55 protein-coding genes, 1 tRNA gene and 1 other RNA gene (1 of these 57 only partly in view) are annotated in these 56,217 nt (G+C 67.7%); 24 read left to right on the top strand and 33 right to left on the bottom strand.

Translation table 11 applies throughout. The features are described 5' to 3' along the window. A protein-coding gene (locus tag E3T40_RS10040; RefSeq protein ID WP_134543327.1) for a globin domain-containing protein crosses the window boundary here: on the top strand, positions 1–894 show its 3' portion. Its footprint begins 270 nt before the window's first position; the window shows 894 of its 1,164 coding nt (coding positions 271–1,164); its start codon lies off the left edge, out of view; it ends in the stop codon at positions 892–894. Positions 895–918: 24 nt separating this feature from the next. Here the strand turns inward: E3T40_RS10040 and E3T40_RS10035 are convergent, their stop codons facing one another. The 6 genes from E3T40_RS10035 to prfB form a co-directional block, all read right to left on the bottom strand. Then, the gene (locus E3T40_RS10035) at positions 919–2,643 is read right to left on the bottom strand and encodes a SulP family inorganic anion transporter (protein ID WP_134543325.1); all 1,725 of its coding nucleotides are present in this window, start codon (positions 2,641–2,643) and stop codon (positions 919–921) included. Positions 2,644–2,746: 103 nt separating this feature from the next. Continuing rightward, positions 2,747–3,121: a transfer-messenger RNA gene (gene ssrA, locus E3T40_RS10030) on the bottom strand. A gap of 149 nt (positions 3,122–3,270) precedes the next feature. Continuing rightward, on the bottom strand, positions 3,271–3,747 hold the full coding sequence (smpB, locus tag E3T40_RS10025; protein ID WP_104171594.1) for an SsrA-binding protein SmpB: 477 nt from the start codon (positions 3,745–3,747) through the stop codon (positions 3,271–3,273). Between the two features lie 90 nt (positions 3,748–3,837). After that, positions 3,838–4,752, bottom strand: coding sequence for a permease-like cell division protein FtsX (gene ftsX / locus E3T40_RS10020; RefSeq protein WP_104171593.1), 915 nt, complete (start codon positions 4,750–4,752; stop codon positions 3,838–3,840). Beyond that, positions 4,749–5,957 carry a cell division ATP-binding protein FtsE gene (ftsE, locus tag E3T40_RS10015; RefSeq protein ID WP_134543323.1) on the bottom strand — a complete coding sequence of 403 codons (1,209 nt, stop codon included), beginning with the start codon at positions 5,955–5,957 and terminating at the stop codon, positions 4,749–4,751. The genes ftsX and ftsE overlap by 4 nt, the downstream gene beginning before the upstream one ends. Positions 5,958–6,037: 80 nt before the next feature. After that, complete coding sequence (gene prfB / locus E3T40_RS10010; protein WP_104171700.1) at positions 6,038–7,147, bottom strand: peptide chain release factor 2; 1,110 nt, start codon at positions 7,145–7,147, stop codon at positions 6,038–6,040. A 190-nt stretch (positions 7,148–7,337) separates the two neighbouring features. On the opposite strand from prfB, the gene E3T40_RS10005 reads away from it, so the two are divergent. The 3 genes from E3T40_RS10005 (at position 7,338) to E3T40_RS09995 (ending at position 9,836) form a co-directional block, all read left to right on the top strand. After that, a complete protein-coding gene (locus E3T40_RS10005; RefSeq protein WP_104171591.1) occupies positions 7,338–8,609 on the top strand; it encodes an MFS transporter in 1,272 nt (423 codons plus the stop codon). A gap of 67 nt (positions 8,610–8,676) precedes the next feature. After that, the gene (locus tag E3T40_RS10000; RefSeq protein WP_104171590.1) at positions 8,677–9,177 is read left to right on the top strand and encodes a nitroreductase family deazaflavin-dependent oxidoreductase; all 501 of its coding nucleotides are present in this window, start codon (positions 8,677–8,679) and stop codon (positions 9,175–9,177) included. 2 nt (positions 9,178–9,179) lie between these two features. Further along, entirely contained in the window at positions 9,180–9,836 is a 657-nt protein-coding gene (locus tag E3T40_RS09995) for a pentapeptide repeat-containing protein (protein WP_158251958.1), read from the top strand. A 191-nt stretch (positions 9,837–10,027) separates the two neighbouring features. Here E3T40_RS09995 and E3T40_RS09990 read toward each other — a convergent pair whose 3' ends face one another. The 8 genes from E3T40_RS09990 to E3T40_RS09955 all read right to left on the bottom strand — a co-directional run bounded on the left by E3T40_RS09990 (position 10,028) and on the right by E3T40_RS09955 (position 15,663). Continuing rightward, positions 10,028–10,912 (bottom strand): DMT family transporter, encoded by an 885-nt coding sequence (locus E3T40_RS09990; RefSeq protein ID WP_104193868.1) that lies wholly within the window; start codon positions 10,910–10,912, stop codon positions 10,028–10,030. Between the two features lie 42 nt (positions 10,913–10,954). Continuing rightward, a complete protein-coding gene (locus tag E3T40_RS09985) occupies positions 10,955–11,494 on the bottom strand; it encodes a pilus assembly protein TadG-related protein (protein ID WP_104171588.1) in 540 nt (179 codons plus the stop codon). Continuing rightward, positions 11,491–11,934, bottom strand: a complete 444-nt coding sequence (locus tag E3T40_RS09980; RefSeq protein ID WP_104171587.1) for a hypothetical protein — start codon at positions 11,932–11,934, stop codon at positions 11,491–11,493. The genes E3T40_RS09985 and E3T40_RS09980 overlap by 4 nt, the downstream gene beginning before the upstream one ends. 25 nt (positions 11,935–11,959) lie before the next feature. Further along, on the bottom strand, positions 11,960–12,370 hold the full coding sequence (locus tag E3T40_RS09975) for a TadE family protein (RefSeq protein ID WP_233193937.1): 411 nt from the start codon (positions 12,368–12,370) through the stop codon (positions 11,960–11,962). 6 nt (positions 12,371–12,376) lie between these two features. Then, positions 12,377–12,565 (bottom strand): hypothetical protein, encoded by a 189-nt coding sequence (locus tag E3T40_RS09970; protein WP_104100207.1) that lies wholly within the window; start codon positions 12,563–12,565, stop codon positions 12,377–12,379. Between the two features lie 76 nt (positions 12,566–12,641). Next, positions 12,642–13,580, bottom strand: coding sequence for a type II secretion system F family protein (locus E3T40_RS09965; protein ID WP_104171586.1), 939 nt, complete (start codon positions 13,578–13,580; stop codon positions 12,642–12,644). After that, positions 13,577–14,434, bottom strand: a complete 858-nt coding sequence (locus tag E3T40_RS09960; protein ID WP_104100209.1) for a type II secretion system F family protein — start codon at positions 14,432–14,434, stop codon at positions 13,577–13,579. The genes E3T40_RS09965 and E3T40_RS09960 overlap by 4 nt, the downstream gene beginning before the upstream one ends. Continuing rightward, positions 14,431–15,663: a CpaF family protein gene (locus E3T40_RS09955; RefSeq protein WP_104171584.1), complete on the bottom strand. Its 1,233-nt coding sequence runs from the start codon at positions 15,661–15,663 to the stop codon at positions 14,431–14,433. The genes E3T40_RS09960 and E3T40_RS09955 overlap by 4 nt, the downstream gene beginning before the upstream one ends. 186 nt (positions 15,664–15,849) lie before the next feature. On the opposite strand from E3T40_RS09955, the gene E3T40_RS09950 reads away from it, so the two are divergent. The 3 genes from E3T40_RS09950 (at position 15,850) to E3T40_RS09940 (ending at position 17,514) form a co-directional block, all read left to right on the top strand. After that, positions 15,850–15,931: transfer RNA gene (locus E3T40_RS09950), tRNA-Leu, on the top strand. A gap of 1 nt (position 15,932) precedes the next feature. Continuing rightward, positions 15,933–16,616 (top strand): DedA family protein, encoded by a 684-nt coding sequence (locus E3T40_RS09945; protein WP_104171583.1) that lies wholly within the window; start codon positions 15,933–15,935, stop codon positions 16,614–16,616. A 109-nt stretch (positions 16,617–16,725) separates the two neighbouring features. Then, complete coding sequence (locus tag E3T40_RS09940; protein WP_370287912.1) at positions 16,726–17,514, top strand: VTT domain-containing protein; 789 nt, start codon at positions 16,726–16,728, stop codon at positions 17,512–17,514. A gap of 68 nt (positions 17,515–17,582) precedes the next feature. Here E3T40_RS09940 and E3T40_RS09935 read toward each other — a convergent pair whose 3' ends face one another. The 4 genes from E3T40_RS09935 to murI all read right to left on the bottom strand — a co-directional run bounded on the left by E3T40_RS09935 (position 17,583) and on the right by murI (position 20,776). Then, positions 17,583–18,494, bottom strand: a complete 912-nt coding sequence (locus tag E3T40_RS09935) for a cation diffusion facilitator family transporter (protein WP_104193882.1) — start codon at positions 18,492–18,494, stop codon at positions 17,583–17,585. 92 nt (positions 18,495–18,586) lie between these two features. After that, entirely contained in the window at positions 18,587–19,177 is a 591-nt protein-coding gene (rdgB, locus tag E3T40_RS09930) for an RdgB/HAM1 family non-canonical purine NTP pyrophosphatase (RefSeq protein ID WP_134543321.1), read from the bottom strand. 4 nt (positions 19,178–19,181) lie between these two features. Continuing rightward, positions 19,182–19,916 (bottom strand): ribonuclease PH, encoded by a 735-nt coding sequence (gene rph / locus E3T40_RS09925; protein ID WP_104193884.1) that lies wholly within the window; start codon positions 19,914–19,916, stop codon positions 19,182–19,184. Continuing rightward, positions 19,913–20,776 carry a glutamate racemase gene (gene murI / locus E3T40_RS09920; RefSeq protein WP_104100215.1) on the bottom strand — a complete coding sequence of 288 codons (864 nt, stop codon included), beginning with the start codon at positions 20,774–20,776 and terminating at the stop codon, positions 19,913–19,915. Before murI ends, rph begins: the two co-directional genes overlap by 4 nt. 244 nt (positions 20,777–21,020) lie before the next feature. Here murI and E3T40_RS09915 point away from each other — a divergent pair, with 244 nt between their 5' ends. Together E3T40_RS09915 and E3T40_RS09910 are read left to right on the top strand one after the other, a co-directional pair. Beyond that, entirely contained in the window at positions 21,021–22,253 is a 1,233-nt protein-coding gene (locus E3T40_RS09915) for a beta-ketoacyl synthase (protein WP_198411977.1), read from the top strand. A 52-nt stretch (positions 22,254–22,305) separates the two neighbouring features. Beyond that, a complete protein-coding gene (locus E3T40_RS09910; RefSeq protein ID WP_134543319.1) occupies positions 22,306–23,628 on the top strand; it encodes a nicotinate phosphoribosyltransferase in 1,323 nt (440 codons plus the stop codon). 15 nt (positions 23,629–23,643) lie between these two features. Here the strand turns inward: E3T40_RS09910 and E3T40_RS09905 are convergent, their stop codons facing one another. The 3 genes from E3T40_RS09905 to E3T40_RS09895 form a co-directional block, all read right to left on the bottom strand. Continuing rightward, entirely contained in the window at positions 23,644–23,934 is a 291-nt protein-coding gene (locus E3T40_RS09905) for a DUF3039 domain-containing protein (protein WP_104171578.1), read from the bottom strand. A gap of 169 nt (positions 23,935–24,103) precedes the next feature. Further along, positions 24,104–25,678, bottom strand: coding sequence for a PAM68 family protein (locus E3T40_RS09900; protein WP_241981738.1), 1,575 nt, complete (start codon positions 25,676–25,678; stop codon positions 24,104–24,106). Continuing rightward, complete coding sequence (locus tag E3T40_RS09895) at positions 25,654–26,805, bottom strand: ABC transporter ATP-binding protein (RefSeq protein WP_241981737.1); 1,152 nt, start codon at positions 26,803–26,805, stop codon at positions 25,654–25,656. The genes E3T40_RS09900 and E3T40_RS09895 overlap by 25 nt, the downstream gene beginning before the upstream one ends. An 804-nt stretch (positions 26,806–27,609) precedes the next feature. Here E3T40_RS09895 and E3T40_RS09890 point away from each other — a divergent pair. The 3 genes from E3T40_RS09890 to E3T40_RS09880 are packed head-to-tail and all read left to right on the top strand — an operon-like array spanning position 27,610 to position 29,895. After that, positions 27,610–28,302, top strand: coding sequence for an NTP transferase domain-containing protein (locus tag E3T40_RS09890; RefSeq protein ID WP_134543317.1), 693 nt, complete (start codon positions 27,610–27,612; stop codon positions 28,300–28,302). Between the two features lie 46 nt (positions 28,303–28,348). Beyond that, positions 28,349–29,149: an ABC transporter permease gene (locus E3T40_RS09885; protein WP_241981736.1), complete on the top strand. Its 801-nt coding sequence runs from the start codon at positions 28,349–28,351 to the stop codon at positions 29,147–29,149. After that, positions 29,149–29,895: an ABC transporter ATP-binding protein gene (locus E3T40_RS09880; RefSeq protein ID WP_104171575.1), complete on the top strand. Its 747-nt coding sequence runs from the start codon at positions 29,149–29,151 to the stop codon at positions 29,893–29,895. Before E3T40_RS09885 ends, E3T40_RS09880 begins: the two co-directional genes overlap by 1 nt. Here E3T40_RS09880 and E3T40_RS09875 read toward each other — a convergent pair. Then, positions 29,892–30,185, bottom strand: a complete 294-nt coding sequence (locus E3T40_RS09875; protein WP_104100222.1) for a helix-turn-helix domain-containing protein — start codon at positions 30,183–30,185, stop codon at positions 29,892–29,894. The two genes, E3T40_RS09880 and E3T40_RS09875, sit on opposite strands and share 4 nt — an antisense overlap. 90 nt (positions 30,186–30,275) lie before the next feature. On the opposite strand from E3T40_RS09875, the gene E3T40_RS09870 reads away from it, so the two are divergent. Beyond that, the gene (locus E3T40_RS09870) at positions 30,276–31,163 is read left to right on the top strand and encodes a hypothetical protein (RefSeq protein WP_233193941.1); all 888 of its coding nucleotides are present in this window, start codon (positions 30,276–30,278) and stop codon (positions 31,161–31,163) included. Here the strand turns inward: E3T40_RS09870 and E3T40_RS09865 are convergent. From E3T40_RS09865 to E3T40_RS09835, 7 genes are all read right to left on the bottom strand, one after another. Then, the gene (locus tag E3T40_RS09865; RefSeq protein WP_134543315.1) at positions 31,160–32,461 is read right to left on the bottom strand and encodes a hypothetical protein; all 1,302 of its coding nucleotides are present in this window, start codon (positions 32,459–32,461) and stop codon (positions 31,160–31,162) included. The genes E3T40_RS09870 and E3T40_RS09865 overlap by 4 nt on opposite strands. A gap of 73 nt (positions 32,462–32,534) precedes the next feature. Next, on the bottom strand, positions 32,535–33,434 hold the full coding sequence (locus E3T40_RS09860; protein ID WP_134543313.1) for a glycosyltransferase family 2 protein: 900 nt from the start codon (positions 33,432–33,434) through the stop codon (positions 32,535–32,537). Further along, positions 33,421–34,233 carry a CDP-alcohol phosphatidyltransferase family protein gene (locus E3T40_RS09855; protein WP_104193890.1) on the bottom strand — a complete coding sequence of 271 codons (813 nt, stop codon included), beginning with the start codon at positions 34,231–34,233 and terminating at the stop codon, positions 33,421–33,423. The genes E3T40_RS09860 and E3T40_RS09855 overlap by 14 nt, the downstream gene beginning before the upstream one ends. Further along, a complete protein-coding gene (locus E3T40_RS09850) occupies positions 34,230–35,291 on the bottom strand; it encodes a glycosyltransferase family 2 protein (protein ID WP_233193942.1) in 1,062 nt (353 codons plus the stop codon). The genes E3T40_RS09855 and E3T40_RS09850 overlap by 4 nt, the downstream gene beginning before the upstream one ends. A gap of 134 nt (positions 35,292–35,425) precedes the next feature. Beyond that, a complete protein-coding gene (locus tag E3T40_RS09845) occupies positions 35,426–37,006 on the bottom strand; it encodes a S1C family serine protease (protein WP_134543311.1) in 1,581 nt (526 codons plus the stop codon). Positions 37,007–37,125: 119 nt separating this feature from the next. Next, positions 37,126–38,001, bottom strand: a complete 876-nt coding sequence (locus tag E3T40_RS09840) for a hypothetical protein (protein ID WP_134543309.1) — start codon at positions 37,999–38,001, stop codon at positions 37,126–37,128. Next, complete coding sequence (locus E3T40_RS09835; protein WP_134543307.1) at positions 37,977–38,558, bottom strand: hypothetical protein; 582 nt, start codon at positions 38,556–38,558, stop codon at positions 37,977–37,979. Before E3T40_RS09835 ends, E3T40_RS09840 begins: the two co-directional genes overlap by 25 nt. 78 nt (positions 38,559–38,636) lie before the next feature. On the opposite strand from E3T40_RS09835, the gene E3T40_RS09830 reads away from it, so the two are divergent. After that, positions 38,637–39,836: an aminotransferase class I/II-fold pyridoxal phosphate-dependent enzyme gene (locus E3T40_RS09830; protein WP_134543305.1), complete on the top strand. Its 1,200-nt coding sequence runs from the start codon at positions 38,637–38,639 to the stop codon at positions 39,834–39,836. A 41-nt stretch (positions 39,837–39,877) separates the two neighbouring features. On the opposite strand, the gene E3T40_RS09825 is transcribed toward E3T40_RS09830, so the two are convergent. Beyond that, positions 39,878–40,951 carry an alkene reductase gene (locus E3T40_RS09825; protein WP_134543304.1) on the bottom strand — a complete coding sequence of 358 codons (1,074 nt, stop codon included), beginning with the start codon at positions 40,949–40,951 and terminating at the stop codon, positions 39,878–39,880. A gap of 162 nt (positions 40,952–41,113) precedes the next feature. On the opposite strand from E3T40_RS09825, the gene E3T40_RS09820 reads away from it, so the two are divergent. Together E3T40_RS09820 and E3T40_RS09815 are read left to right on the top strand one after the other, a co-directional pair. Further along, positions 41,114–42,145 (top strand): alpha/beta fold hydrolase, encoded by a 1,032-nt coding sequence (locus tag E3T40_RS09820; protein ID WP_134543302.1) that lies wholly within the window; start codon positions 41,114–41,116, stop codon positions 42,143–42,145. Between the two features lie 147 nt (positions 42,146–42,292). Beyond that, positions 42,293–42,697: an ATP-dependent DNA ligase gene (locus E3T40_RS09815; protein WP_233191304.1), complete on the top strand. Its 405-nt coding sequence runs from the start codon at positions 42,293–42,295 to the stop codon at positions 42,695–42,697. Between the two features lie 13 nt (positions 42,698–42,710). Here the strand turns inward: E3T40_RS09815 and E3T40_RS09810 are convergent, their stop codons facing one another. Further along, positions 42,711–43,586: a carbon-nitrogen hydrolase family protein gene (locus tag E3T40_RS09810; protein ID WP_134543300.1), complete on the bottom strand. Its 876-nt coding sequence runs from the start codon at positions 43,584–43,586 to the stop codon at positions 42,711–42,713. A 111-nt stretch (positions 43,587–43,697) separates the two neighbouring features. Here E3T40_RS09810 and E3T40_RS09805 point away from each other — a divergent pair, with 111 nt between their 5' ends. From E3T40_RS09805 to adhE, 8 genes are all read left to right on the top strand, one after another. Next, on the top strand, positions 43,698–45,233 hold the full coding sequence (locus tag E3T40_RS09805) for a glycosyltransferase family 39 protein (protein ID WP_134543298.1): 1,536 nt from the start codon (positions 43,698–43,700) through the stop codon (positions 45,231–45,233). A gap of 4 nt (positions 45,234–45,237) precedes the next feature. Then, a complete protein-coding gene (locus tag E3T40_RS09800; RefSeq protein ID WP_104171564.1) occupies positions 45,238–45,993 on the top strand; it encodes a polyprenol monophosphomannose synthase in 756 nt (251 codons plus the stop codon). A gap of 97 nt (positions 45,994–46,090) precedes the next feature. After that, the gene (locus E3T40_RS09795; RefSeq protein ID WP_104193897.1) at positions 46,091–46,801 is read left to right on the top strand and encodes an NUDIX domain-containing protein; all 711 of its coding nucleotides are present in this window, start codon (positions 46,091–46,093) and stop codon (positions 46,799–46,801) included. An 82-nt stretch (positions 46,802–46,883) separates the two neighbouring features. Beyond that, a complete protein-coding gene (gene nadA / locus E3T40_RS09790; protein WP_134543297.1) occupies positions 46,884–48,194 on the top strand; it encodes a quinolinate synthase NadA in 1,311 nt (436 codons plus the stop codon). Positions 48,195–48,196: 2 nt separating this feature from the next. Continuing rightward, positions 48,197–49,855 carry an L-aspartate oxidase gene (gene nadB, locus E3T40_RS09785; RefSeq protein WP_104171561.1) on the top strand — a complete coding sequence of 553 codons (1,659 nt, stop codon included), beginning with the start codon at positions 48,197–48,199 and terminating at the stop codon, positions 49,853–49,855. Further along, positions 49,849–50,709: a carboxylating nicotinate-nucleotide diphosphorylase gene (nadC, locus tag E3T40_RS09780; RefSeq protein WP_104171560.1), complete on the top strand. Its 861-nt coding sequence runs from the start codon at positions 49,849–49,851 to the stop codon at positions 50,707–50,709. The genes nadB and nadC overlap by 7 nt, the downstream gene beginning before the upstream one ends. Before the next feature lie 11 nt (positions 50,710–50,720). Next, entirely contained in the window at positions 50,721–51,866 is a 1,146-nt protein-coding gene (locus E3T40_RS09775; protein ID WP_134543295.1) for a cysteine desulfurase family protein, read from the top strand. A gap of 264 nt (positions 51,867–52,130) precedes the next feature. After that, complete coding sequence (gene adhE / locus E3T40_RS09770) at positions 52,131–54,854, top strand: bifunctional acetaldehyde-CoA/alcohol dehydrogenase (protein ID WP_134543293.1); 2,724 nt, start codon at positions 52,131–52,133, stop codon at positions 54,852–54,854. 105 nt (positions 54,855–54,959) lie between these two features. Here adhE and E3T40_RS09765 read toward each other — a convergent pair whose 3' ends face one another. Next, positions 54,960–55,691 (bottom strand): maleylpyruvate isomerase family mycothiol-dependent enzyme, encoded by a 732-nt coding sequence (locus E3T40_RS09765; RefSeq protein WP_134543291.1) that lies wholly within the window; start codon positions 55,689–55,691, stop codon positions 54,960–54,962. 182 nt (positions 55,692–55,873) lie between these two features. Beyond that, positions 55,874–56,217 (bottom strand): HNH endonuclease signature motif containing protein (locus E3T40_RS09760; RefSeq protein ID WP_134543289.1); only part of this gene is annotated, 344 nt, incomplete at its 5' end.

Genomic DNA, 56,217 nt, shown 5'->3' with positions numbered 1-56,217 from the left:
CTCTCCATTGCGCCCGAGCAGTACGACATCGTCTACAAGTACCTCTTCGAGGCCATCGCCGAAGAACTCAGCGACGTCATCACGGCCGAGATCGCCGGCGCCTGGACCGAGGTCTACTGGCTGATGGCCCACGCCCTGATCAAGATGGAGAAGGGCCTTTACGCCGGTCTCGCCAGTGACAAGCCGCTCGCCCCCTGGGTCGTCGTGAAGAAGGAAGCGGCCGGCACCGACGCCGTCACATTCACCCTGGAGCCGGCCGACGACACGCCCGTGACGCCTGCCCTGCCGGGCCAGTACGTCAGCGTCACGGCCACCATGCCCGACGGCATCCGCCAGGTGCGCCAGTACTCGCTGTCGGCCGGCACGGCCACGACCCGCGTCTTCACCACCAAGCTCGACGCAGACGGCGAGGTCTCCCCCGTGCTGCACCGTGATGTGCAGGTCGGCGACACGCTCATCCTCTCCGTGCCGTGCGGCGACATCACCCTAGATCAGGGCACCGGCCCGCTGATCCTGGCCTCGGCCGGAATCGGCTGCACGCCCAGCGCATCGATCCTGCGCTCCCTGGTGGACACCGGCTCGAAGCGCGAGGTGCTCGTGCTGCATGCCGAGAGCAACCTCGAACGCTGGGCGCTGCGCGACCAGATGAGCGAAGACATCGCACTGCTGGAAGCAGCAGAGCTCGAACTCTGGCTGGAGATCCCGAGCGAGGGCCACCACGAGGGCTTCATGTCCCTTGAGAACGTGACGATCCCGACGGATGCCTCGGTGTACCTGTGCGGTCCGCTCCCGTTCATGCGCAGCCTGCGCTCACAGGCGCTGGAGTCCGGTGTGCCGGCCGACCGCATCCACTACGAGATCTTCGGCCCTGACCTCTGGCTTGCCGGCGTCTGATCCGCGCGGAATCTCAGCGCAGCCTCAGTGCTCGTCGCCCCATTCGGTGCCCTCGAGGTCGCCGCGCAATGTGCCGGTGACCTCGTCGACCGCCTCGCCCACGGTGCCCGCGAACCGCTCCGGTGGGAACCGTCGACTGAGACCGTAGTCGCGCAGGTGGTCCTTCACCGGACCCTTCATCTCGGCGAAGATCAGCGTGATCCCGCGTGAGGCGAGGAAATCGTCGAGTTCCAGAAGTTCTTCCACGGCGGTCGTGTCGATGTCTGTGATCGGCTCGGCCGCCAGGATGACCGTGTGCACGTCACTCCCTGCCTCGGTGACGACGCGACGCACGAAATCGTCGAAAATGCCGCCGTTGGCGAAGAACAGCGGCGCGTCGAAGCGCACGATGACGATGCCGGGCAACCGCTCGCCCTCCGGATGACGGGACAGGTCGTGGTACCCGCGCAGCCCACGGATGCGCCCGAGCTCAGCCCGGTAGGGTCGCCAGGCGTGGCTCACGAATGCCCCGAGCGACAGCACGATCGCCACGCCGATGCCCTCGATCACGCCCACGACCACGACACCGAGGAACGACGCGATGGACAGCGCGGCATCCACTTTGTTCATCCGCACGAGGGCGAGGAACCCCTTCACGTCGATCAGACCGGCGGCGGCGACGATCACGACAGCAGCGATGGTCGCCGAGGGCAGGTAGTCGGTGAGTCCGGGCGCCAGCAGCATGAACACCACGATGAGTGCGGCGCCGACCACGCCCGTGAGCTGGGTTCGTGCGCCCGCGCTCTCGGCAACGGGGGTGCGCGAGGACGACGCCGAAATGGGGAAGCCGCCGAGCAGACCTCCCGCGATGTTCGAGGCGCCGATCGCCGCCATCTCCTGACTCCCGTCGACACTCTCGCCGCGGCGCGCGGCGAACGTGCGCGACAGCACGGCCGTATCGGCGAAGGCGATCAGGGCGACGCCGAGGGCGGGAAGGGCGAGCGCGGCGACATCCGCCCAGACCAGACCGCCGAGCGCCGGAGCGGGCAGGCCCTGCGGCATCGCCCCGACGACGGGTATGGTGCTGTGAAGCCCGAGTACGGCAGTCAGCAGTGTCGCCAGCACGACGGCCACGAGCACGCCGGGGATCCGAGATCTGCCCCAGGACAGACCCACGATGATGAGCAGCGACCCGAGTCCGAAAAGCAACGCGGTGAGGTTGACTTCGCCCCCGGCGATACCGGCCCCGATTGCGATCACGTCGGCAATCGGCTGACCCGAGTCGATCGAGAACCCCAGCAGCGCCGGCAGTTGAGAGATGATCACCAGGAGTCCGAGGGCATTCAGGTAGCCGACCCGGATGGGCTTGGAGAGCAGGTCGGTGACGAATCCGAGGCGGAGCAGTCCGCCCAGCAGGAGGATCAGGCCGACCATGATCGCGAGTAATCCCGCCAGGGCCACCGCTCGGTCGTCGTCGCCGAGGGCAAGCGGCAGGATCACGGCCGCGATGATCGGCGCCAGGGCCGAGTCGGGGCCGAGCACCAGCACGCGAGAGGGGCCGAACAAGGCATATGCCGCCAACGGAATGATCGTGGCGTACAGGCCGGTCTCTGGCGGCAGGCCGGCCACCTCGGCGTAGCCGATGCCCACCGGGATCAGCAAGGCGGTGAGCACAAGCCCCGCCCTCAGGTCAGGGAGCAGCCAGGCGCGCCGGTAGTTGAGCGCGGTATCGATACCCGGCACCCACTTCTTCACCCACGCAGCCGCCATTGAGTTCCTCCCGGCCCATCTTCCCCCATAACCACGACGCAAAAAGGCCCGAACCCCATGAGGGGTCGGGCCTTCCGGCTCCACAACGTGTGACAGCAACCGGTGGTGGAGATGGGGGGAATTGAACCCCCGTCCACTGCTGTGGTCATATGCCTTCTACGGGTGTATCCAGTGAAATCGTTCTACTCGGCTCCGGAATTTGCCGCTGGCATCTAATCCGACGAGCCCAGCCCTCGTTTAAGTCCCCCTACACCCCGCGGCTCAGAGTAGGAGCAATCTCTCTAAATGACGTCAGGGTCCGGGTAGAGAGCATTCCCGGCCTGGCGGACTTCTTAGTGCGCTCGCTTAGGCAGCGAGGGCGAAGTCAGTGCGGTTTGATTTGGCACTTATTGTTTTGCAGAGATCGTTTACGAGATAACCCTGCATCCTCGACCCGCTTCTCATAATTGCGCAGGCAATGTCGAAACCGATCATCCCCATGTGCACTCGCTGCCACCATGGCGGCATTCAAGTGGGTCACTGTCACACGCTATTGAGTTTTCAATCTGCTGAGTGTCAATCCGCACGGCCCGGTTGGATCGCTCGGATCGTGCAGTCCTTTAGCTTACAATACGACGAGGTGGAAGGCTAGTCGCCGAGGTTCTTTCGGGCGGAGATGGCCCGGTCGGACTCGCGCTTGTCCTGGCGCTCGCGCAGCGTCTGGCGCTTGTCGTACTCTTTCTTGCCCTTGGCGACCGCGATCTCCACCTTGGCCTTGCCGTTCTTGAAGTAGAGCCGCAGCGGGACGAGCGTGTAGCCGCCCTCTTTGGTTTTGTGGCTGATCTTGATGATCTCCTGCTTGTGCATCAGGAGTTTGCGCTTGCGCCGCGGCGGGTGGTTGGTCCACGTGCCGGCGACGTACTCCTGGATGTGCACGGCGTCCAGCCAGATCTCGGCGTTCTCGATGAAGGCGTAGCCGTCGACGAGCGAAGCCCGACCGGCCCTGAGAGACTTGACCTCGGTGCCGCTGAGCACCATTCCGGCCTCGTAGGTCTCCTCAATGAGGTAATCGTGGCGTGCCTTGCGATTGGTCGAGACGACCTTCTCGCCTATTTCCCTGGGCACGGCATACTCCTCGACTCGGTGGGTGTGTTCGGACGCGATGCCGACCAGCCCACCAGTCTAGCGCTCTGGGGGCGGGCCGAGCGGACTAGGTCAGACCTTCAGATAGCGCGTGATGGCGAATTGCGCGGAGAAGGCCGCCAGCACCGCGCCGACCACCAACAGGATCGGAACCACCACGAGGGCGTCTTGCATGCCGACGAGGGAGAAGTTGGTCAGACGTGCGCCCAGATAGCCCTGCACGAACCAGTACACGAGACCGAGAACGGCACCTCCCGCCAGCAGCGATCCCAGCAGAGCCGCGAACACACCCTCCAGGATGAAGGGCGTTTGAATGAACCGGTTGGATGCCCCGACCAGCCTCATGATGCCCAGCTCGCGCCGCCTGGAGAACGCGGAGAGACGGATGGTGGTGGCGATCAGCAGGGCCGCCGCCACAAGCATCAGCGCGGCGATGCCGATCGCGGTGTAACTGGCAACGTTCAGCACGGAGAAGATCTGGTCCAGGTACTTTCGTTGGTCCGCGACGTTCTCCACCCCGGCGACGCCGGACAGAGCCTCTACGAGCACATCCGATTGCGAGGGATCGCCGAGGTTGACCCAGAAGGTTTCGTTCAGCTGGTCAGCGGTGACGTAGTCGACCACCGGGTTGTCGGCGAACTGCTTCTTGAAGTTCTCGAAGGCCTGGTCGTGAGTCTCGAAGTAGTACTTGTCGATGAACGGTAACAGGGTAGGGGACTCGAGCTGCGCCTTGACCGTGTCGATCTGTTCGGGCGTGGCCTCCCCGGCCGTGCACGTCTCACCCGACGAAATGGCGGTGCACATGTAGATGCCCACCTGGGCGCGGTCGTACCAGAAGTTCTTCATCTGGCCGATCTGCATCTGCATCAGGATCGCGGCGCCGACGAAGGTCAGCGAGATGAAGGTCACGAGCACCACGGAAACGACCATGGAGGCGTTGCGGCGCAGGCCGTTGGCTGCTTCGGAGAGCACGAGTCCGAGTCTCATCGGGTGGGCCCTACATTCTGTTCGCCGGTCTGGTCCGGTTTTTCGCCCGGCGCGCGCAGCCCGAGCTTCTCGGCCAGGGTCAACTGCTCCGGCACGTCGTGCTGGGTGATCGGAAGAACCGGCCGGGTCATGGCCCGGCTCAGGTCGGTCATCGAAGCGTCGGCGGCGGAATCCGCTTCTGCTTCTGTGTCCGTTTCTGCTTCTGCTTCTGCTTCTGCTTCCACTTCTGCGTCCTCGGACGATCCGTCGTCGAGGGGCGCCGGATCGGCCGAACCCTTCGCGGCTGAGAACGGGGCCGCGGCAGGCTCGGCGACCGGCGCCGGCACGGGAACCGGTGGAAAGGTGAGGGGAGGGTGCGACGCAGGCAGAACCTCGTCAGTGGGTACGGCGGCAGGGGCGGCGGCGGTGGCCGGCGCGAAAATGGATGACGGTGCCGCAGCCGCAGGTACCACACCCGACGAGCCACTGGGAACCTCTCGGGCGGAACGGCGCCCGGTGCCGGCGGTGGTGGTGGGGATGGCCGCGGTGGCGTAGCCACCCTGGCGCTCGTCGCGCACGATGCGTCCGCCGACAAGTTCGATCACGCGGCGCTGCATCTGGTCGACGATGCCGGCCTCGTGGGTGGCCATGATCACGGTCGTGCCGGCGGCGTTGATACGTTCGAGCAGGGCCATGATGCCGGCGCTGGTGGTGGGGTCGAGGTTTCCGGTGGGCTCGTCGGCCAGCAGGATCTGCGGCTTGTTCACGATGGCGCGGGCGATGGCAACACGCTGCTGCTCACCACCGGAGAGTTCGTGGGGCAGGCGCAGCGCCTTTTCGGCCAGTCCGACCATCTCGAGGGTGTCGGGCACGGCTTCCTGGATGAACCCGCGCGACTTGCCGATCACCTGCAGACTGAAGGCCACGTTGTCGAAAACGCTCTTATTCGGCAGCAGGCGGAAGTCCTGGAAGACGACGCCCATGTTGCGGCGGAAATAGGGCACCTTGCGGTTGGAGATCGACCGCAAGTCCTGTCCGAGCACGTGAATGCTGCCGCTGGTGGGCCGGTCTTCCTTCAGCACAAGGCGGAGGCAAGTCGATTTCCCCGAGCCGGAAGCACCGACGAGAAAGACGAACTCTCCGCGCAGCACTTCGACGCTGATGGCGTCCAGTGCCGGTCGGTTCGTTCCCGGATACTTCTTGGTGATGGTGTCAAAACGAATCATGGCCCCTTGAGCCTAAGCAGGCATCTTGATAATTCCTACTCCGACATACCTAACCGGTGACAGACCCGCAGATCGAGGCTCTAACCCTGCGGCGCCTGCTTGCGCCAACGGATGCCGGCGGCGATGAAACCGTCAAGGTCGCCGTCGAACACCTGGCTGGGATTGTTGACCTCGTAGTTGGTGCGCAGGTCCTTGACCATTTGGTACGGCGCGAGCACGTAGCTGCGCATCTGGTCGCCCCAGCTGGCCGTGATCACCCCGGCCAGCTCCTTCTTGGTGGCGGCTTCCTGCTCGCGCTGCAGCAACAGCAGCCGGGACTGCAGCACGCGCATGGCGGCGGCCCGGTTCTGGATCTGGCTCTTCTCGTTCTGGCAGCTCACCACCGTGCCCGTGGGCAGGTGGGTGATGCGCACGGCGGAGTCGGTCGTGTTCACGGACTGGCCGCCGGGGCCGCTGGAGCGGAAGACGTCGACCCGGATGTCGTTCTCGGGCACCTCGATCGACTCGGTCTGCTCGATCAGCGGAACCACCTCCACAGCGGCGAAGGAGGTCTGGCGTTTACCGGCGGAGTTGAACGGGCTCATCCGCACGAGGCGGTGCGTGCCGGCCTCGACGCTCAGCGTGCCGAAGGCGTAGGGCGCATCCACCTGGATGGTCGCGCTCTTGATGCCGGCCTCTTCGGCGTAGCCCACGTCGAGCACCTGCACGGGGTAGTTGTGCTGCTCGGCCCAGCGCAGGTACATGCGCAGCAGCATCTCGGCGAAGTCGGCCGCGTCGACGCCGCCGGCGCCGGAACGGATGGTGATGACCGCCGGACGCACGTCGAATTCGCCGTTGAGCAGCGTGTGCACCTCGAGGTCGCCGAGCACCTTCGTGATGCTCGCGAGTTCCGCGGTGGCCTCGTCAGCCGATTCCTGGTCACCCTCGGCGTTGGCGAGTTCCACCAGCACCTCAAGGTCGTCGAGGCGGGACTCGATGCTCACGATGCGGGCCAGCTCCGACTGGCGATGGCTCAGCTGGCTGGTCACCTTCTGCGCGTGGTCGGAGTCGTCCCACAGATCGGGCGCACCGGCCTGTTCATTCAGGTCGGCGATATCGGTGCGGAGTCGATCGATATCGATCACCGACCGGATGTCGTCGAACGTGGCCCGCAGTGCGGCGATCTGCTCCGAGAATTCCAGCTCAATCATGTCGGACCCCAGCCTACCGGGCCACCCGGTCACCGCATCCGCTCGTGGAGTCCGCTTTCAGCGCCGGATGCGGCTGGTCCGGACCCTGGAAATGTCCATGCTGACCATTCCGTGTGGCCGCGGTTCGTCCACGGCGGAATGCCCTGCCCGGCGTCAACCAACACCCGCCCGGGGATAACATCGATAAGCCATGAGTAACGCCGACCGCCCCTTCCAGATGCGTTCCGTCGCACTCGCCGCGTTCCTGCCGACCCTCCTGTTCTCGATCGGCGAGGGCGCGATCATCCCGCTGATCCCGATCGTGGCCAACGACCTGGGTGCCACACTCGCGATCGCAGGGTTCATCGCCGCCATGATCATGGTGGGTGAACTGGCCGGGGACATCCCCAGCGGCTGGGTGGTCTCCCTCATCGGGGAGCGCAACGCCATGATCTGGGCATCCTTGCTCACGATCATCGCCGTACTGATCTGCATCGTCGCTCCCAACCCGCTCGTGCTGGGCATCGGCATCTTCCTGATCGGCCTGGCCACCGCCGTGTTCGCCCTGGCCCGCCACGCGTTCATGACCAGCTACGTGCCTCTGGCCTACCGGGCCCGGGCGCTGTCGACCCTCGGCGGCATCTTCCGCGCCGGCTGGTTCATCGGCCCGTTCATCGCCGCCGCCCTGCTCAGCCTCACCGACAGCACCGAGTCGGTGTTCTGGGTGTTCGTGGTCTGTTGCCTCGGCGCGGCCGCGATGCTGCTCCTGCTGCCCGATCCCGAGAGCACCTTCGGTGGCCCTCAACTGGTGAAGGCGCCCGACGGATCTGTCGTGCCGGCCGGGCGGGAGCTCGCGGCCGAGGAATCCCAGGGGCTGTTCCGCACCATCTGGGGCTACCGAGCGGTGCTCCTGCGCCTTGGCACGGGCGCGGGCCTGATCGGGGCGATGCGCGCCTCCCGCACGGTGCTGCTCCCGCTCTGGGCGGTCAGCATCGGCATCAGCGTCCCCGACATCGCCCTGATCATCGGCATCGCCGGCGCGGTCGACTTCGCCCTCTTCTACGTCAGTGGCCAGATCATGGACCGTTTCGGCCGCCTGTGGACCGCCATCCCGTCGATGATCGGCCTGGGTGCCGGGCACCTCATTCTCGCGTTCACACACGACTTGCCCGGCAACGTGGAGTGGTTCGTCGCCGTGGCCATGATCCTGTCGCTCGCCAACGGCATCGGCAGTGGCCTCCTGATGACGCTCGGCGCCGACCTGGCCCCGAAGAACACCAGCCCGGCACCGTTCCTGGGCGCATGGCGCTTCACCGCCGACCTGGGCGGGGCCGTCGCCCCCCTGGCCGTGGCCGGCCTGACCGCGGTCGCCACCATCTCGATCGCCAGCGTCGTGATGGGAGTGTTCGGACTGTTCGGCGCCGTGATTCTGGGCCGCTACATCCCCCGCTACGCGCCTCGCCGGCCGCGCATGCGTCCCTGACGCTGCCTCGGCCCCACCGCGCTGAACCCGGGGAATGGGAGACCGACCGAGGGCGTTTAATGGTCGTATGCCCCTCATCGGAGAATACGAGCCCGGCACCCAGCGGTGGGTGCGCGACCAGGTCGACCTGTACGAAAGCTCCGGAGGCACGGAAGGCACCACCCTGCGCGGGATGCCCGTCATCGTGCTCACCACCCTCGGGGCCAAGTCGGGCAAGCTGCGCAAGACCCCGCTGATGCGCGTGGAGCACGAGGGTGCCTACGCCGCCATCGCCTCCCTCGGCGGCAGCCCGAAGAACCCCGTCTGGTACGGCAATGTGGTGGCCCACCCTCTCATCGAGCTGCAGGATGGCCCCAGCCGTCAGGACATGCTGGCCCGCGAGGTCACCGGCACCGAACGCGCTGCGTGGTGGGAGCGGGCCGTGGCCGCGTTCCCCGACTACGCCGACTACGAAAAAAAGACCGACCGGGTCATCCCGGTGTTCGTGCTGGAAGCGGTTCCCCCCGCCGCTCCCGCTGCCATCGCTCCCGCCACTACGACTGCCGCCGCGGCTGCTCCCGTCTCCTGACGGTGGCACGCGCGAATACCCGCGGTCCCCGAATCGACCGAATCGTGTTGGCCGGCCTGACCGACTCCGACGGCAGCGACCTCCGCGCCGGTGACAGCCGGGAGGCCGAGCGCTTCAGCGCATGCGACCTGTCCGGCCGGGACCTGACCGGTATCGGCTTCCAGGAGTGCGAGCTGCGCGGAGTCTCCCTCAGCGACACGCAGCTGCGCGGGGCATCCGTCGCCGACTGCGTGGCCGGCGAGCTGCACGCGACCGTCTTCTGCGCGCCCCGCTCGATCTGGCGGGACGTCAGGGTGGAGCACTCCCGGCTCGGGGCGCTCGAGCTCTACGAGGCCACCCTGCGCTCGGTGCACATCGACGAGTCCAAGCTCGACTTCGTGAACGTGCGCGGGGCGACGCTGACCGATGTGCTGCTCTCCAACTGCATCATCGAGGAGCTCGACCTCGGCGGCGCCACCGTACAGCGCTTCGAGATGCGCGACTGCCGCGTCGGCACCCTCGACGTGACCCGTGCCACCCTCAAGGACGCCGACCTACGCTCGAGCGACTTCAGTGCCATCCACGGGCTTGAGGGGCTGCGCGGCGCCACCATCGATGACGCCCAGCTCAGCCTGCTTGCGCCCGTTTTCGCCGCACACCTCGGCATCATCGTCACCTAGCCGAGTCAGTCCCCTAGCCGTGGGCGCTGCGCAGATAGCCCGTCCCTAACGAATTCGACGGAGATTTTGCCGAAATCAGCCCCAGACCCGCCGAAAACAGGCCTTTGAGACAATATCTCCGTCGAATTGGTTCAACGCCGGGCAGCCGGCGACGGATGCCCGCACGCGCCCGGTCGGGGAATCGCGCCCGATCAGGGAATCGCGCCCGCAATGATCTCGAGTTCGGATTTCGGCGTTTCGCGCTGGCTGGCGATGGCCGCGCCGGCCGCCACGCACACCACAAGGATGGCGATCTGCTGCTGCACCAGGAAGGTCTCCCCCAGTACCAGCGCGCCGAACAGCGCCGCGATCACGGGGCCGAAGCTGGTGATGATCGCGTAGAGGCGCGGGGTGATGCGGCGCAAGATGAAGGTGTCCAGCGTGTACGGGAACGCCGACGAGAGCACGCCGATGGCGAGCAGCAGCCCGATCACGCCCCAATTGAGGCTCGGCCAGTCGACCGTGAGCAGCGCGAACGGCACCAGCAAAGTCAGGCTGACGACGCTGGCCACGGAAATGCCCTCAAGCCCGGGGAAGGTCACGGCCACCTTGCGGGTCAGCAGAATGTAGGCCGCCCATGACGCCGCCGCGGTCAGGGCGAAGAGGATGCCGAGCAGATTGAGTGCCCCGTCAGACCAGGTGAGCAGGAACACCCCACCGGCCGCCGCCGTGGCGTAGACGAAGTCGAGCAGGCGGCGCGACGAGGCCAGCGCCAGAGCAAACGGACCGAGGAACTCGATCGTGGCCGCGATGCCGAGCCCGAGCAGGTCGACAGCCTCGTAGAAGGTGAGGTTCATCACCGCGAGCACGACACCGAGCGCCAGCGCCGGCCACAGCCGCCGCCAGCTGAGGCCGGCCAGTTTTGGCCGGTAAAAGGGCAGCACCGTGGCGGCCATCACCAGCTGTCGCACTGCGACGACGACGGGCGAGCCGACGAGCGGAATGGCCAGACCGGCGAGGGACGACCCGAAGTTGATGCTCACCTCTGTCACGACCTGGGCGCCGGCACCGGTCAGGCGGTCGCGCTCGGCCGTCACGGTTCTCCTCCCCTGCGCCGGGGCAGGCGCGTTTCGCTAACGCTAGCGGAACACCGAGCGCGCCACCGCCGTGACCTCCAGCGGCACCCCGGCCGGCAGCAGCACGGCCAGCACCGGCGGACGCCAATAGGCACTCAGTGAAACCGTGGCGCTTTGCCCGTCGACGGATGCCGCACCGCTCACCCTCAGTCCCTCCATCCGGCCATCCGGGGTGGCTGCGAGAAACTCTTCCACGGCCGTCCGCACTCCAGCAGACGACAGGGAGGGTCGCAGCTCCGCGCCCGAGCCGTCGACCGTGACGGCCATCGCGCCCAGGTCGAACGCTTCGGCCCCGGCGAGCGCAGCGCCGTCCGCGAGGGTCAGCAGGCGTTTGCGCTCCAGGTACAGAGAGGTCGCGGCCACGACGACGAGGATCAGCAGCAGGGCGAGGAAGCCGTAGAAGATCGTGAGGATGAGCGTCGATCCTTTCTCGCCTCCGGGCCGGATCGGCAGCCGGCGCCGCCACCGCGCCGCCCGCGATCCCGATGGCGTGCCCGCGAGCGCGGCCGCGCAGGCGACCGCTGAGCCTCCGCCGCCGCTCATCCGGCCCGCCAGAAGCGGGACACCGTCTGCGTGGCCTGGGCCTCCAGGGGAACACTGGCCGAGTCGCGCAGTGAGAGGAGGTCCGGCAGCAGCGGCAAGGCCACCCGGATGCGCACGGTGACCGTGACCGTGCTCTGCCGGGTCAGGCATCCGTTCACACCGGCCTCGCAGGCCACGTTTACCTCGGCACCCGCAGGGTCGATGCCGTAGTCCGTGAGCCCGAACTGCACGGCCCGCTCGGCGCGGGCGTTCGCCGCGGCCTCATCGGGCGCCTGGACGTAGACGCGTGCGGCCTGGCGGGCTGCTCCCTCCACGGCGAGGGCGCCGCCCTGCAGCGCCGCCATCGCCAGCACCAGGTAGACGAGCGGCGCCAGCAGGATCAGGCCGGCCGTGATGAACTCCAGCGAGGCCGAACCCTGCTCTCCGTTCGCCGACCACACACGCCAACGGCTGACTCGGCCCCCACTACCGCAGGGTCTCGACCGTCGCATGTCCGACCACCTCCAGCCCGCGATCGACGCCGAACAGGGCCAGCAGCGGCAGCGGCGCCACGACGCGCACCTGCACGCTCGGGAACCCGCCATAGTCCCCATAGCTGGCCTCCACATCGGTCGCATACGCGGGCCCGATCGACGTCGTGATCAGCTCGCGGGTGCGTGCCGCACCCTCACCCAGCCCGCTGTCGGCGAGCGCGGCGTACCGGGCTCCCTCGGCGGCGGCGTCAAGCACGGTGTTGCGCACGAGCAAGGTCAGCCCCAGCTGCATGACGCCGAGCGTCAGCGCGGTCAGCAGTGCGCCGACCATCACGAATTCGGCGGCCGCCGACCCCTCCTCACCACCGATCGATCGGGTTCGGTTCCCCCGCGTGCGCGTCACGGCCGGTCACATTCCGCTGACCCGGTCGATCGCCTGTTGGAACACGCCGCTCAACGCCGGACCGGCCAGACCCCAGATGATCATGACCAGCCCGGCCGTCATCAGAGTGATGAGCACCCATCCCGGAACGTCGCCTCGTTCATCGCCCCCGGCATCGCTCCACCGGTCGCGCACACGTCGCTGCAGTGTCTTCATGATTGACTCACTTTCTCTCGTGGGGACAGTGGTTCTCTCGTGCGGCAGTGGTTCAGTGGTTCAGTGGTTCAGTGGTTCAGAATCCGCTCTGCAGGATGAACAGGCCGGGGAAGATCGCGAACAGGATCGTCATGGGCAGAATCAGGAAAACGAGCGGCACGAGCATGGCCACCTCTTTCTTGCCGGCCACCTCGATCAGTTCGCGTTTGGCCTCGTCGCGGGCATCCTGCGCCTGGGCGCGCAGCACCTCCGCGAGCGGGGTTCCCCGGTCGAGCGCACCCGTGACCTGATCGACCAGCCGGGTCACCGCAGGCAGCGCGATCCGGCGTGACAACGCGTGCAGGGCGGTGGCGAGCGGCACCCCGGTGCGCACATCCGCCACCACCCCCGCCAGCTCCCGCGACAATTCGCCCGTGCTCGTGCGCGAGACCCGGGCGAGCGCATCCAGGATGCCCTCCCCCGCCGACAGAGACAGCGTCATGAACTCGAGGACGGTCGGAAACTCGCTCTGCATGCGCGCGAGGCGGGCGGTGGCGGCGCGGCCGAGCATCCAATCGCGGGTCAGCGCGCCGCCCGCCGCGGCGACCACCGGCAGAACGACCTGCACCAGCACCGGCATCGACCGAAACGCCGGCAGGGCAACCACCGCACCTGCCCCGACGAAGAGTCCAGCGAGCGCCCACACCACCTGCTCCGATCGGAACTCGTCGGTGCCGCGGACCGACCCCGACTGCCGGAGCCGTCGGGCGATCGTCTCCGTGCCACCGAGAACGGCGCCGAACGCTCGTTTGAGGGCGCCGAACACGGGCGCGAACAGGGTGCCGAGCACCGGCAACGGATGCACCGTCGTGCGCCCCACGAATAGCCGCGCCTCCGCCGACACGTCGAGGATGTACGGCGCCAGCCTCTGCGCGAGGCGCGGCCGACTCAGCCGAGGCACCAAGCTGGCGAGCGACCAGAGCCCCACGCCCAACGCGGTGCCGCAGAACAGCGCCCAGGCCTGCGCGGCGCTCATTTGAACCACCGGCGTTCCTCTGGCAGCCGTCCCAGCGCCACCATCAGGCGGTAGGCAACCACGGAGACGCCGAGGCCGCCGACGATCACGACGACACCGGCGGAGGTGTTGTAGGCAACCGCCGCCTCCGGCCGGGAGGCCAGGAGCAGCAGCACGATCCAGGGCGCGGCCACGCCCAGCCGCGCCGCGTTGACGATCCAGGACTGGCGCGCCTCGACCTCCGAGCGGATGGCGGCATCCTGCCGGAGCCAGGCCGCGAGGCTGCGCAACACGACCGTGAGGTCGCTGCCGCCTACCTCCCGGGCCATGCGCAGCGTCTCCAGGATGCGGTCGGCCACCGGGTCACCCAGGGAGACCTTGAGCCCGTCGACGGCGGAACCGAAGTTGCCGGTCGCTTGATATTCCCGGGCGAACTCGGCGAAGGCGGGCCGCGTCGACAGCGGGCCAGCCCCTGCCAGGCTGCCGACGCTGTCCGGCAGTGCCAGGCCCGACCGCACCGCTGACACCAGGTGGTCAACGACGTCGGGCCAGACGGCGCGGTTCGCCCGCCGCCGGGCGCGCACCCGCCAGACGACCATCAGCGTCGGCAGCGACAGCCCGGCGAGCGCGGTGACGATCGACAGGGCAGCGATGCCCAGGAGGGCCTGGCTCAGCGCCGACACCGCCAGCCCCAGCACCACCGAGAGGGCGACGAAGGCCGGCAGCGGCAGGCTGCCGAGTCCGGCCTGGGCGAGGTTCGCCCGCAGCCGTCCCGGCGTGCGGGACCGGGCCTTGCCCCTGGTGCGCGGCCAGAGGAACGGCGCGGCGACCAGGAGCAGCCCGGTGCCGAGCAGAGCCCCGAGTGCGAGCGTCATACGGCCCCGGCCCGCAGCACGATGGCCGGGTCGAGTCCGGCCGCGTGGAACTTGGCCAGCTTCGTCGGATACCCCCCGGTCGGCTCGAGGGTGCCCCGCTGGGCCAGGAAGATCGGGCTGGCCTCGATCATCGCCCCTGACAGTTGGCCGCTCGGCGCAAGGATCTCCGTCACCCGGCGCCGTCCGTGCCGGTCGATCTCGCAGTGCACGACGATGTCGATGCAGCCGGCCACGGTCGGCAGCACGAACGAGGAGTCGATGTTGCGGCCCGCCAGAAGCGGCAGCGTGGACAGTTTGCCGAGCGCATCCCGGGCACTGTTGGCATGGATCGAACACATGCCCGGCAGCCCGCTGTTCAGGGCGATGAGCAGGTCGAGACTCTCGGCTTCGCGCACCTCGCCGACGATCAGCCGGTCGGGGCGCATCCGCAGCGACTCCTTGATCAGGCGGCGCAGGGTGATCTCCCCGGTTCCCTCGAGGCTCGGCTGGCGGCACTGCATCGCCACGACGTCGCGCGCGGCCAGGTCGAGTTCGAAAGTCTCCTCCACCGTCACGATGCGCTCGTTCTTGCGCGTGGCCGAGAGCAGGGCGTTGAGCATGGTGGTCTTGCCGGTCTGGGTGGCACCGGAGACGAGGATGTTCTGCCCGGCCAGCACGCACATGCGCAGAAACTCGGACGATTGCTGCGTGAGCGACCCGAGCCCGACCAGCTGGTTCAGGTCGCGGATGCGCCGGGTGAACTTGCGAATATTGACCGCCCAGTGCTGGCGCGTGATATCCGGGATGACCACGTGTAACCGCGACCCGTCGGGCAGAGAGGCATCGACGAACGGGGAGGAGAGGTCGACGCGGCGGCCGGAGGCCTGCAGCATCCGCTCGACCAGGTCGCGCACCTCCCGCGCGGTGAGCACCATGGTGGTCAGCTCGGGCACCCCGTCGCGGGCCACGAACACCCGGCTGGGCGCGTTGATCCAGATTTCCTCGATGCCGGGATCGTCGAGGAACGGTTGCAGCGCCCCGAACCCGGTCAGTGAGGCCACGACCTCGCGCGCCGCCTGGCGCTCGTCGGCGATCAGCGGCAGGGAGTTGCCGAGCGCCCGCTCGGCGTAGCGCTGCACCTCGTCGCGCACGTACTGCTCGGCGAGCCCGGAGTTCGACGCCAGGTCGACGCCGTCGCGACGCACCCGAGTGCGAACCTGCTCGGTGATGATGCGCACGGCTTCGCTCATTCCTGCATGATCGCCCATCACTCGCCGACCACGCCCGACTTATCCACAGCCACGCGCCCGGAGACGTGCCGATCTGGCCGACCCGTGCGGCGATGCGGCAGTGCGGTTGCCCCGGTGCCCGGTCCACAGAGGTGGCCAACGCTCACGGGCGGGGCTCTCCCGCGAAGTACACTGGAAGCGCACTTCGCGGGAGTGGTGAAATTGGCAGACACGCAGGATTTAGGTTCCTGTGCTTTCGAGCGTGGGGGTTCAAGTCCCCTCTCCCGCACATGAGTCACATCTCGGCCCTGGACGGCCAATTGAACGAACTGCTGGAGAGTACCAGCGTCGTGCTGTTCTACCTGCTCGTTTGGGCCCTTGTCTTCGCCGGAACGGCGGTGTTCCTCGGGGTCTTCATCCCGTTCATCACCGGCGACTCCCTGCTTTTCGGCTCCGGCCTGGTGGCTGCATCCACGCCGAGCCTGAGCATCGCCGTTCTGGCCGTCGGAACCGGCATCGCCGCGTTCCTGGGTGACCAGGTCGGTTTCCTGCTCGGGCGCCACTTCGGCCGCTCCTACCTGGACCGCCACGGCGGCCGCCACACCCGCACAGCCATCGCCAAGACGGAGACCTTCTACCGCAAGTACGGCTGGTGGACGGTGGTTATCGCCCGGTTCATGCCTTTGGGCCGCGTCTTCGTGCCCGTGATCGCCGGCGTCGGCCGCATGAACTACTACACGTTCCTGACCAGCAATCTGGTCGGAGCCCTGGCCTGGGGCGTGGGTCTTACCCTGACCGGCTACTACGCGGCCGCCATCCCCGGCGTGAAGAGCACCGCCTATGTCATCGCCGGGGTCTTCATCACCGCCTCAATCGTCTTCGGCATGCGCACCCTGCTGATGGATCGCGCCCAGAACCGGCTGGATGCCCGCAGCGCGCTCCTCGACGACCCGACAGTGGTCCAGGCCCCGTGACCCACTGCGAGCCCACGGCGCACTGTCGGAAAACCGCGTTAGCCTGTATCAGAGCACACAGTGATCCCGCCGCCCGGCCGATCTGACCGACGCCCACAGGAGTTTCTTAGTGATTCATACAGCCCTGCTTCCCACGGCAGTCATCCCCTGGCTCGACCCGGAAGTCCTGATCAACGGGTTCGGGCCCTGGGCCCTCCTGGGCGTCTGCGCGATCGTCTTCGCCGAGACCGGCCTGCTGGTGGGGTTTTTGCTTCCCGGCGACACCCTGCTGGTCATCACCGGCCTGCTGACCTTTGCCGGGGTCATCCAGATCGACATCTGGTGGGTGGCCCTGGCCATCGGATTCTCGGCCTTTTTCGGCGGAGAAGTCGGCTATCTGATCGGGCACAAGTTCGGGCCCAGGGTCTTCGAGCGCAAAGAATCCGGTCTGTTCAGCATCAAGAACGTCGAGCGCACGAACGCGTTCTTCGTTCGCTTCGGCGGCGTGGCCGTCATCGTGGCCCGCTTCGTGCCGATCGTGCGCACCTTCGCCCCGGTCGCGGCCGGCGTCGGCCACATGGACTACCGCAAATACTCGCTGTACAACCTGATCGGCGCCCTCCTCTGGGGCACCGGCCTCACCTACTTCGGCTTCTTCCTGGGCTACATCCCGCCAGTCGCAGATTTCGTTCAGAACTACATCGACATCATCCTGCTGGCCGCGGTCTTCATCACGCTCATCCCCACCGTCTTCCACTACCTACAGTCCGCGTCCAGAGCCCGCCGGGACGCGCGCACCGGACGGACCATCCAAACCGGAAGCCTCGTCCTCGACGCCGACGCCTTCGAGGACATCCACAAGCACACGCACGACGAGCACAAGCACGACGAGCACAAGCACGACGAGCACGACCACTGAGCTCAACACAGTCCGGGCTCAACACAGTCCGGGCTCAACACAGTCCGGGCTGCTCCCGGCGGGTCACGCTACCGGTGCGGGTTCTCCTCGTGCGCCGCGTGCTCGGCCGGCTCGAGCTGGAACGTCGAGTGGTCCACATCGAAATGGTCGGCCAGACACGCGGAAAGCTCATCGAGAAGTGCGCCGGAGCCACCCGAGCCGAGCACCACAGGTTCGACCACGACGTGGGCGCTGAAGACGTGGGCTCCGGAGGTGATCATCCACACGTGCACATCGTGCACCGCCACTACGCCGTTCGTTTCCAGCAGGTGCCGCCGGATCTCTGCGACATCCGTTGCGGCCGGCACCGATTCGCTCAGCACCCGCACCACGTCGCGCAGCAGCACGAGGGCTCGGGGCGCGATCATGCCGGCGATGACCAGCGAGGCGATCGCATCGGCCTGTACAAAGCCCGTCACTAGGATGACCCCGGCCGCGGCGATGACCGCCACCGAGCCCAGGGTGTCCCCGAGCACCTCGAGGTAAGCGCCGCGCATATTGATCGACGACCCGGCCGCCGGGCGCAGCAGGAGCAGGGCCGCAACGTTGGCCAGGAGGCCGATCACGGCCACGACCAGCATGGGAGTCGCCCGCACCTCGCTGCCGCCGGCGTCGACCAGCCGGCCGACGGCGCCGATCACGACGGCGATGGCAACCCCCACCAGGATGAGCCCGTTCAGCAGGGCGCCGAACACCTCGGCCCGTTGGTAACCGAACGTCTGCCGGTCGGTAGCCGGCCGCGCGGCCACCACGGTGGCCGTCAGAGCGATGATCAGACCCGCGAGGTCGGAGAACATGTGGCCGGCATCCGCCAGCAGGGCCAGGGAACCGGTCAGCCAGGCGCCGACGACCTCCACCACGAGCACCGCGGCGACAATCCCGATCGCCACCGACAGACGCGCACGGTTCGTCTGCGAGGTGTGCGCGTGATCATGGCCCATGCCTCCACGCTAGGGCCGCGAGCACCCGGCCGCCAGTTCAGCCGTCAGTTGGGAATGAGTGCCGTTCTCAGCAGTCGAGACGGATGCGCCCGTCAGGCTTCCAGCAACGTCTCCAGCACCGGAATCAGCTTGCCGAAGGCCCTCGCCCGGTGGCTGTGCTCGTTCTTCACGTTCGGGGTCAGCTCGGCGGCGGAGATCGCATAGCCGTCGGGCAGGAAGATCGGGTCGTAGCCGAAGCCGCCGGCGCCGCTCGGCTCGGTCAGGATCTGCCCGAGCCATTCCCCGGTCACGTGCCACTCCGTGCCGTCGGGCATGGCCAGCGCGGCGACGCAGGTGAAGTGTCCGCCGCGGTGCTCGGCGTCCACATCGCCCAACTGCCAGAGCAGCAGCTGCAGGTTCTGGTCGGAGTCCCGGGCGGGCCCGGACCAGCGGGCCGAGAAGATGCCGGGCGAACCGCCGAGGACGTCCACGCAGATGCCGGAGTCGTCGGCGATGGCCGGCAGACCGGTGTGTGCAGCGGCGGCGCGCGCCTTGATCAGAGCGTTCTCGGCGAAGGTGACGCCGTCTTCGACCGGCTCGGGGCCGTCGTAGGCCAGCACGTCGAGGTCGGGGAGCCGGGGGGCGAGGATGCGCCGCAGCTCCTCGACCTTGTGCTGGTTGTGGGTGGCGAGAACGACCTGCATGGCCCTAGCGCCCCAGCGCCGTCGTCTGGAACTCGGTCAGGGAGATCGTCCCGGCCAGCGCCAGGTCGAGCAGAGAATTAAGTTCGGTGCGGTCGAACGGCGCGGCCTCGGCCGTGCCCTGCACCTCCACGAATAGGCCGCGGCCGGTTACGACCACGTTCATGTCGGTCTCGGCCCGGGAGTCTTCGGTGTAGGCAAGGTCGAGCATGGACTCACCGCCGACGATGCCCACGGAGATGGCCGCGACGCTGTCGATCAGAGGCTGGGCCTTCTGGCTGAGGAACTTTTTCTCCCTGCCCCACTCGAGGGCGTCGGCCAGGGCCACGTAGGCTCCCGTGATGGCCGCGGTGCGGGTGCCGCCATCGGCCTGGAGCACGTCGCAGTCCAACACGATGGTGTTCTCGCCGAGCGCTTTCATGTCGACCACGGCGCGCAGGCTGCGTCCGATCAGGCGGCTGATCTCGTGGGTGCGCCCGCCGATGCGGCCCTTGACCGATTCGCGGTCCATTCGAGAGTCGGTGGAGCGCGGCAGCATGGAGTACTCGGCCGTGACCCAGCCCTTGCCCTTGCCGGCCATCCAGCGGGGTACGCCGTTGGTGAACGAGGCCGTGCAGAGCACCTTGGTGCGCCCGAACGAGATCAGGGCCGACCCTTCGGCCTGGTCGCTCCAACCGCGCTCGATCGTGACGGGGCGCAGCTGGTCGTTCGTTCGTCCGTCTACGCGCACGGTGTCGGTCACGGGGTCTCCTTGGGGTTGGGATGCGATGCGGCGAACTCGGCAAGCTCGCTCAAACTGAAGGACCCGGTCTCGACCAGGTCGACGCGACCGATTTCCGGCCCGATCAGCCGGTGAGCCAGGTGCAGAAAATCGTCGGCGCTGTCGCCGGTGGCCTCGTACCGGTAGCTGGGCGGCGCCTGCTCGGTGCGTTCCAGGCCCTGGCTCACCAGCAACCGGTACACGTCGTTGGCCGTCTCGGTGTCGCTGGAGACGAGGGTCACGGTGTCCCCCATCACGTAGGAGATGGCACCGCGCAGGAAGGGGTAGTGCGTGCATCCGAGAACGAGCGTGTCGACTTCCGCAGCCCGCAGCGGGGCGAGATAGCCTTCGGCGACCGACAGTAGTTCGTCGCCCGTGGTGATTCCCGCCTCGACGAATTCGACGAACCGTGGGCAGGCCTGCGTCAGGAGCTGGATGTCGGTGGCCGCGGCGAACGCGTCGTCGTAGGCGCGCGATTTGACTGTGCCCAGTGTGCCGATCACGCCGACCCGGTTGTTGCGGGTGGTGCGCACGGCGCGGCGCACGGCCGGTTGGATGACCTCGACCACGGGAACGCTGTAGCGCTCACGGGCATCCCGGAGCATCGCGGCCGAAGCGGTGTTGCAGGCGATGACCAGCATTTTCACATCTTGGGCAATCAGGTCGTCGAGAACGTCAAGGGCGAAACCGCGCACATCCGCGATCCTCTTCGGGCCATACGGAGAATGCGCAGTGTCTCCGATATAGAGGATCGATTCATTGGGCAGTTGATCCTTGATTGCCCGGGCGACAGTCAGGCCGCCCACTCCGGAATCAAAGATTCCAATCGGTGCATCCGTCACGACAATTGAGCCTAGTCGGAATCCCTGACCCCCACCCGTGTACGCGCGGCACCCGGTCCGGCGCGGCCGGCGATCACCCCCTTGGACAGGGAGATTGACGGCATGTTCCCAGTCTCGTCCCGGTAGCGTCAGCACGTTCCATTCGGGGAATATGGCCGTAACTACACTCGGAATATGGCTCCCGCCAACCGACGGACGCCGCAACAGAATGACGTCACATTCGTTGTTTGAGGAGATGATCACCGTGAATGATCGAGTCGTAATCACCGGGCTGGGCGCCTTGACGCCCCTGGGCAACAATTGGCGCGACACGTGGTCGGGTCTCACCGGCGGCCGCAGCGGCGTAGCCCGGATCACCCAATTCGATCCCGCCGGTCTGCCGACGCAGATCGCCGGCGAGGTGAAGAACTTCATTCCGGCCGAGCGGATGACCGTGAAGCAGGTCAAGCGCGCATCCCGGGCCTCGCAGCTCGCGATCGCCGCAGCCCGCGAGGCGGTGGCTGACGCCGGTTTCGGCGCCTCCATGGAAGGCATCGACACGGCGGTCGTCGTCAACAGCGCCGTGAGCGGCTTCGCGGAGATCCAGGAAGCCACCGAGCTCGTCAACTCCGGCGACTCCCGGCGCATCCCGCCGCGCTTCGTGCCCTCCGCCCTGTTGAACATGGCCGCCTGCGAGATCGCGATCGACCTCGGCGTCCACGGACCGGTCAACGCGAGTGCCCTGGCCTGCGCCAGCGGGGCCTACGCACTCCTCGAGGCACGCACCATGCTCGTCATGGGTGACGCCGACGTCGTCATCGCCGGCGGGGTCGAGGCTGCGATCACGCCCGTCATGTTCGCGGGCCTGAACGCCATGCACGCGGCCTCCAAGAACAACGATTCCCCGGCCGAGGCCTCCCGGCCGTTCGACGCCGACCGCAACGGACTCGTCTTCGGTGAGGGAGCGGTCATCTTCGTGATGGAGCTGCTCTCCCACGCCCGAGCCCGCGGCGCCCAGATCTACGCGGAGGTGCTGGGCGGCGCCCTTACCAGCGACGGCCACAGCATCGTCGCGCCCGAACCCACCGGCAAGTTCGCGAGCCTGGCCATGACCCGCGCCCTCATCAAGTCGAAGTTGAACCCGAGCGACATCGACATGATCTGCGCCCACGGCACGTCCACCCAAGCCAACGACCGGGCCGAGACCTCGGCGATACGCCAGGCACTCGGGCACGCTGCCGACTCCATCGCCGTCACCGCCCCCAAGTCGATGACCGGCCACATGATCGGCGCCGCGGGTGCCCTCTCCGGCCTGCTCTGCGCCCTGTCGGTCCGAACCGGCATCATCCCGCCCACCATCAACTACACGACCCCGGACCCGGATTGCACGCTCGACTACGTGCCGCGGGTCGCCCGGGAGAAGCCGGTGAAGTTCGCCCTGGCGAATGCGTTCGGCTTCGGCGGGCAGAACTGCATCGTCGCCTTCGGGGCGCTGTAGGCCTTCTGCTCCGACAAGAACACGTACCGGGCCGGGCGGATAAGCTTTCCGGGTGACCGAAACCTCAGCATTCCGCACCGACCGGTACGAACTCACCATGGTGGACGCCGCGATCCAAAGTGGAACCGCCGCACGAGAGTGCCAGTTCGAGGCCTTCGCCCGGCGCCTCCCCTCCGGCCGCCGCTACGGCATCGTGGCCGGCACCGGGCGGCTGCTCGATCTCATCCGGGCCTTCCGGTTCACGGATGCCGAACTCACCTGGCTGAGAGACAACCGTGTGGTGCGCGAGCCCACCATCGACTGGCTCGCCGACTACGCCTTCCGCGGCACCATCTGGGGCTACCAGGAAGGCGAGGCATACTTCCCGGGCTCGCCCCTGATCACGGTGGACGGCACCTTCGCCGAATGCGTCATCCTCGAAACCCTGATTCTCAGCGTGCTCAACTACGACAGCTCCGTCGCCAGCGCGGCCGCACGGATGGTCTCGGTCAGCCTGGGCCGCCCCCTCGCCGAAATGGGTTCGCGCCGCACTGGCGAGTACTCCGGGGTCGCCGCCGCCCGGGCCGCCTACATCGCCGGTTTCGCCTCGACCAGCAACCTGGAGGCCGGCCGCAGCTGGGGCGTGCCCACCATGGGCACCGCCGCCCACTCCTTCACTCTCCTGCACGACAGCGAGGAAGACGCCTTCCGTGCCCAGGTCGCGGCCTTCGGACCGGCCACCACCCTGCTCGTGGACACCTTCGACGTCGCCGCGGGCATCGAACTGGCCGTCAGGGTGGCCGGACCGGCGCTCGGGTCGATCCGGATCGACTCCGGCGACCTGCCGACCAGGGTGGCGGAGGCCCGCAGCCAACTGGACTCGCTCGGTGCCGTCAACACGCACATCACCGTCACCAGCGACCTCGACGAGTTCTCCATCGCCGCCCTGTCCGCGTCGCCCGTGGACGCCTTCGGCGTGGGCACATCGGTGGTGACCGGTTCGGGCTCCCCCGCCGCCGGGATGGTCTACAAACTCGTCGCGCACCGCGACGACGCCGGAGACTGGGTGCCCGTCGCCAAGACCTCGCCCGCGAAGAGCTCGGTCGGCGGCCGAAAGCGGGCCGTGCGCCGGCTCGACTCCGCCGGGATCGCGCGCGCCGAGGTCGTCCTGATCGGCGAGGATCCGGCCGGCTCCACTCCGCCCGCAGAGCCTTCGGGCCGGGACCGCGTGCTGCTGGTGCCTCTGATCACCGACGGCGTGATCGACGAAAGCTACCTCGGGGCGGCCGGCACGACCCGCGCCCGCGCGCACCACGCAGCCGTCATGCAGGAATTGCCGATCGAGGCCTTCCGCCTCGGGCGCGGCGACCCCGTCATCCCGACCCTGTACCGGTAGCGCTCAACCGGCAAATCAGGCCTTCATCTTCTCGTAGATGGCCTTGCAGGCCGGGCAGACCGGGAACTTCTCCGGGTCGCGTCCGGGCAGCCACTTCTTGCCGCAGAGGGCGCGCACCGGCTTGCCGGAAATGGCCGATTCGAGAATCTTGTCTTTGGGCACGTAATGCGAGAAACGCTCGTGGTCGCCCGGCTCGATGTGCTCCTGGTTGAGGAGTTGCTCGAGCTCACGGTCGAGCGTCGAGGTGCCGCCGCCGGTGCCGGGGTTTCCGGGTTCTGCGATGCTCGCGCGAAAGTGATCAGTCATGCACTCAGTCTAAACAACCCGCGGGCGCACCGGCAGGCCTGCTGATCCTGCCCGCGAGCCGGAGCCCGGAGGATACCGCGAGCGAGTCGCGCGGGAGCTGCGCCCCTCCGCGCGTGGCGTGCCACCGGCGCAGCGGCGCAGCACGCGCGCCACGCGAACGTCAGGACGCCTAGGCCCGCACGGCGGAGGCGATCATCTCCGGCCCGCGCCGTTCGAACGCGAGCGAACCCAGAAAGACCCCGCCCACGAGCGTGATCAGCCCGCTGGCGACGCCCAGCACGAGCGCCGGGATGTTCCAGACCGGGTCGACGAAGACGCCGAGCAGCGCGCAGGCGAGAGCCGGGATCGAAAGCAGGATCGACCCCGCAAAGGTGAACGACTGGATCAGCGCGGCCGCCGTGTCCGACGCCTGAGGCTGAGCGAAAGGGCTGTCTCCCGGCTTGGTCGCCGGATAGGGGAAGCGCGCCGATGAATAACTCGAGAGCCCGAGCCCGGTCAGCAGGATGCTGGTGCTCACCCCCAGGATGGACGGCATCACCGCCCAGTCGCCGTAGACCGACACGCTGATCGCCGACCCAGCCGCGATCATCGGGATCCCCACGAAGAGTGCGGGAACCAACCGGCCCATCCGGTCCTCGAATCCGCGGGTGCCGGAGGCCACGTGCAGCCAGACCGCGGTGTGGTCCAGGGCGACGTCGTTGTGCAGGGTCCAGCCCAGGAACACACTCATCAACGGCACCGCCAGAAGAGCGAGGTAGGAGATCGGCAACCCCGCGAACGACAGCGGCAAGATGACGATCAGAGGAATGACCGGGATGACGATCACCGACATCCAGTACCGGGAGTCGCGGCGCCAGTAGGTGAGGCTACGGGCCGCAATCGCACCCATCGGAGTGTGCGGCATGCTGTCGAACCACCCGAGCCCGCCGTACTGGCGAGCCTGAGCCTCGCGGCCGGGCGTGACGAGCATCCGTGCCACCAGTCCCTGCCAGGCCAGCCACAGCAGGTACGTCGTTGCCGCGGACATCGAGAGCTTGAGCACGGCCGCACCCCAGAGCCCGGTGGAGGCGTCCCCGGGAACGGCCCAGGCCGCACCGAGGGGCGTCCAGCCGAGGATGCCCGCCAGCCCGCCGATCAGGTCGAGGCCGTAGCGACCCCAATCGAAGTTGAGCGCCAGAAGCACGACGGGGGCGATCATCACCAGAAGAAGCACCCCGATGATTCCGGTAAATTCCCGGGATCGACGCGTTGCCAGCAGGAACGCCCCCAGCGACGTGCTCACCCGGGACACGAGCATGCAGGTGGCCAGCAGCAGGGTGGCGGAGGCGAGGGCGAGCACCGTCACTAAGAGGCCGCGGGACCAGGTCACGACCGTGCCGAGCAGCACGACCGAGAGCACGAACGCGGGCACCCCGACCAGAGAGGACAGCGCCAGACCGAGCGAAAGCCTCCGGCTAGGGATGCCCATGGTCGCGAATTTGCGCGGGTCCATGGTGTCGTCGATCCCGAAGACCAGCGGGAACAGCAGGAAGCCGAGCACGACGAGTGATCCAGCGACGACCAGGCCGTCGCGAATGGCGACGGGATCTCCCGTGAAGCGCAGCCCGACGAGCACTACGAAGAGGCCGACGGCCAGGGCGAGGCCGTAGAGCAGGCCGATCACGATGCCGACGACCTGCCAGGGGCTGCGCCGGAACAGATTGGCGAGCAGGCGGACTTTCAGTCCGAGAAACTGTGCAACCACTCCATGCCCTCCGCCACCTTGCGTCCACCGGCCAGCTCGATGAACCGCTCCTCGAGCGTTTTCTCGCCGCGAACCTCGTCGATTGTGCCGGAGGCCAGCACCGCGCCATCCACGATGATGGCGACACGATCGCAGACGCGCTGGATCAGATCCATTCCGTGGCTCGACAGCACGACCGTTCCACCGCTGGCGACGTATTTCTGCAGGATCTCCGTGACGTTGACGGCGGAGACCGGGTCGACGGACTCGAACGGCTCATCGAGCACGAGCAGTCGCGGCGAATGGATCATCGCGCAGGCGAGTGCGATCTTTTTCGTCATGCCGGCCGAGTAGTCGGCGACGAGGCGATTAAGCGCGTCTTCGAGGCCGAAGGCGGTTGCCAGGTCGGCCGCGCGCTGCCGCACGGTGACGTCGTCGAGACCCCGGAGCACCCCGGAGTAATAGAGCAGCTGGGCTCCGGTCAGGCGGTCGAACAGGCGCAGTCGATCAGGCAGAACGCCGATGATGCGCTTGGCGGCCATCGGGCTCCCCCAGACGTCGATGCCGTTCACCGTGACGGTGCCCGCATCCGGCCGGAGCAGCCCGGTGACCATGGAGAGCGTCGTGGTCTTGCCGGCGCCGTTGGGTCCGACGATCCCGAAGAACGACCCCGCGCGAACCTCGAGGTCGATGCCCGATACCGCCACGGTCCGGCCGAAGCTCTTGTGCAGACCGCTGACCGCGAGCACAACCGGCGGGGCGAGATCGAGCGCAGTCGGCGCAATCACCAGGGCGCGCTGGCGGGAGGCCCGTTTCACGACGGGCGGTTCCGTGGCGGCGGGGGCGGCGGCAGGCAGCAGCTCCGTTTCGGCGGACCCAGGCAGCTGCACCGGTACGGGCACCAGTTCGATGCCTGCCGACACGGATGCGTCGGCAGCGAATGTCTGGGGCACGGACAGCGCGGCGACCAGGACCGGCTCGGCCTCCTCGCCCGGCGACGGGATGAACTCCGGCAGAACCTGCGTGGCAGGCTCCGCGTCAGGTTCGACACTCTCAGAGTCAGTGGCGAGAGGCTCAGAGACAGGTTCGACTGACTTCGCGTCAGGTTCGGCGACGGCGGCCGCGGCCGCAGCCGCAGCCGCAGCCAAGGTCGCCGCCCGGATGGCCGCAGCCCGCGCTGCGCTGGCCTTGGCCGCACTGGACCGGGCCGCGCCGGTTTTCGCGACGGACTCAGATTTCGCCGCTGCCGTGCGCGCGGCCGTAGCCCGTACTGACGTCGTGCGAGCCGACGTCGTGCGAGCCGCGGTGATGGGAGGAGAGGCGAGTGTCGGGGCGTCGGCCGTCGGCGACGTGCCTTCAGAGTCAGACTCCGGCGCTGCGACGGGCCTTTTCGGGGCCGGTCTCGGTGCGGGCTTTGGGCTGGTCCTGGCCGCGGGTTTCTTCGGAAGGGGCGCCCCGGGGGTGCCCTCCCTCGCCTCTGCAGCCGCTTTTGCGCGGGCCGTACTCGGTCGCCCGGCGGCCACACGGGGGGTAGCCTTCGTGCGCGGCGGCGCCTTGGGAACAGGGGCCTTGCGCACCGGGACGGTGCGCACAACAGCCGGCGTCGTGGCCTGTGTTTCAGCAGAATCTAGCGCAGAAGAGGGCACCTTCTGCTCGTCGGGCTCGGATGTCGGGGGCGCTGGAGTCACCTCGCTAACCTACCAAGGACCGTCTGACATCGCAGGCTTCGGGGGTCACCCGGAAACACAGTCAGGCGCTGCCCAGTCACGGGCGCCCGGGTCACGAAAGCAACACGGAAAGGAGTCCGCTCTTCCCCCCAACCGAGGGCGTAGGGTACTCTCGAGTTGGCATGACGGTGTGTCTATACGTGAACTTACAAGTGAACCCTAGACAAACTCGATCTGAATCTGAGGGAGTCTCGGTCACTCGAATTCTTTTTTGAGGAGACAATCGTGACCACCCAGGTAGTCATTTTGGCAGCAGGTATGGGAAGCAGACTCGGTCGTTCGCTTCCGAAGCCGCTCACCGAGCTCAACGACGGTCGAACAATCATGCAGCAGCAGTTCGACAACATCGCGCACGCCTTCGGCAAGAGGGCGAAAGTTACCATCGTGGTCGGTTACAAGCTCGAGCACATCATCGAGGCCTTCCCTCAGGCATCCTTCGTTTACAACGAAGAGTATGACCAGACCAACACCTCGAAGAGCCTTATGCGCGCTCTCCAGGCGTCCACCACCGGCGGTGTGCTCTGGATGAACGGCGACGTCGTCTTCGACCCGGCCATTCTCGACCGCGCTGCCGCGATGGTCGCTCGCGACCAGTCCTTCGTCACCGTCAACACCTCCAAGGTGTCCGACGAGGAGGTCAAGTACACGACCAGCGCCGAGGGCTACATCAAGGAACTCTCCAAGACTGTCAAGGGCGGGTTGGGCGAGGCAGTGGGCATCAACTATATTTCCAGCGCGTACAAGGCTGTACTGGTCCACCACCTGACGAAGGTCGCCGACCAGGACTACTTCGAGCGCGGCATCGAACTCGCGATCGAGAAGAACAACCTGTTGGTCGAGCCTCTCGACATCTCCGATTTCTACGCGGTCGAGGTCGACTTCGCCGAGGATCTCGAACGGGCGAACCTCTTCGTCTAGCAGCGCCTTTCGCAGGGGCGCGCGCCGCGCCCCTACGATAGAGCGCGTGAGTAGATATGCGGAAGTGAGCCCTGAGCAGCGCACGTCTTTCGCCAGGTACCGTCATTCCCTCTGGTTGCTCACACAGCGGGATCTGCGGGTGCGCTACTCGACGTCGCTGCTCGGTTACTTCTGGTCGATTCTCGACCCTCTGGTCATGGCCGGTATCTACTGGTTCGTCTTCACCCAGGTTTTCCAGCGCACGGTGGGCAACGAACCGTACATCGTCTTCCTGCTGTCGGCGCTGCTGCCGTGGATGTGGTTCAACGGCACCGTGTCCGACTGCACCCGCGCGTTCCTGCGCGAAGCGAAGCTGATTCGGTCCACCCGAATACCCCGCACGATCTGGGTGAACCGGCTCGTGCTGTCCAAGGGCATCGAGTTTGTGGCGTCCATCCCGGTGCTTCTGCTGTTCGCACTCATCGCCGGGGCTGAACTCAGCGCGGGTGCGGCCCTCTTCCCCCTCGCGATCCTGCTTCAGACGATCCTGACCGCAGGGATCGGGCTGATCGTCGCTCCCCTCGTGGTCTTCTTCCGCGACCTTGAGCGGGCCGTGAAGCTCATCCTCCGCTTCCTGTTCTACGCATCGCCGATCATCTATGGCACCGCGGACCTGCCCACGGAACTGCAGTTCTGGGCCGGCTTCAATCCGCTCAGCGGCCTGTTCAGCCTGTACCGGGCCGCGTTCTTCCCCGAGCAGCTCGATTGGATTCTCGTGCTGATCAGCGCGCTGATGTCGGTCCTCTTTCTTTTTGCCGGCCTGGTTGTCTTCACGCGCACCGAGCGCGCCGTCCTGAAGGAGATCTAGTGTCGGCACCGGTGATCACCCTCACGGGTGTCGGCATCCGTTTCCGCCGCAATCGACGCGGTCGGCGCTCGTTCAAGGACCTGTTCGCCGCCCGGAGGCGGCGCATCCGCCCGAACGAATTCTGGGCGCTGCGGAACGTTGCGTTCACGGTGCAGCGCGGCGAGGCGATCGGCGTGGTCGGTCGCAACGGGCAGGGCAAGTCGACCCTGTTGAAGCTGGTCACCGGCGTCGTGCTGCCCGACGAGGGCTCGGTGCGTGTGACCGAGGGTGTGGCCCCGCTGATCGAGATCACGGGTGGCTTCGTGGACGACCTCACTGTGCGCGAGAACGTCTACCTGACCGCGGGCCTGCACGGGATGACGAAGAAGCAGATCGCGGTGCGCTTCGACGAGATCATCGCCTTCGCGGAGATCGCCGACTTCGTCGACACGCCCTACAAGCACCTGTCCAGTGGTATGAAGGTGCGCATCGCGTTCGCCGTGATTTCCCGGCTCGAGGAGCCCATCCTGCTCGTGGACGAGGTGCTCGCCGTCGGCGACAAGGCGTTCCGGGAGAAGTGCTACCGGCGGATCGAGGAACTGCTCGCCGGTGGGCGAACTCTGTTCTTCGTGTCCCACAACGAGCGGGACCTCAAGCGCTTCTGCACCCGAGGTCTCTACCTTGACAAGGGTGCGCTGGTTCTGGATGCCCCCATCACCGAGGTGCTGGCGCTCTACAACTCGCAATACGGGATCAAGCCGGCCTAACGGGCCGAGGCCATCACGGCATCCGGATCTTCCAGGCCGTCCCGGGAGGGCGGCAGTTGAGCGGAATTGAACCCGGTCATCAGATCGCCCGGCTCAATGCCGAGCACTGTGGCGAGCCGGATCAGGGTGTGGAAAGTGGGGTTGCCAAGTCCCCGGTCGATCCGCGCGTAGTTGGACACGTTGAGGCCGGCCAGATGGGCGACGGCCTCCTGATTGAGGGACAGCTGGCGCCGCCGACGACGCAGGCGAACACCGAGGATTCGGGATGCTTCTGACTTCGGCTCAGGCATTCTCCTTGTATAGGCGCGCACCGAGTTTTCCGCCAGTGGCACCCAGCCGGGGCACGTAAACTCATCGGGACACTGACGGAGGGCACTCTGATGGCCAGAAAAACCAAGCCGATTATTTCCGAGACGGGCGGCCTGCCGAAAGGCGGCCAGCTCCCCACCGGGATCGTCACGGGCTTCGACCGCGTGATGGCGATCCACCGTCCTGCCGTGCTCGCGCACATCCGTTCCGTGCGCCGCCGTTCCCCACAGGCGTCGCCCGTGGAGATCATCCGGATCCTGGAGCGACGCTACCTCGCCGCCGTCACCACCGGGGGTGCCGCGGTCGGCGCGACGGCGGTCATCCCGGGGGTCGGCACCGCCGTCACCCTGGCCATCTCCGGCGTGGAGACGGCCGGGTTCCTCGAGGCCACCGCCCTGTTCACCCAGTCGGTGAGCGAGGTGCACGGCATCACGGTCGAGGACCCCGAGCGGGCACGCGCTCTGGTGATGACGATGATGCTCGGCCGCGAAGGCTCAGACCTCGTGCGCCAGCTGGCCGGCCAGGTCTCCGGCTCCGGCGTCCCGCGCGCCGCTTACTGGGGCGAACTCATCACGACCAGCATTCCCCGGGCCATCATGGGACCGCTGACCGATCGGCTGAAGAGCAGCTTCATCCGGCAGTTCGCCGCCAGGGGCGGCGCCAGCTTCATCGGCAAGGCCCTGCCGTTCGGTGTGGGCGCCATCATCGGGGGTGCGGGCAACCACATCCTGGGCTCGCGGGTCGTTCACGCGTCGCGGCTCGCGTTCGGCCAGCCGCCGGTCGGTTTCCGCGAGGAACTGGACCCCCGGGTGCGGATCGTCGTTCGGGAATCGCCGGCCCTCCGCATCCCCGGGATCACCCGGCTGTCCCTGACCGGCCTGTCCGGCCGGCTTTCCCCCCGGCGACGGATGCCCGGCGCACCGGACCCGACAACGCCGACACCGCCCCGTGCAGACTAGAGCTTCTCGACGTCGCTGACCTCGTCCGTCGGAGCGTCGATGGCTGGTTCGACCACTTCCAGGCTCACGGCCTGCGGGTGGGATGCGTCGAAGCGCTCCCACTCGTCCATCAGGTGCGCCACAGCGGCGTGGAAACGCTCCGTGGCGACTCCGGGACCGGTGTCGCCGAAGTAACGCTCGACCCAGATCTTGAGCCGGTCATGGGCCTCGCTGTCATGGGTGAGATCGTCGAGCACGCCGAGGATACTTCCCGCATCGTCGACGTTCAGCCACTCGCAGTCGGAGAGATAGCCGCCTGAGTCGATCTGGGCGGCCGGGTCGACCGGGCGGGTCACCATCAGAGCCTTGCCCGAGGCCAGACGGTCGTAGACCATCGCGGAGATGTCGACGATGGCGACATCCGCTGCCGACAACTGCCAGCCCAGGTCGGGGCTCGCGTCGTAGATGTGCCGGGCCGAGGCATCCCGCGCATTCGCCGTCGCGATGGCCGCGATGATGGTCTTGTTCGCCGCGCCGTACTCGCTGCTCACCACGCCGCTGCGGGGGTGCGGGCGGTAGATCACGCGGTGCCGGCCCGAGGCCAGCAGTGACGTCACCAGGGCAACGCCGTGGGACGCGATCGAGCCGTAGGCGGCGGCTGGCCGGTCGCCTTCCCAGGTCGGAGCGTAGAGGATGACCTGGCGCTCGTCCGGGGCGAACGGCGTCGCGCCGGAGTAGAAGTCGGCCTGGGGGCGGCCGATCTTCAGGGCGCGCTTGTCGAAGTCGTAGTCCCAAAGCACCTTGTCGAGACGGGCGATCGCGGCGTCGCCGGCGACGAAGGCGTAGTCGTAGGCCTTGATCTGGTTCGTGACCATGTACATTTTGTCGCTCTCACCGTGGTTGATGAAAACGTGCCAGCGGCCCCCGTAGCGCATCATTTGGAAGTTGCGGGTGTTCTGGTTCACGTAGAACACGATCCGGATGTCCTGCTGGGCCAGCACCTGCTCGAGGTCGACGACCCGGCGAACGTAGGCAACCGGGAGCGGGGACTCATCGATCAGCGGCAGGGCACCTGCCCCGCTGCGGCTCAGCACCAGCACGGGCCAGGTCTCGGCGAGCTTCGCGAGCGGCTTGTACCACTGCCGCATCTGGTACAGATTGACGTCGCCGTCGGCGAAGTAGACCGCGATCTTGAAGTGATTCCGGGGCAGCGGCTCACGCGTGGACAGCCGCCCGTTCAGCAGCCGCTGTGCCTTGCGGGACGCCGTGACGTCCCTGACCAGCTTGAGCCCAAGCCTGACGTCTCGTTGAATACCCACCCGTCAAGAGTACCGACGATGCCACTCGACCGAGCGCCTCTGGCCCCCCGAAGGGGACGTGACGACGGAATCGTTAGACGATGGGCGGCCGTCCGGCCAGCGTCATCCGCCACACCGTGCGCGCCCTGAGGGGACGCCGCTCCCCCGGGTCGGTGGTCCACCCCTCGCGGAAACCGGTGAGCCAGGCGCGCAGCGCGCCCGGATTTCGAGCCCAGCGCAGTACCTGGATCAGAAGCCAGGACCCGGCGTAGACGGGCACGAGCAGGACCGGAAGGTTGCGGCGGGCCAGCCAGACCCGGTTGCGGGCGTTCAATCGGTAGTAGTCGGCGTGCCGGGTGGGCGCGATCACGGGATGATTCGCTTCCAGCTCGCCGGCGTACCAGGCGCGCAGGCCCAGGTCCCAGACACGCCAGGCCAGCTCGATGCCCTCATGGGCGTAGAAGAACGGCTCGGCCCAGCCCCCGGTGGCGTCGAAGGCGGCCCGGGGTAGCAGCACGGCACCCTCCCAGACCGAGAAGACGTTGCTGGAATGGGTGGCTTCGCCCTTGCGGATGCGCGGAATCCAGCGTCTCGGCGACACGATCCCGGCCGGATCGACCACTCGGGGCTGCAGGAGTCCGATGGTCGAATCCGCCCGCAGCACGCCGATGGCGTCTCGCAGAAAGTGCCGGTCCGGGATGCTGGCGTCGTCGTCGAGGAAGAAGAGAAACTCGCCCGCGACGCGGGAGACCCCGCGGTTGCGGCCGGCCGGAATGCCCAGGTTCTCGGGCAGGCCGAGCGTCTTCACCTGGTCCGGCAGCCCGGTCGGCTGCCAGCCATTGCCCACGCACACGATGTCCAGGAGAACGTCCTGCTGGGCCAGCAGACTGCGGATGCCGCGGGCAAGGTCGTCGGGACGGGTGCCCTGGGTGAGCAGCACAACCCCCACTGTCGGCAGGGCGGGCCCGACCGGTGAAGCGTTAGGACCGGACACGCTTGGACGCCATGATGGCCACGAAGTGGCCCACCAGTGAGAGGAAGGCCAGCGGGACGAGCACGACCAGCACGAACCGGTCGACCGCCGGCTCGCCGAGGAAGCTGCCGACGACCGCGGCGACGAAGATCAGCATGGTCAGTTCGACCGAGTGGTACAGCCGGTGGAACGGGAGGAACCGGGCCAGGCGGCGGGCGCGGGCGATGAGGCTCGACGTCGGGGCCTGCTCGTGCTTGCGATCGGCGAGTTTGGTCAGGCCGGCGTTCGCGCGGGCCACGTGCACCATGTCGTTGAGGGCCTTGTTCAGCACGATGACGAGGGCGAGCAGCAGTGCGAGCGTGGTCCACAGGAAGTCGGCGGGGGCCTCGAACGGGTAGAAGGCGCACCGGATCCCGAACGCGATCGGGATGAGGGCCTCTGTCGTGTAGTGCCCGACCTTGTCGAGAAACACGCCGGCCGGGGAGGACTGCCGGCGCCAGCGGGCGACCTCGCCGTCGGAGCAGTCGACCAACATCTGCAGCTGCCCAAGCAGGAGGGCGAGCATCGCGCCCCAGATGCCGGGAATGAGCAGCGCGGCGGCCGTGGACCAGCCGACCAGGATCATCAGGCCGGTGACGCCGTTCGCCGAGATGGAGGTCTTCAGAAGCATCCAGGTCAGATACGGGGAGATGTCGCGCAGGTAGAGCGACGCCGTCCAGTGCTCGGCGTTCGCCCGCAGCCGAACTTCCGGCGGCTGGGCCACCTGGCGCAGCTCGGCGATTGAGGAGGGTCGAGTCGCCGCGGGATTCGCTGACGTCATTGGTGCCTTCCGGTATGGGCCGTGATGTTGGTGGTGAATTTTAGAAACCCGAGCAGGAAGCCGATCCCCCAGCAGAAGTGAATGCAGGGCAAGACTACGAGAAACCACAGCCCGGCACGAAACCCGTCCGGCCGGGTCACCAGGGCCGTGGCCACGGCGACGAGCCCCAGGTAGGCGGCGGGAATCAGAAAACCGAGCAGCAACCACGGGTTCGCCCCGGTGAGGAGCTGAACCAGGCCGGCCAGCCCGGCCAGAGTGCCGACAGTGACACCCAGGACCATGACGGGCGGGGCGAAGTAACGGATGCCGTTGTCCTCGGGATATCGGCGGGCGAGTTCCCCTCGCCAGAGGCCGGTGGACACCATCTGCCGGGCCAGCCGGGCCAGACTCGGCCGGGGCCGATAGACGACCCGGAGCCGGGGTGTGAACCAGACGATGCCGCCCTGGTCGCGCAGGCGGCGGTTGAGTTCCCAGTCCTGGCCGCGCTTGATGCCCTCGTCGAAGAGGCCGACGCGCACGATGCTGTCCATCCGGAAACAGCCCAGGTAGACGGTTTCCGCGGGGCCCTCCGGGCCGCCGATGTGCAGGGGAGTGCCGCCGAGGCCGATCTTCGTGCCGTAAGCGCGCGCGACGGCTTTCTGGAACGGGCTCTCGCCCTGGGCGTCCATGACGCCGCCGACATTGTCGGCGCCGGTGCGCTCAAGGGTCTCCACGGCGATGCGGGCGTAGTCCGGCGGCAGCACCGAATGGGCGTCGACGCGAATGACGAACGCGTACTGCGAGGCACGGATAGCCGTGTTGAGGCCTGCCGGAGTGGAGCCGATCTCGTTCGCCACGATGCGGATGCGCGGATCAACCGCGGCCATCTCCTCAACCAGTTCGGTTGTGCCGTCGATGCTCGGGCCGAGGGCCAGGGTGACCTCGAAGGGCCCCGAGTAATCCTGGCGGAGCAGACTGGTCACGGCGGCGCGCACATGGGTGACGTCATTCAGCACCGGCATCACATAGGAAACCCCGAGCAGGGATGCGGCTCCGGAAGAGGGATCCTGGCTGGTCATAGTTCCATTCTTCTGGCGGGATGTAAGAGCCTACCAGCCGGGTGTTTCCTGCCAGCATCGGGGCCGAAAACGACAGCTGCGCCGCCGGTGGATCACCGGCGGCGCAGCTGTTGTTCTCTGGAAGGAGCGAGTGGTCAGCTGGAGAGTGCGCCGACCGTGACGGATACCGTGGCCGACTTTCCATCGCGCACAAAGGTGAGGTCGGCCGTCTCGCCGGCCGCGAGAGCGCGCACCTGGGCGGTGAGGTCGTTCGCGTCGGTGATGGGTAGATCGTTGAGGTTGGTGACGATGTCGCCCTTTCGCAGTCCGGCCTTCTCCGCTGCACCGCCCGCCGAGACCTCGCTGATCAGGGCGCCGACGGTGGCGCTCTCCGGGCTGCCGGCAGCGCTGGTGACACTGGCGCCGAGCAGACCGTGGCTGGCCGTGCCGGTGGCGATCAGTTCGTCGGAGATACGCTTGGCCAGGTTCGACGGGATGGAGAAGCCCACGCCGATGCTGCCGGCGGCCGCCGAGTCGCCGCCCGCGCTGGCGATGGCGACGTTGATGCCGATCAGCTCGCCCTTGGCGTTGAGCAGGGCTCCGCCGGAGTTGCCGGGGTTGATCGCGGCATCCGTCTGGATGACCGAGAGGGAGATGCTGCCGGTGGAGGGAGCCTGGGCCGGGCCGCCGTTCTGGTCGGGAAGGTCGAAAAAGAACGGGCTCTGCTCTTCGTCGGGTGCGGAGTTCTCGGGTGTCGACGGGGCAGCCGAGGAGGCGATGGAGATGCTGCGGTTCAGTGCGCTGACGATGCCGTCGGTGACGCTGCCGGAGAGGCCGAGCGGTGCGCCGATCGCGATGGCGCTGTCGCCGACGTTGAGCTTGCCGGAATCGGCCCATTTGATCGGCGCCAGGCCGCTCGCACCGTCCAGCTTGATCACGGCGAGGTCGGAAACCGGGTCGGTGCCGACAATGGTGGCGGCGTAGAGCTTGCCGTCACTGGCGGTGACCTGAATGCTGGCGTCGGCGGCGGCGCCGTCGAGGGTGACGACGTGCGTGTTCGTGAGAATGTAGCCGTCTTCGGACAGGATGACGCCGGAACCGGTTCCGCCGGAGCTGCCGTCGGAGGCGGCGATGGTGACGACACTGGGCGTGGCCTTGGCGGCGACCGCCGTAATCTGGTTGACGCTGTCGGTGTTGTTGACCACGACCGTGCTGGGGCCGTCGGCCTGGCTGGTCGGGATTCCGACGGTCTGGTTAGTGACCACGAAGGCCGTGACGCCGGCGCCGGATGCCCCTCCGACGAGAGCGCCGATGGCGAGGGCCGCGATCAGGGCGATATTACCCGAGCGGCGGGGCTGCGTGCGCGGGCCGCCGGGCTGGTCGGCGGCGTACCCGTTCTGATGGGCGTAGGACTGCGGCTGGGTATTCGGCGCGTAGGGATTCGAGGTGGTGCTTCCCGCGACCGGGCGACCGAAGGAATCCGTGGCATGCGCGCGCGCGGGCTGGGCCGAGGTGGAGGTGGGCTGGGCCGCGGTGGGCTGGGCCGGCGACTGCTCAGAGGCGGAAACCGTGTCGGGGATGACCTCGGTCGGCTTCTCGTCGCCGGGGGTGCCGCCGGAGGAGTGATCCGCAGAGGGCTGGGCCGTGGCGGAAGCCTCGCCGGCCGCATTGACTTCGAATGGGACTGCGTCGTCGGGATCGGGAGTGGTGCCGGGTGCCTGCGGATTGTCGGTCATGGTGTGCTCCTTCCAAGCGTTTCCACCTTGACTCCTGAACCTGAACGAATGATCTGTGCAGCCTGGGAGCATTCAATGACGACGCCGTGACTTGAGCGGTGCCGGGTCGATCGACACAGTTAGCAACCCGGACCAGCCGGGTTTGTCGTGCACTCGCGGTTGACGAGCACCGTCTGGGCATCCCCCACGATCACGCCGAGCGGGCTGGCCGAAGTCGACATCGTACCCTGCACCGGCCGCCAGGCAAGGCCCGCGAAGCGATACTCGGCCGAGTACACCACCGCGACGACCACGGCATAGCTTCCCGGACTGGCGAACGCGTGGCTGGTGGCGGTGTCGGAGAATTCCGGGAGGCCCAGTGCCGCCCAGGTCGCGCCGCCCGAGTTCGTGCTTGCCTGGGCACCGTCGCCGTAGGACCAGCGGTAGCCGACCGGGGTAAAACGAACCTCCGCCGGATATCCCAGCAAGGCGCCGGTACGGGAGTGCTCGGATGCCGACGCGATGAAGTTCGCGGGCAGACCCGCCACGCTCCAGCCGCGCGGTTCCATCGTCTGGGACGGCGCCGCGGGCTGGAAGTTGACCAGATCGCTAACCCTCACCACGAAGTTCGGATCGCACGGCGACCCCGGAATGCAGTTGACCGTGAAGTCGTCGCGCACGAACGCCAGCGGATCGACGACGGGTGCTGCACCGACTTGGCCGCCACCGGCGTTGCCGCTGCCGCTGCCGGAACCGGACCCGCCCGCCCCGGATCCCGCTCCGCCACCGGCTTCGTTCCCGGACCCCTGTCCCCCGCCGGTCTCGTACCCCGCAGAAAGGTCCACCCCGCCGTTATTGATGTGTCCGGATACTTCTGGTGGCGAACAAAAGCCGGCCCGCAGCTCACCTTGCGTGCATTGACTAGTAGCCGCGCTGGCTAGTTCATCTTCGGAGACAAGAAACAGGGCGAGTAGGGCACTCGCCGCGACCCCTAGCAGTAGTTTTTGCCGGACCATGACTCACTCGATGTGATCGTTAGATCATTTGATGCAGCCCTCGAATTTTGAAAGGTGATCGTGAGGGGGAATCTGTCGACGCGATCATTGGGGACAACGGAGGCACCTGTACTGTCAACAACGTCCACTCGGGTGACATCAGAGCAAAGGTACGCAGTCACAGCGGTCTGACCGCGGCCATCATCTTTGATGGACTGCAGTTGAACGGAATCAAAGGATGTCGACCCGACCGATCTATAGCCATTGTCCGTATACAGGTTTGCAGAATCAGTTTCAGCCCTTAGGGCTTCTTCAGCAGTAACGTCCACCAGCCGACTGGTATCTTTTCCTCCATCCGCGAGCACCATATCGATGACAGCCAGATACGCCGCATAGGCTTCGGTGGCCGCAGCCAGAGCTTCCTCATCGGACGCGAAGACGGGGGCATCCGTCGGCGCGGTCGTCTCGGACGCCTGGGGCGCTTGGGGCACCGGTTCGGGCGTGCAACCGGTCAGCGCGAGTGTGCCGAGCAGCAGCAGCGAGCTCAGAACGAGGAGGTCGCGCTGCACGGTCCGCATGCGGCCAACCTAGGGCATCCGGCGCAGCCCCGCTCGAACTTTCCACATGTCGTAGTTTGGAGCCATGCAGGTGACATCATGACAATCTCCGGGGCCTGGCGACGTACGGCCCGTGGGGCCGGCCTGCTCGCCGCGGACGGCACCGTCGCCGCGAGCATTTTCGCGGAGATGAGTGCCCTCGCCCTGCGCACCGGCGCCATCAACCTCGGCCAGGGATTCCCCGACGAGGGCGGCCCTGCCGAGGTTCTCGAAGCCGCACGCCAGGCGATCTCCGACGGTGCGAACCAGTACCCGCCGGGGCGCGGCTTGCCCGTGCTGCGGGGCGCCATCGCTCGGCATCAGCACCGGTTCTACGGCCTGTCCGTCGATCCGGATACCGAGGTCCTGGTGACGGCGGGTGCCACCGAGGCGCTGGCGGCAACCGTTCTCGCACTGCTCGACCCCGGCGACGAGGTTGTCACGCTGGAGCCGTTCTACGACGCTTACGGCGGCCTGATCGCGCTGGGCGGGGGCATCCATCGCACGGTGCGCCTGCGGGCGCCCGATTTCCAGCCGGACCGCGACGAACTGCGCGCCGCCATCACGGACCGCACCCGACTGATTATCGTGAACAATCCGCACAACCCCACCGGGGCCGTGCTGCCGCGCGAGACCCTGGAACTCATCGTGTCCCTCGCACACCGTCACGACGCGCTCATCGTGACCGACGAGGTCTACGAGCACCTCACCTTCGGTGTCGCCCACGTGCCCGTCGCGACGATTCCGGGCGCGAGCGAGCGCACCATCACGATCTCCTCCGGTGGGAAGACGTTCAACACCACCGGCTGGAAGATCGGCTGGCTCACCGCCCCGTCCGCTCTTGTCACCGCAATCCTGGCCGTGAAGCAGTTCCTCACCTATGTGAACGGCGCGCCGTTCCAGCCGGCGATCGCGCGGGGCCTCGACCTGCCGGACACCTTCTACACCGGTGTCGCCGCCGACCTGCAGGCCAAGCGTGACGTTCTCGAGAGCGGCCTGATCGAAGCGGGGTTCACGGTCAGTCGACCTCAGGGGTCGTATTTCATCGTGGCGGATGCCGCGCCGCTCGGCTACCCTGACGGCACCGAGTTCTGCCGGGTGCTGCCCGATCTCGCCGGGGTGGTCGCGGTTCCGATCGGCGCGTTCTGCTCCGCCCGTCACCAGTCCGAGTATGCCTCGCTGGTGCGATTCGCCTACTGTAAAAAAGTGGACGTGCTCGAGCGCGCCGCCGCCCAGCTGGCCGGCATCATCGCCCGTTAGCCGCCCGGCAGCCGCCGCTTTGGAGGTGCCGACAGGGGGTTCTAGTGCGCCAGTGCCGGGTAGTCCGTGTAGCCCTCGGCTCCGGCACCGTAGAAGGTAAGCGGGTCGGGAGCGTTCAGCGGCAGGTCCTTGAGCCAGCGCGACACGAGGTCGGGGTTGGCGATCACGGCACGGCCCACGACGACCGCATCCGCCAGTTCGTCGGCGATGATGGCCATCGCCTCGTCCCGGTCGGTGACCTCGCCGAAGCCGCTGTTCACCAGGAGCGGCCCAGCGAAACGGGCACGCAGCTGCTGCACCAGTTCGCCGGCCGGCTCGCGGTGCAGGATGCTCAGGTACGCAAGGCCCAGCGGAGCGAGTGCGTCGGCGAGCGCGCCGTAGGTGGCCAGAAGGTCGGCGGCATCCGTTTCGAGGGCATCCTGAATGTTGTGCTCCGGCGAGACCCGGATGCCGACGCGGCCGGCGCCGATCGCCTCGGCCACCGCGGTGACGACGTCGACGACGAAACGGGCCCGGTTCTGCGGGGAGCCGCCGTAGATGTCGTCGCGCTGGTTGGAGGCCGGCGAGAGGAACTCGTGCAGGAGGTAACCGTTCGCGGAGTGAATCTCGACGCCGTCGAGTCCCGCGGCGATGGAGTTACGGGAGGCCTGCACGAAGTCCGCGATCACGCCGGGGAGTTCGTCGAGTGTGAGGGCGTGCGGTACCGGGTAGGCAGCCTTTCCCGCGTAGGTGTGGGTTTCGCCCTGGATGGCGATGGCGCTGGGAGCCACGACCTCGCGGCCGCCGTTGGTGCCCTCGTGGGTGACGCGGCCCGCGTGCATTACCTGGGCGACCAGGCGCCCGCCGGCGAAGTGCACGGCGTCGGCGACGTTGGTCCAGCCGGCGATCTGCTCGGGGGTGACCAGCCCCGGCTGGCCGGGGAAGCCCTGACCGGCGTGGCTGGGGTAGGTGCCCTCGGTCACGATCAAGCCGAGCGAAGCACGCTGCTTGTAGTGCTCGACGACGAGGGGGCCGGGAACGCCCTCGATTCCGGACCGAACCCGGGTCAGCGGCGCCATGACGAGCCGGTTGGGCAGTTCCAGGTCGCCGAGGGATAACGGGGAGAAAAGATTCACGAATAGCTCTTTCTGTGGGTCAGGGTGTCGCCGGACGGCGCGCGCGCCGTCTCGGACAGGGGAAGCAGCTCCCCCTGGGGCCAACGGCCCTGCTCTCCCGCGCATTCCCCTCACCCGTCACGGTCGGGCAATCCACAGGAGCCGACGCACCGAACCAGCATTATGAGCACCATCGCCGAGACCCGGCCGACGACGTCGCCACGGAGCTTCCCGGCCCCGGATGCACCGACCCGGGAGGACCCGGACCGCACCGGATACTGCCCGTTCCCTCTGTCGTCCGACGCCCGGGCCTTCGGACTGACCACGAGCTCCATGCGGCTGCGCCAGGCAACGGTTTCGGTGCGGCACGGCCGCCGTACCGGGAGCGACACCGCGACCATCCTGCTGCACGGCGCCGCGGGATCTTGGACGACCTGGACGCCGCTGCTGGCCGCGGCCGACGTCTCCGGTCTCGGCCTGACCGACCTGATCATCCCCGACCTGCCCGGCTGGGGGGACTCGCCGCTTCCGGCGGCGGGACCCTCTCGTTCCATCGAGGCAACCGCTGCGGTGGTGGCCGAGATCGCCTGTGCGCTCGGCTACCGCTCCTGGACCGTGATCGGCCACTCCCTCGGCGGCTTCGTGGCACTCGAACTTGCCGCAAGCGAGACCCAGTCGACCGCGTTCGTCGGCCTCGTCTCGGCCACGACGTTCTCGGTGATCGACACCGTGCGGCACCCGGTCGCCCGGTTCGCCGCGCTGCCGGGGTACAGCGCCCTACTGCCGGTACTGCGGGCCGTCGCCCGGGCCGGGCGCGCCGGCCATGGTCTGATCCGCCTGCTCCACCGCACCGGGCTGCTGCGCACGCTGGCGGCGCCCCTGTTCCGCCGACCGGAGCTGCTGCACGAGAGCGTCATCGGGGCCCTTGCGACCGAGCTGCGCCCGCAGGCGTTCGCCGTGGCATCCGACCTCGCCGGAACCTACGATGCCAACCGCTGGGCCCGGATCGAGTGCGCCGTGCACGCAACCCAGGGTGACGCCGACATTTTCGTGGCGGCGACGGATGCGGCCAGGCTCCGCGCGGTCATCCGCGGCTTCGATCTGGTCACGGTGCCGGGCACCGGGCACTTCGCGCACGTGGAGAAACCGTATGAGACGCTGCTTCACCTGTTGCCGAACGGATGCCTGTCCCGGTCAGGCGTGTTCCCGCAGTAGTAGTCGCTGTGTCCTGGACGATCCCGCGGCACGGCTGTTTCCCTTGTCAAGCGGGTTCATAGCGACCAAACTGAGGATCAGTCCTGAGATCTGGTCACCCTGTGTGGCCGGCCTCTGAACAGCCCCACCGATTGAAAGCGGCTCCCCATGGGTTCGTTGACGTATGACAGGGTCACGGTCGAATTCGACGACCGGATATTGGCGCATCTCCAGATCGTGATCGTACAGAAACTCCGCCGGGGCGAAAGCTTCCTGCTCTCGTGGCGAAACGCCGCCGAAGCCGGAAACGGTCGCAGTTCCGCGTGGCTGCACCCGGCCATTCCCCTGTATTTTAAGTTCTCCGGCGGTCAGCCGCCGAGCATCAACCCGCTGTGGCTCGCCCAGCTCACCCGTTCCGCTAACAGTTCCCAGGGTCTGGTGGCCACCGGCGAGGAGCGGGCGATGGGTGAACCCGAACATCCGGAGCGCACCGACCGCGGTCATCGCCCGGATCAGAAATTCACGGTGCGCGCGGCGCCCGCCTCGCAGGACACCATCGCCACCGAACTCTGAGCTGGCTGTACGCTCAGCGGGGCACGACCGCGAAGCGGCGCAGGGCCAGCGAGGGATTGCGGGCGCGCACGGCTGTGAGGCGCTCCGACAGCACCCAGGCGACGGCGACATCCGTTGTCTCGCCGATGGTGACCAGTTCCACGCCCATCGGGTCGACCACCATGCTGTTGCCGACGCCCACCGGCGGGGCGTGGTCGGCGGCCGCCACGTAGACCGTGTTCTCCAGGGCGCGCGCTGTCAGCAGCGTGCGCCAGTGCTGTTCCTTCAACGGTCCCCGCACCCACTCGGCGGGCACCAGCACCAGTTCGGCCCCCGCGTCGACCAGGCGGCGCGTCACCTCCGGGAAACGGATGTCGTAGCAGGTCTGCAGTCCCACCCGCAGTCCCACCACCTCGAACGTCTCGGGTTCCTCCACGGCGCCAGGCCGCACCCAGTCCGATTCACGGTCGCCGAAGGCGTCGTAGAGGTGCAGCTTGCGGTACTTCGCGACGAGTTCGCCGGCCGGATCCACCGCGACGAGGGTGTTGAAGAAGCGGCTCGGGTCATCCGTGGCCTCCAGCATGCCGGCCACGACATGCACGCCGAGTTCTGCCGCGAGCGCGGCGAGGGCGGCCACGAAGGGGCCGTCCACAGGTTCGGCCGCGGCGACGAAGGAGGGCCCCAGGACCGGTTCGAAGAAAGAGGAGTACTCGGGGAAGACGACCAGCCGGGCTCCGCGGCCGACGGCCGTCTCGGCGAGGGCACGCATGGCGGCGAGATTCACGGCCGGCTCGCGGCCGGGGGCGAACTGGGCCACCGCAACCCCCAGGGCAGCCACAGGGCCGGAGCCAGCGCCGGCAGCTGCATCTGCAGCGGGAGCAGGATCGCGCGTCTCGAGGGGATCGATCATGGCGTCAGCCTAGCCGCCGGCAACGCCTCGGCCGGGGTCGCGGCATCCGTTCCCCTCGGTCCGTACCGGTCCTGGGTTCCAGGGTTCAGCGGGGTGGCCTAACGTGTAGGCGTGTCTCCCCCTCCGCTGGTCTCCCGCCTGGTTCGCCCCGAGCCGCTGACCCTGCCCCTGCGCCGAACCGAAGGACTGGCAGCGATCCTCGGGCTGCTCGGCCTCCTCGTCTCGGCGGCCGGATCGTGGCGGCCCTCGTATTGGGGCGACGAGGCGGCCAGCGTGATGTCGGCGGAACGATCCCTGCCGGGGCTCTTCCGACTTCTGGACAACGTCGACGCGGTGCACGGCGCCTATTATCTGCTGCTGCACGTCTGGATCGGCCTCTTCGGCTCTTCGGAGCTGGCGACTCGCGGGCTGAGCGCCCTCTTCGTCGGCGTCGCGACGGCCGGCACCTTCGTGTTGGCACGCACCCTGATCTCCCACCGGGTCGGCGTGCTCGCGGCCATCGTCTTCGCGCTGCTCCCCCGGGTCACCTACATGGGCGCCGAAGCCCGTTCGGCCGCCGTCGCCACGGCCGTTGTGGTGTGGCTGACCGTTCTGCTGGTGCACCTGCTGCGGAGCCGCTATCAGGATCGCGCCACCCGCTTCGCGCTCTGGGCGGCTTACACCGCGCTCCTGGCCCTGGGAATCTACTTCTTCCTCTTTGTGCTGCTGCTGATCCCGGTGCTCGGCCTCGCCGTGCTGCTGATACCGCCGGAGGGCGACAGGTGGGCGGGCATTCGCGCCTGGACCCTGGCCACGGCCTCCGGGCTCGCCCTGGCTGCCCCCGTGATGGCGGCCAGCCTCCAGCAGCGCGATCAGATCGCCTTCATCGGGCGGCGCCCGCCGATCGCCGTGCTCACCGCCGCAGTGCACCAGTGGTTCGGCAACGTACCGCTGGCCGTTCTGGCGTGGGGTCTGATCCTGCTGGCGGTCGTGATGGTCTTCGCCGTGCGCGGGCGGTGGGCCGCACCAACAGCAACCAGGGCGGCCCTGGCGGTCATGCTGGCCTGGCTGATCGTGCCGAGCGCAGCGCTCCTGATCGGCACGCACCTCGTCACGCCGATGTACTCGCTGCGGTACCTGTCGGTGGGTACGCCGGCGGCGGCGATCGCCATCGCCATGGGGATCGCCTGCCTCCGGCCGCTCTGGCCGCAGGCCGCCGCGCTGGGCCTGATCACGGCTCTCATGCTGCCCACCTATCTCGACCAGCGCGGCGAGTTCGGCAAGAACTACGGCAGTGACCTGCGCCAAGCGTCCGAGGTCGTGCGGGCCGGCGCGCAGCCCGGAGACGCGATCGTTTTCGACGAGAGCGTGCGGCCCTCCCGCAAGCCCCGCCTCGCCCTGCGGCTCTACCCGGCCGCGTTCGAGGGCCTGCGGGACGTCACCCTCGCGGTGCCGTTCGACGCCACCAACGACTTGTGGGACGTGGCTGTGCCGCTGGAGCAGGTGACCGACCGACTTACCGACACGAACCGGGTCTGGGTGCTGCAGAACCAGGCCAGCGGTGAGAATAGGCGGGGGGACAACATCCGCACCCTGCAACAACTCGGGTTCACGGTCGCCGAGTCGACCATGCTGAATCGCACGCAGATCATCGAAATGACAAGGTAGCCCCATGGCTCGGACTCTGATCATCATCCCGACCTACAACGAGCAGGGCAACGTCGCGTCGATCGTGGCCCGGGTGCGCGCGAGCGTGCCGGCGGCCGACGTTCTGGTCGTCGATGATTCCTCCCCGGACGGCACGGGGCAGTTGGCTGACGCGCTGGCCGCCACCGATTCCCAGGTGCACGCCCTGCACCGCTCCCGGAAGAGCGGCCTCGGAGCCGCCTATCTCGAGGCCTTCGCCTGGGGGCTCTCCCGCGGCTACAACCGACTGGTGCAGCTCGACGCCGACGGATCGCACCTGCCAGAGCAACTGCCGACCCTGCTCGAGGCCGCGGAGACGGCGGATGTGGTGCTGGGCTCCCGCTGGGTCCCGGGCGGAATGGTGCGGAACTGGCCGTGGCACCGGCGTCTGCTGTCGCGGGGCGGATCGGTCTACTCGCGCGTGCTGCTCCGGCTGCCCCAGCGAGACGTCACCGGCGGTTACCGCGTCTTCACGGCGCATGCCCTCCGGCGAATGGACCTCTCCGGCGTCGAGAGCCTGGGCTACTGCTTCCAGATCGACATGCTGCTGCATGCGGTTCGGGCCGGGCTCAGCGTTGTCGAGAAGCCGATCACGTTCGTGGAGCGCACCGTCGGTTCCTCGAAGATGAGTGCCGCGATCGTGGCCGAGGCGATGGCCCGTGTCACGATCTGGGGTCTCACCGGCAGGAACGCTCGCCGCGTTGCCGCGTCTGCACCGACATCCCTCCCGCGTGCCCGCTGACCGGACCCGCACGCCGCCCCATGGGGCGTGACTTCTGGTCAGAGTGACTATAAGATGAATCCATTCAGTTAGAGTCACAATGACCTTTACTTGGGGAATGACAGTGGATGCGCGAATAAACACCCAGCTTGAGGCGACCCTCGCCGTGTCGACGGTCATTTTCGCCCTGCGGCCGGATCCGGAATCCGGCCACTCGACCCTGTGGCTGCCGCTTGTACGCCGCACCCGGGAACCCTACCTCGGCCAGTGGGCGTTGCCCGGCGGCGGCCTGCGGGCCGATGAGCGCCTGGCCGGCGCGGCCGCGCGCGCCCTGCGCGAGACCACGGGCCTGACCCCCAAGTACCTCGAGCAGCTCTACACCTTCGGGGATCCGGGGCGTTCCCCCGGCGGCCGGGTCGTCTCGGTCGTCTACTGGGCGCTCGTCGAGTCCGGTGAGGCGGCGCTGGCCGTCGAGGACGAGAACGTGCGGTGGTTTCCGGCCGACCACCTGTCGCCGCTCGCCTTCGACCACAACCTCATCGTGGAATACGCCCTCTGGCGCCTGCGCACCAAGGTGGAGTACTCCCGCATCGCGCACGCGTTCCTAGGCGAGACCTTCACGCTCGCGCAGCTGCGCGAGGTGCATGAGGCCGTACTGCAGAAGGCCCTTGACCCGGCCAACTTCCGCCGCACGATCGAGGGTTCAGGCACCGTGGTCGACACCGGCCAGCGCGTGGCCGGCGTACCGCATCGGCCGCCCCGCCTCTACCGCTACAACGATTCCGTTCATGCCACCGCTCCGGGTGCGCTCGAGCCGGCCATCGGCTGAGCATGACTCTTCCTCCCAGCACCCTCCTGCTGGCCACCGCTTGTCCGACTATCGCTTTGTATGATTATCGAGGAGTAACCGCATGACCATCGCATCGGTCGACCAGACCATTCGACTCATCAGCACGGGAGCTGCCGTCGGCAGCACGTGCAGCCCCGACCTGCTCACTGCCCCGTGGGAGTTTGATTCCGGCACGCCGGGCTACGGCCCGGGGTCGTCGATGGGCGATGTCATCCCCACCGGGTCACCGCGGCAGGGTGAGCTGCCCGAGGTCTACCGTCGCGCGTCGACGGAGGAACTCGGCGACCGCATCCGTACCGCCAAGGCCACGCTCGGCGACCGGGTCGTGGTCCTCGGGCACTTTTACCAGCGCGAGGAGGTGTTGGCGCACGCGGACTTCGTGGGCGACTCCTTCCAGCTGGCGCAGGCCACGAAGAGCCGTCCGGATGCCGAGGCGATCGTCTTCTGCGGAGTGCACTTCATGGCCGAAACCGCCGACTTGCTTTCCACGCCGGAGCAGGCGGTCATTCTGCCCAACCTCGCCGCCGGCTGCTCGATGGCCGATATGGCCGATATCGACTCCGTCACCGACTGCTGGGAACAGCTGGAGGACCTCTACGGCAGCGAGCAGGGCGTCGACGGCCGCGTGCCCGTGATCCCGGTCACCTACATGAATTCCTCGGCCGCGCTGAAGGCGTTCTGCGGCGAGCACGGCGGCATCGTCTGCACCTCCTCCAACGCCGAGACCGTGCTCGAGTGGGCCTTCGCCCGCGGCCGCCGCGTTCTCTTCTTCCCCGACCAGCACCTCGGCCGCAACACCGCCAAGTCGATGGGGGTGCCCCTCGAGCGGATGCCGATGTGGAACCCGCGCAAGGCCCTCGGCGGCAACACGGCCGAGGAGCTCGAGGCCGCCCAGGTCGTGCTCTGGCACGGGTTCTGCAGCGTGCATAAGCGCTTCACGGTGGACCAGATCACCGCGGCCCGCCAGTCGCACCCGGACGTGCGCGTGGTCGTGCACCCGGAGTGCCCGATGGGCGTCGTCGACGCCGCCGATTCCTACGGCTCGACCGACTTCATCAAGAAGGCCATCGAGGCAGCCCCGGCCGGGTCCACGTTCGCCATCGGCACCGAGATCAACCTGGTGCAGCGGCTCGCCGCACAGCACCCCGAGCACACCATCTTCTGCCTCGACCCGGTGGTCTGCCCCTGCTCCACCATGTACCGCATCCACTCGGGCTACCTGGCCTGGGTGCTCGAAGCGCTGGTCGGCACCGCGGACCGCGCGCCCGAGGTGCTCAATCGAATCCAGGTATCGGGCGAGGTTGCCGGCAACGCCCGCGTCGCCCTCGAACGGATGCTTTCCGCCAAGCCGCCCGTCTCCATCGAGGCCTGACCGTGACCCGCGTGCTCGTCGTCGGCAGTGGGCTGGCCGGACTCATCGCCGCGGTGCGTGCGACGGATGCCGGCCACCAGGTCACCCTCGTCACGAAAGCGGCCCTGCCCGACAGCAACACCCGCTGGGCCCAAGGCGGGATCGCCGCGGCCATGTTCCCCGATGACTCGGTCGAGTCACACGTACAGGACACCCTGCGCGCCGGGGCCGGACTCTGCGACCCGGTCGCAGTGCGCGTGCTCTGTTCCGAGGGACCGGCTCGGGTGCGGGACCTGATCCGGTTCGGTGTGGACTTCGACCGCGACGAGTCCGGGGTGACCCGCGGACTGGAGGCTGCCCACTCCCGCTCGCGGGTGCTGCACGCCGGCGGGGACGCCACGGGCGCAGCCATCGAGGCTGCCCTCGTGGCGACGGTGCGTGAACGGGCCGCCCGCTCGCTGCGGGGCGTGGGCGCCCGCCTGCGCGTGCAGGAACACACAATGCTGGTTGATCTGACCGTGCAGGACGGTCGCGTGACCGGGGCTGTCCTCCTCGGGCCCGACGAAGCACTCCGCACGATCCTGGCCGACACGGTGATCCTGGCGACCGGCGGTGCCGGCGAGGTCTTCCCGCACACCACGAACCCGGCTCTGGCGACGGGTGACGGCGTGGCCGCCGCGTGGCGCGCGGGGGCATCCGTCGCCGACCTCGAGTTCTACCAGTTCCACCCGACCGCACTCGCGGTTCCCGGTACCCCGCTGGTCTCCGAGGCGGTGCGCGGGGAAGGCGCCGTGCTGCGAAATGCGTCGGGCCACCGCTTCATGCTCGACCTGCACCCCGATGCGGAACTCGCCCCGCGCGACATCGTGGCCAGAGGCATCGCCCGGGAAATGACCAGGCAGGGCGGCGAACCGGTGCGACTGGACGCCACCGGTCTCGGCCGCGAACTTCTCGAGCGACGCTTCCCGACCATCACCGCGGCCTGCCGTGCTGCCGGCCTGGACTGGGCCGTCGAATCGATCCCGGTCGCCCCGGCGGCGCACTACTGGATGGGCGGGGTGCTCACGGATATCTGGGGCCGCACCAGCCTGCCCGGCCTGTTCGCCGTGGGTGAAGTGGCCCGCACCGGCGCCCACGGCGCCAACCGGTTGGCCTCCAACTCTCTGCTCGAGGCGGCCGTGTTCGCCGACCGGGCCGTGCGCGCGCTGCGCCTGCCGGTTCGGGTGTCGGCGGGGGTCTCGGTCGTGACCGGCTCGACCACCGGGGGATTGCCTGCCGGCGTCGACCGTGACGCGGTACAGCAGCTGATGTGGGAGTGCGCGGGAGTGCTGCGGAGTGGGGAGAAGCTCGCCGAGGCATCCGTCACCCTGGCCGACTGGGCCACCCGTCCGACGGGCCCGGACGAAACCACTGCACCTAATATGCGGGTTCGGGCATATGAAGACGCCAACCTGCTCGACCTGGCGCGGGTCACCGTGGCTTCCGCCCTGGCCCGGGAGGAATCGCGCGGCGCACATCACCGCTCCGACTACCCCGACGGCCGGCCCGAGCTCGCCCGCACCGTCGCCTGGACCCGCACCGTCGCCTGGACCCGCGGCACAGCCCCGGACACAGCCGACGGCATGCGGAGCACCCTGAATCTGGACCACCCCACTGAGGCCGAGGAGGCCATTGCATGCTGACCATGAATGCCATCGACACCGTCGTGCGCGCCGCGCTCGAGGAGGACGCCCCCTGGGGTGACCTCACCTCGCAGGTGCTGATCCCCGCCGACGCCGCCGCGACCGCGCAGCTGGTCGCCCGGGAATCCGGCGTCTTCAGCGGTGGTGCCGTGTTCGCGGCGGCCTTCCGACTGACCGACGCGCGCATCGTCGTTCGGATGCTCGTGGCCGACGGCACCGTCTTCGACGCCGGTGACACCCTGGCGGAAGTGTCGGGGTCCGCCCGCGGCATTCTGCAGGCCGAGCGCATCGGCTTGAACTTCGTGCAGCGCATGAGCGGGATCGCCACACTGACAGCGCTCTACGTGGCCGAGACGGCCGGCACCCGCGCCCGCATCGTCGACACCCGCAAGACCACCCCGGGCCTGCGTGTGCTGGAACGTGCCGCGGTGCGCGACGGCGGCGGCCACAACCACCGGTTCAGCCTCTCCGACGCGGTCATGGCCAAGGACAACCACCTGGCCGTGCTCACCGCGGGCGGCCTGAACCTCACCGAAGCGCTCCGGCAGGTGCGCGACCGCATCTCCCACACCACGCACCTCGAGGTGGAGGTGGACCGGATCGACCAAATCGAGCTTGTGCTTGCCGCCGGCGTCGACACGATCATGCTCGACAACTTCAGCCCCGACGACCTGCGCGAGGGCGTACGCCTCACGGGCGGCCGAGCACGCGTGGAGGCCAGCGGCGGCGTCTCTCTGCTGACCGTGCGCGGCATCGCCGAGACCGGCGTCGACATCATCTCGGTCGGGGCCATCACGCACAGCGTGCGCTCCCTCGACCTCGGCCTCGACGTTGTCATCCTCACCGAGGGCTGAGCGGTCCGGCCATGATCTATCTCGACAACGCCGCGACCACCCCGGTGCGACGGGAAGTTCTCGAGGTGCTCTGGCAGCAGCTCGCGGGCCGGTTCGGCAACCCATCGAGCCACCACCGAGTGGGTGAGGCCGCGGCCGCCGCGCTGGCCGAGGCGCGGGCCATGGTCGCGGGCGTGCTCGGGTGCCGGTCGGCCGACGTGGTGTTCACGACCGGCGGCACCGAGTCCGACAACCTCGCGATCAAGGGCATCGCCCTGGGCGCCCCACGCGGCCGTCACCTCATCACGACGCCGATCGAGCACGAGGCGGTACTCGAATCCTGCGACTATCTGCGCCGCCTGCACGGCTTCGAGGTGACGCTCCTGGACCCGGATGCCTCCGGCCGGGTGGATCCGGAACAGCTCCGCGCCGTGATCCGCCCGGATACCACCCTCGTCTCGGTGCAATACGCCAACAACGAGATCGGCACCGTTCAGCGGCTCGCGGAACTATCGGCCATCGCCCAGGGCGCCCGCGTGCCGCTCCACACCGACGCCGTGCAGGCGGCCGGCTGGCTTTCGGTCGACGTGGGGGCTCTCGGCGTCGATGCCCTGAGCCTGTCGGGCCACAAACTCGGCGCACCTCCCGGCATCGGGGTGCTTTTCCTGCGCGGCCGCATCGCGGTCGAACCGGTGCTGCACGGCGGCGGTCAGGAGCGCGGGCGCCGCAGCGGAACGGAGAACGTACCCGGGGCGCTGGCACTGGCGACCGCACTGCGCCTCGCCGAGGCGGAACGCGCGGAGGCAGCGCCCCGCATCACCGCGCTGCGGGATGCCTTCATCACCACGGTTCTGAGCGGCACACCGTCGGCCCGGCTCACCGGCCACTCGACGGAGCGTCTGCCGGGCACCGCCTCGTTCGTCTTCCCGGGCACGAGCGGCGAGGCGGTGTTGCTCGAACTGGAACAGCGCGGCATCGTCTGCTCGAGCGGGTCGGCCTGCGCGGCCGACAGCGACGAACCGTCCCACGTGTTGACCGCTCTGGGCATCCCGGCTGAGGTCGCCCAGACCGCCGTGCGGTTCACGCTGGCATCGACGACCACAGCAGCGGATGCGTCTGAAGCGGCCGCATCCGTTCAGGCCGCCGTGGGCACCGTCCGCAGTCTCGACCGAGGCTGACCTGCCGGGGCTTCAGGCGCGGCTTCGCGCGCGTGACGCGCGCGTGCACGCGCGCGCCAGAAACCGAACTTACTGCGAGTTGTCAGACAATTTCCGAAGGTTTCGTTTCTCGCGGCGAAGATGCCCCCGATCAGCTAATCTGCTGACGGCGACCGACCCTGGACCGCTGACTGCGCGTCCCTTGACGTGCGGCCGTCTGGCCAGCGCTCTAAGGTTATAGCTAAGAGGCGATAAGCCCAAGGTGGGCCGCCAAAAAGGGACACAATGACAATAATCGACAAACCAGTCACCGAGTCACTTGCCACTCAAATTGACTCTCTGGTTAAAGCCGCTCAGGTCGCGCTTCTGGATTACGCGAACTTCACGCAGGAACAAATCGACCACATCGTTAAGAAAGCCTCGGTGGCTGCTCTCAGCAAACACGCCGAACTTGCCGTTCACGCCGTAGCCGAAACCGGCCGTGGCGTATTCGAGGACAAGGCCGTTAAAAATCTTTTCGCATGCGAGCACGTTACGAACTCGATGCAAAACCTTAAGACCGTCGGCGTTATCAGCCGAGACGACATTACCGGCATTACTGAGATCGCCGAGCCGGTCGGCGTGATTTGCGGTGTGACCCCCGTTACGAACCCCACCTCGACCGCGATCTTCAAGTCGCTCATCGCGCTGAAGACCCGCAACCCGATCGTTTTCGGTTTCCACCCGGGCGCCCAGCAGTCTTCTGTGGCGGCAGCGCGCGTCGTGCGCGACGCCGCCATCCTCGCCGGTGCACCGGCAAACTGCATCCAGTGGGTTGAAACGCCGTCCCTCGAGGCCACCAGCCTGCTGATGAACCACCCGGGCGTCGCAACCATCCTCGCCACCGGTGGCAACGCCATGGTCCGGGCCGCGTACTCCTGCGGCAAGCCCGCCCTCGGCGTCGGAGCGGGCAACGTTCCCGCCTTCATCGAGAAGAGCGCCAAGCTCAAGCGTGCCATCAACGACGTCGTGCTCTCCAAGTCCTTCGACTATGGCATGATCTGCGCGTCGGAGCAGGCCGTCATCATCGAAGAGCCGCTCTACGCAGAAGCCATGGCCGAGTTCAAGATCCTGCACACCTACCTGGTCACCCCGGCCGAGAAGCTTCTCCTCGAGGACTACATCTTCGGAGTCCAGGCCAACTCGACCAACTGTGGCGAGGCCAAGCTCAACGCCGCCGTCGTCGGCAAGTCGCCGGTCTGGATCGCCCAGCAGGCCGGATTCACCATCCCGGCCGACACATCGATCATCCTGGTCGAGGTCGCCGGAGTGGGACCGCACGAGCCGATGACCCGCGAAAAGCTGGCACCCGTTCTCGCCGTGCTGCATGCCAAGGACGCTGAGGAGGGCATTTCGCTCTCCGAGCAGATGGTTGAATTCGACGGCCTCGGCCACTCGGGCTCCATACACAGCGAAAACCCGGCCATCATCGAAGAGTTCGGAACCCGCGTCAAGGCGGTCCGGATCATCACCAACGCTCCCAGCTCGCTCGGTGGTATCGGTGACATCTACAACGCGTTCATCCCGTCGTTGACGCTCGGCTGTGGCTCGTACGGACACAACTCCGTCTCGAACAACGTCTCCGCGATCAACCTCATCAACGTCAAGCGCATCGGCAGAAGGAACAACAACTTGCAGTGGTTCAAGGTCCCCGCCAAGACGTACTTCGAGCCGAACGCCATCCGTTACCTGGCGGACATGCGCAACGTCGAACGTGTCACGATCGTGACCGACTCGACCATGACCCGCCTCGGTTTCGTCGACAAGATCCTCGACATCCTGAACCGGCGCGAGGGCCGCGTCGCACTGCAGATCATCGACAACGTGCTGCCCGAACCGACCGTCTCAGCGGTCGAAAAGGGTGCCGCCGAAATGCGGGCCTTCAAGCCTGACACCATCATCGCCCTCGGCGGCGGCTCGCCGATGGACGCCGCGAAGGTCATGTGGCTGCTGTACGAACACCCCGAAATCGAATTCTCCGACATGAAGGAAAAGTTCTTCGACGTGCGCAAGCGCGCGTTCAAGTTCCCCGACCTCGGCGAACTGGCCAAGCTCGTCTGCATCCCCACCACTTCGGGCACCGGTTCGGAAATGACCCCGTTCGCCGTGATCACCGACGAAGTCACCGGAGTCAAGTACCCGCTCGCGGACTACGCCCTCCTGCCGACCGTCGCGATCATCGACCCCGTGCTCACGGCCATGATGCCGTCGTTCCTGGTTGCTGACTCGGGTTTCGACGCTCTCACGCACGCCACCGAGGCCTACGTGTCCGTCTACGCGAACGACTTCACCGACGGCCTCTGCCTGCACGCGATCAAGCTGATCTTCGAGAACATCGTGACCAGCGTCAACGGCACCACCGCCAGCACCGACGGTGAGGTCATCAAGGCCCGCGAGAAGATGCACAACGCCTCGTCGATCGCCGGTATGGCGTTCGGCAACGCGTTCCTGGGTATTTGTCACGCGATGGCTCACGTCACCGGCGCGCAGCTCCACCTGATCCACGGCCGGGTCAACGCGACCTACCTGCCGCACGTGATCCGTTACAACGGCCTCATCCCCACCAAGCTCACCAGCTGGCCCAAGTACGAGAGCTACATCGCCCCGGAGCGCTTCCAGCAGATCGCGAAGCACCTCGGCCTCCCGGCGTCCACCCCGGCGGAGGGCGTCGAGTCCTACGCCCTGGCCGTGGAGAAGCTGCGCGACCTGTCCGGCATCAAGCCGTCCTTCCAGGCGCAGGGTGTGCCGGAGGAGGACTTCATCAGCCGCCTCGACAGCCTGGCCATGGGTGCTTACGGTGACCAGTGCGCACCGGCCAACCCGCGCATGCCGATGCTCGACGACATGCACACCATCATGGAGGCCGCGTACTACGGCACCTCTTTCAACGAGGTCCGTGCCGGTCGCGCGGCCGTCGAAGCAGTGGCACCGGCCGAAGAAAAGAAGTCGGCCCGCAAGGCAGGCAAGTAGCCGTCACCGCCTGATTGACTGAGGAACGGCCCCGCACCTGTTGGTGCGGGGCCGTTCTCGTGTAAGGCCCACCCTGTGGCAGGAGCGAGCCTGGTCACAGTCAGTTCAGAGCCAGAGCGCTGCCACGGGGGTCTCCCCCGCATCGGAAGTAACGCCCGATCGGGCACGGCCGGCGGCCCAGGCGGCCAGGTCGGCGAGCGACCCCGTGACCTGGTGGGCGGCATCCGGATCACCGTAGCCTGTGTGCGTCGAATCCGTCGCGGTGAGCCGGCGGCCCGCGTCACCCCGGGAGGCCCAGGCACCGACGATCTCGCCGAGAAGCCGCTCGAGAGCCTCCTCCGGCAGGTCCCGGAAGCCGGCACCGTGGTTGAGGTCGACGGCGTGGATCCAGAGTTCGCGGGTGCGCATCCAGACCGTGTCCCGCAGCGGCACCATGGCACCCTGCCCGTTCCTGACCGGAACGACCCAGCGGTCGTCCGCCAGCGCCAGCCAGCGTCGGTCCAGGTCGGCGGCCGAGTCCGCCCAGGATTCACGGAGCGCGTCGGAACTGAGGATGCTGCCCGCGGCGATCTCCGCATTCCGCGCCTCCATCGAGGCATACATCACCGTCTCGGCTCCGGTGTCGGCCCACTGTGCCAGCCGTCCGATCGCACGGGCGTTGGACGCGACGTGCGCGACAACCTGGCGCCGGGTCCAGCCCGGCAGCAGGGAGTCCCCATCGAGTTCATCGTCCGTGAGCCCGTGCAGTTCGCGACCGAAGAATTCCGTGCCCCGCCGGGCGAGGTCCAGCGTCAACCGGCGTGCAGAAAGCTCAAACGGATCGTGGGGTGCGCTCATGAGGCCCCTTTCGTGGGTCAACGCGTATGGTCCCTACGCTACCCGGCGGCCCACCCTCCCCAACGTTCCCGCGACGCTGGTCGAGCCTGTCGAGCCCGGGACCGAGACTAGGGACCAGGGACCGGGGCAACATCGTCGGCCTGGGACCAGGGGCCANCCTGGGACCAGGGGCCAGGGACCCCCTATCCGTTCTTCCGTTCGACCGCGTCCGTCAACCGGGTGCGGGACTTGGTCACGTTCCGCCATTTGCGGGCCCCGGTCTCCAGCCAGGGTGGTGCCATGATCTGCACGGCGCCGCGGACCATCCGGATTGCCCAGCCGGAGGCGGCGAGGTAGCGGTGATGCCACCAGCACAAACACACGCCGTTGTCGGTGTGCGTCGGTCCGCCCTCGGAGTGCGGGATCACGTGGTGGATCTCGGTCATCCCGGCCGGGATTTTGCAGCCCGGGATGATGCAGGTGCCGTCGCGGAGCTGAATCGCCCGGCGTTGCGCGGCGGTGAAGCACCGTTCGGGTGAGCCGAGGG

This window comes from Cryobacterium sp. TMT1-19, from assembly GCF_004403055.1.
Classification (GTDB): domain Bacteria; phylum Actinomycetota; class Actinomycetes; order Actinomycetales; family Microbacteriaceae; genus Cryobacterium; species Cryobacterium sandaracinum.
Note: the sequence above shows the minus strand (reverse complement) of the source record. Positions and strands in the feature narration are given on the sequence as shown.

What these genes read in the sequence shown, in the direction of transcription:
- E3T40_RS09955 (WP_104171584.1), bottom strand. Translation starts at nt 15,663, where the DNA reads ATGAGCGAAGCCGTGCGCATCATCACCGAGCAGGTTCGCACTCGGGTG.
- rdgB (WP_134543321.1), bottom strand. Translation starts at nt 19,177, where the DNA reads ATGCAGGTCGTTCTCGCCACCCACAACCAGCACAAGGTCGAGGAGCTG.
- E3T40_RS09935 (WP_104193882.1), bottom strand. Translation starts at nt 18,494, where the DNA reads ATGGGCCATGATCACGCGCACACCTCGCAGACGAACCGTGCGCGTCTG.
- E3T40_RS10035 (WP_134543325.1), bottom strand. Translation starts at nt 2,643, where the DNA reads ATGGCGGCTGCGTGGGTGAAGAAGTGGGTGCCGGGTATCGATACCGCG.
- E3T40_RS09945 (WP_104171583.1), top strand. Translation starts at nt 15,933, where the DNA reads ATGAGTCACATCTCGGCCCTGGACGGCCAATTGAACGAACTGCTGGAG.
- E3T40_RS09850 (WP_233193942.1), bottom strand. Translation starts at nt 35,291, where the DNA reads ATGACCAGCCAGGATCCCTCTTCCGGAGCCGCATCCCTGCTCGGGGTT.
- E3T40_RS10005 (WP_104171591.1), top strand. Translation starts at nt 7,338, where the DNA reads ATGAGTAACGCCGACCGCCCCTTCCAGATGCGTTCCGTCGCACTCGCC.
- E3T40_RS09875 (WP_104100222.1), bottom strand. Translation starts at nt 30,185, where the DNA reads ATGCCTGAGCCGAAGTCAGAAGCATCCCGAATCCTCGGTGTTCGCCTG.
- prfB (WP_104171700.1), bottom strand. Translation starts at nt 7,147, where the DNA reads ATGATTGAGCTGGAATTCTCGGAGCAGATCGCCGCACTGCGGGCCACG.
- E3T40_RS09810 (WP_134543300.1), bottom strand. Translation starts at nt 43,586, where the DNA reads ATGATCGATCCCCTCGAGACGCGCGATCCTGCTCCCGCTGCAGATGCA.
- ftsX (WP_104171593.1), bottom strand. Translation starts at nt 4,752, where the DNA reads ATGAGACTCGGACTCGTGCTCTCCGAAGCAGCCAACGGCCTGCGCCGC.
- E3T40_RS09965 (WP_104171586.1), bottom strand. Translation starts at nt 13,580, where the DNA reads ATGAGCGCCGCGCAGGCCTGGGCGCTGTTCTGCGGCACCGCGTTGGGC.
- E3T40_RS09970 (WP_104100207.1), bottom strand. Translation starts at nt 12,565, where the DNA reads ATGAAGACACTGCAGCGACGTGTGCGCGACCGGTGGAGCGATGCCGGG.
- nadA (WP_134543297.1), top strand. Translation starts at nt 46,884, where the DNA reads ATGACCATCGCATCGGTCGACCAGACCATTCGACTCATCAGCACGGGA.
- E3T40_RS09765 (WP_134543291.1), bottom strand. Translation starts at nt 55,691, where the DNA reads ATGAGCGCACCCCACGATCCGTTTGAGCTTTCTGCACGCCGGTTGACG.
- adhE (WP_134543293.1), top strand. Translation starts at nt 52,131, where the DNA reads ATGACAATAATCGACAAACCAGTCACCGAGTCACTTGCCACTCAAATT.
- E3T40_RS09800 (WP_104171564.1), top strand. Translation starts at nt 45,238, where the DNA reads ATGGCTCGGACTCTGATCATCATCCCGACCTACAACGAGCAGGGCAAC.
- E3T40_RS10000 (WP_104171590.1), top strand. Translation starts at nt 8,677, where the DNA reads ATGCCCCTCATCGGAGAATACGAGCCCGGCACCCAGCGGTGGGTGCGC.
- E3T40_RS09870 (WP_233193941.1), top strand. Translation starts at nt 30,276, where the DNA reads ATGGCCAGAAAAACCAAGCCGATTATTTCCGAGACGGGCGGCCTGCCG.
- E3T40_RS09960 (WP_104100209.1), bottom strand. Translation starts at nt 14,434, where the DNA reads ATGACGCTCGCACTCGGGGCTCTGCTCGGCACCGGGCTGCTCCTGGTC.
- E3T40_RS09855 (WP_104193890.1), bottom strand. Translation starts at nt 34,233, where the DNA reads ATGACGTCAGCGAATCCCGCGGCGACTCGACCCTCCTCAATCGCCGAG.
- E3T40_RS09795 (WP_104193897.1), top strand. Translation starts at nt 46,091, where the DNA reads ATGACAGTGGATGCGCGAATAAACACCCAGCTTGAGGCGACCCTCGCC.
- E3T40_RS09905 (WP_104171578.1), bottom strand. Translation starts at nt 23,934, where the DNA reads ATGACTGATCACTTTCGCGCGAGCATCGCAGAACCCGGAAACCCCGGC.
- E3T40_RS09840 (WP_134543309.1), bottom strand. Translation starts at nt 38,001, where the DNA reads ATGGTCCGGCAAAAACTACTGCTAGGGGTCGCGGCGAGTGCCCTACTC.
- E3T40_RS09845 (WP_134543311.1), bottom strand. Translation starts at nt 37,006, where the DNA reads ATGACCGACAATCCGCAGGCACCCGGCACCACTCCCGATCCCGACGAC.
- E3T40_RS09775 (WP_134543295.1), top strand. Translation starts at nt 50,721, where the DNA reads ATGATCTATCTCGACAACGCCGCGACCACCCCGGTGCGACGGGAAGTT.
- E3T40_RS09835 (WP_134543307.1), bottom strand. Translation starts at nt 38,558, where the DNA reads ATGCGGACCGTGCAGCGCGACCTCCTCGTTCTGAGCTCGCTGCTGCTG.
- nadC (WP_104171560.1), top strand. Translation starts at nt 49,849, where the DNA reads ATGCTGACCATGAATGCCATCGACACCGTCGTGCGCGCCGCGCTCGAG.
- E3T40_RS09985 (WP_104171588.1), bottom strand. Translation starts at nt 11,494, where the DNA reads ATGAGCGGCGGCGGAGGCTCAGCGGTCGCCTGCGCGGCCGCGCTCGCG.
- E3T40_RS09815 (WP_233191304.1), top strand. Translation starts at nt 42,293, where the DNA reads ATGGGTTCGTTGACGTATGACAGGGTCACGGTCGAATTCGACGACCGG.
- E3T40_RS09830 (WP_134543305.1), top strand. Translation starts at nt 38,637, where the DNA reads ATGACAATCTCCGGGGCCTGGCGACGTACGGCCCGTGGGGCCGGCCTG.
- ftsE (WP_134543323.1), bottom strand. Translation starts at nt 5,957, where the DNA reads ATGATTCGTTTTGACACCATCACCAAGAAGTATCCGGGAACGAACCGA.
- E3T40_RS09820 (WP_134543302.1), top strand. Translation starts at nt 41,114, where the DNA reads ATGAGCACCATCGCCGAGACCCGGCCGACGACGTCGCCACGGAGCTTC.